The following is a 52,652-nucleotide window of genomic DNA, read 5'->3' as shown; positions in this document are numbered from 1 at the left end:
GTTCAGCCACTCGCCGCGTCCACCGCGCGACCGTGGAACCACGTGGTCCATCGTCGTCGCGCCGGGCTTGCCGCAGTACGCGCAGGTGAACTTGTCCCGCTTGAGGACGCCGGCCCGGGTGTACTGCAACCGGCCGGTCGCGTAGCGCCACTTGGTCACGACGTACCGGACCAGGCGCAGCACGCGCGGCAGGGGGAACGGACCGATGCTGGCGCCGTCGTGCGCTTCCTCGACGACCGCGACCTCCCGGACGAGCATCCGGATGGCGTGCGGGATCGACACGACGTGGAGCTGCTCATATGAGGCGTTGAGCACGATGACACCGCTCATGGTGGTTCCTCCTCTCCTCCAGTGTGCCCGAACGATGGTTGCCGGGTCGGTTGAATCGGTGCGGCTCCAGGGACTCGAACCCCGAACCTTCTGGTCCTAAGCCAGACGCCTCTACCAATTGGGCCAGAGCCGCGTGATGGTGCTGGGGTGTCCGGCGGGGCTCGAACCCGCTTTCTCCGGGGTCACGTCCCGGTGCATCGCCCGCTTCTGCTTCGGACACAGCACGCCCGGCAGGATTCGAACCTGCAACCTCCTGCTTCGTAGGCAGGTGCTCTGTCCGGTTGAGCCACGGGCGTCTGGGGCGCCCGCTCGGCCGGTAGCAGAGCTTCCCGCGGGCGCCTGGTCGAGCTGGAGAGATTCGAACTCCCGATGTCCTCATCCCAAATGAGGTGGCCTGGCCACTGGCCTACAGCTCGGCATTTCACAAAGAATGCAATTGTCAATTGTGCGAATCCCCGGCCGTGGCCGGAGCGAAGTTGTTTCGGGCAAAGAAAAAGCCGCCCTGGTCGGTTTCTCCCGACGGGCGGCTGCGCGCTGATCGCTGTCGATCAGTCGGGCGGGCCGCCGTACGCCGGGCTCAGCGCTGCGCGGAGCTCGGAGCGGTGGGAGTTCGAGGTCAGGGGTCGCAGGCAGGACAACGGGCGTTCCACCCGCTGAATCTTCTGCATCGTCCCGAACACTTCGTGCTCCCTGATCGTCGTGGTTTGTCGTGCGGGCACAAGCTTCGCCCATGGCCCGCAGTGACGTCAATGCATTTCTTCTGGAATTTATTCCACCGTGCCATTCGACGGTGCTTCGGCGGTGCTGGTTCCGTCGAACTGTCGGTGGTCTGTGCTTGCCTGGAGCGATGACTGTTCTCGTACTCGGATCCACCGGTTCGACCGGGCGCCGCGTCGCCGACCAGTTGCGGTCCCGCGACATCGCCGTACGGGCTGCCTCCCGCTCGGGCCCCGACGTCTTCGACTGGTCCCGCCCCGACACGTGGGCGGCGGCCCTCGACGGCGTCAGGGCGGTGTACGTCATGGCCCCCGACGGCGTACCAGTCGACCCAGCCTTCATCACCCAGGCCGCCGAGACCGGCATCGAACGCCTGGTCCTGCTTTCGACCATGCACCCCGAGGAGATCGGCGACGACCGCCTCCTCGCCGCCGAAACCACGATCCGCAACTCGGGCCTCGAGTGGACCGTGGTCCGCGCCCACTGGTTCAACCAGAACTTCGACGAAGGCTTCTTCCTCCCGGCCATCCAGGCCGGCCGCCTCGTCGTCCCCCTGGCCGACCAGCGCCAAGCCTTCGTCGACGCCGCCGACATCGCCGCCGTCGCCGTGGAGGCGCTGCTAGGTGACGGCCACCACGCCCAGACCTACGAGGTCACCGGCCCCGACCCCCTCACCTTCGCCGAAGCCTGCGCCATCATCTCCGCCGCCACCGGCCGAGACATCCAGTACGACGGAACCCCCGAGGCCTACCTGGCCACCCCCGGCGCCACCCAGGAAACCCTCGACTTCTTCCTCAACCAACTCCACCTCGGCGACGCGGTCCCCACCAACACCGTCCAGCACGTGACCGGCCGCCCAGCCATCCCCTTCCCCACCTACGCCAAAGCCGCCGCCCCCGCCTGGACCTGACCCGCCGTCGGCCCGCCAAACAGGCGGGCCGACGCCCGCCTCGGCACCCACCACCGAATCCGATTCGGCTTCCCCCGCCCCTTCCCGCTACACTCTTCCTCGGCCCCACGGGGCCACGCCGCCTTAGCTCAGTCGGCAGAGCGTCTCACTCGTAATGAGAAGGTCGTCGGTTCGATTCCGACAGGCGGCTCCACCCAAATCCCCAGGTCAGAGGTCACTCTGAGGCTGGGGATTTTGCTGTTCGGAGCCTCTCGTGGTGCGGGTCCTGGTGCCGGCGCCGTCTTGCTCTACCTGCTCTCTGCGGGGCGACCTCTCGGCTCCAGTGTCCGTCCTGCTCTGTACGTCGTCGCCCGCGCGGTTGCCCGGGGAATCGCCAGTTTGGGTAGCGCAACCATTTTGGTTACATTGGCTGTACGCGAGAGGAGTCGACACCGTGTCGAACGAACTGCACTACGAAGTGATGACCGTGCGCCGTGAAGGCGTGACGCGGGATCTGCCTGAAGGTGATGTCGAGCTGCGGTGGGTGGCGAACAGCGCCACGCTGATCTGGGGTGAGCGGGACGCCGTTCTGGTGGACACGTTCACCACCGTCGAGCAGAACGAGCGGCTGGTCGAGTGGGTCCGCGGGCACGACAGGAAGCTCACCGCGGTGTACCTCACGCACGGCCACGGCGACCATGGGTTCGGTATCGGGGCGCTGCGTGCAGCGTTCCCGGAGGCTCGCATCCTGGCCACCGAGGGAACGGTCGCACAACTGCGCATCCAGGCCTCGCCGGAGTACGTCGCGGGCTTCTGGGACAAGCTGTTCCCCGGTCAGATCCCTGCCATCGAGTTCCCGGAAACCCTCGACAGCGACACCTTCGAGCTCGAGGGGAACGAGCTGCGGATCATCGAGACAGGCCAAACCGACACCGAGTCGACCACGTCGCTGTGGGTGCCCGGCCTCGGCTTGCTCGTCGCCGGCGATGTGGTCTACAACGCCACTTATCCGTACCTCGCCGAGACCACCTCGGCCACTCGGCAGAACTGGATCCACGCTCTGGAGCAACTGAAGGCACTGAGTCCTGCCGTCGTCGTCAGCGGGCACAAGCAGCCGCAGAACGGCGACTCGCCCGCCGACATCGACGCGACCATCGACTACCTGCGCGCTGTCGACGAGATCGCGGCGACTTCCGCGGACGCCCTCGACTTCTACCGGACGCTGCTCGCCAAGCAGCCGGGACGAACGAACGTCGGTTCCGCATGGGGTACCGCGAAACTCGTCATGGGAGCTCCGGTCGCCGGACGAAGCGCATGAGTGCGAACTCCCGGCTGGCGCTCGCCATTCACTCGCTGGAATGGATCGAGCTACGCGCCAGACTCAACAACGGCGCAGCGACCTCGGACGGCATCGCCGGCAGCGTGAAGACGAATCCGGTACTGATTCGCCGATTGCTGGGCCGCCTCAGAGAGGCCGGACTCGTCCATTCGCAGCGTGGAGCCAACGCGGGTTGGGTACTGGCCCGGCCCGCTGACGAGATCACCTTGGCCGACGTACGTCGCGCGCTCGACGACGGGCCGTTGTTCGGCTTGCACACCTCGCCGCCGTCCGAGAACTGCCCGATCGGCCGCAGTATCCGGCCCACCCTCGGCGAGGTCTACCGCGAGGCGGAACGCGCAGCCGACGAACGCCTCGCCACCGTCACGATCGCGGCATCACTGGATGCGACGCTGGCAGCATCCCATTACACGGTGGAGAACGGCTTTCACTGACGGCTGCGGCTTCGCGGAAGCGCGGGGAACACAATCTTCACTGGTGGCGTCGTCGACTCAGCCGCACCTTTCCTGGGAACGACACCGCCACCACGCCGGAGCTCCTCAGGGCGGTGCCTCGTCACTCGACGGGTTGCTCCACGCGAACCCCCAGGTCAGAGGGCACTCCGACTCTGGGGGTTCTGCACTTCGGCGGTTGCTGTCAGGTGGCGGGTCGCGACCTCATTGAAGGTCGGGGAGCGAGCCGAATCGCCGGACCTCCTGGGGCCAGCCGCATGCTTCTGCGAGTTTGCCTGCCCAGAGCTTGGCGGCCTCGTCGTCGGGGACGTTCACCACGGCGAACCCGCCCAGGAACTCCTTGCTCTCGACGTACGGGCCGTCGGTGATCACCACCTCGCCGCTGGTGGCGTCGGCGTTGTAGATCGGGCCGTTCTCCTCCAGCCCGCCGGCGAACAAGTACACGCCCGCGGCCTTCATCTCGTCCACGACCGCCGCGGCGAGCGGCCCGCGCTCGCGGAACCACTCCTCGGGGTGGTCGCCCACCCACTGCTGGTTGAAGTAGATGAGGTACTCGGCCATGTCTCCTCCTTGTGCGGGCAGCCTCCTTCGGCAGCCTCTCACCACGTCTACGAACGCCACCCGCCGGATCCGACAGGCCGTCGGCAGAATCTTCCCGGGCCCGACGCCTCGATAGCATCGCCGCATGGCAGCGACGGCGTCCGGGGTGTTCCGGCGTACGGCGATCGAGAGATCGGATCAGCGGGTCTCCTGGGAGCGGACGGATCAGGCGTTCTTCTCGAGCGGAGCCTGCCACGTGCTGGCCTGGACGTGCCGGGACTTCTATCCCGATCAGGACATCGACCTGGCGGCGATGTACCTGGGTGAGTTCGAGCGTCCGCTTCACGTGTACGCGAGGTGGGGCCCGTGGGCGTTCGACGCCTCAGGCTGGAACCCCGAGGCCGAGCTGCTGCAGGTCAACAGCGACTTCGAGTGTCTCCCCGTACGAGAGGTGGAGACGATCAGCGCCGGCCTTCGCGAGTTCTGCGAAAAGCACGTGCATCGCCAACCACACCAGTACTGGGCAGACCCGACCGAACGCGCCCGCGCCTACGTGAGCCGCTACGCCCCGCCCTGGTTGTAGGCGCTCCGCTCAAGGGCAGACCTTCGATCGGAAGTCCGCGATCGGCATGGTTGCCGTCGTGTCCGGAGGATTGTCCTCGTCGGCGTGCAGGCCGGCGTCGTACCGGACCTGACCCGGCTGAAGCGTCGCCAAGTCCTCCGGCGAGAACTCCACTCCGCCGAGTGACCACGAGTTGTCGTTGGTCCAGCCGTAGAGCGTGTACGACGTGCCGGGGCGCAGAGCCGCCAGGGGCGTTTTGGCCCGCCAGTCGCCGCCGCCGCGCCGGAGGTCGAAGCGACCGGAGGACGACACGGCAGGGGCGACCGACCACTCGCCTCGATAGCGGTCGCTCGAGTCCGACTCGCTGGTTGGGGTCTCGTACAGCGTGGCGCCGTCGATGTGCCCCTCACAGACCTCCAGTACGCCGATCGGGCGGCCGAGGCTGTCCACCGTCACGCCCATCGCTCCACCGGAGGGCGGGCCGCAGGCCGTCAGCACGCCGGTGAGACCTACTGCCAGGACGACGGCGGCCAACGCCGATCCCTTCGCGCCCGTCACCCGCCGAGCCTAGCTTCCGTGCTCAGTCCGGGCGGCCCTTCAGGCGGCGGTGGAGGGCTCGTTCGGTTTCTCGGGTGGCCTCGCGTTCGGCGAGGGCCTGGCGTTTGTCCCAGGTTTTCTTGCCGCGGGCCAGGGCGATCTCGACCTTTGCGCGGCCGTCCTTGAAGTACAGGGTGAGCGGGACGATCGTCAGGCCGCTCTCGTTGACCTTGCGTTCGATCTTGTCGATCTGGGCGCGGTGCAGCAGCAGTTTGCGCTTGCGGCGGGAGCCGCCCTCGAACCAGCGGGCCTGCGAGTACTGCGGGATGTGGACGCCGTGCAGCCAGATCTCGCGGTCCTCGATTTGCGCGAAGCCGCCGATCAGGGACGCCCGGCCGGCGCGCAGGCCCTTGACCTCCATGCCTTGCAGCACGATGCCGGCTTCCCAGGTCTCACCCAGCTGGTACTCGTGGGCAGCCTTCCGGTTGCGCGCGATCACGGGGTCGGCGTCGGGCTTCTTCTTCACACGCTGATTCTGCCCTGACCGGGGAAGCTGCGCTCATCGGCCGGAAGCTCGATGGTTACGCTGGATCGACGTCGTCGAGGAGGGTGCGATCCGCATGGCCGAGGAGCAGGCGACCCGGCGTACCGAGCAGGTGGACCGGCTCGGTGCCGAGTGGGAGACGCACCGGCCTGCGGTCTTCGGGGTGGCGTACCGGCTGCTGGGGAGCGTCGCCGACGCCGAGGACGTGGCTCAGGACGTGTGGTTGCGGGCGGCCGCGGCCGATCTCGCCGAGGTCGACGATCTGCGGGCCTGGTTGGTCACGGTGGCCGCGCGCCGGTCGTACGACATCCTCAAGAGCGCCCGCGTACGCCAGGAGACCTACGTCGGGCCCTGGCTGCCCGAGCCGCTGCTGACCGGACCGGACGCCTCGGAGTCGGTGCTCGTCGACGAGTCCGTCAGTACGGCGATGCTGCTGGTCATGGAGAACCTGAGTCCGCCGGAGCGGGTGGCGTTCGTCCTCCACGACGTGTTCGGGTTCGAGTTCGCCCGGATCGCGGAAGTGCTGGAGGTCTCCGGGGCGGCCGCTCGCCAGCTGGCCTCGCGGGCGCGACGGCGGGTCGCCAAGGCGAACGAGACCACGCCGCAGGGGTCGAAGGCGGAGCGGCGACGGTTGCTGGCGGCTTTCCGTACGGCGTACGAAGAAGGCGACCTGGCGGGCCTGGTCCGGCTGCTGGACCCGGACGCCGTCTACGTCACCGACGGCGGCGGCAAGGTCTCGGCGGCACGCAAGCTGATCCACGGCGGCCGGCGGATCGCCGAGGTGATGGTCCGCGTCGGGCGCCAGTTGCGTCCGGACCGGATCGAACTGGTCGAGGTGGGCGGCGAGCCGGCTCTCGTGTTCCACCGGCACGGCCGCGTGTACTCCGTCGACACGGTGCAGATCAGCGACGGCCTGATCACGGCGTACCGCAGGGTCATCAACCCGGACAAACTCCGCCACCTCTGAGCGGTCACATCGCGAGGGGCTACCTCGTCTCCCTGTCGAGAGCACAGAACTGCGCGACGCGCGGCGCCGGTACGGCGGTCGTTCGCGTCCTCGACAACTGAACAGGAGACCCCTCATGATCGGACTGCGGATCGCCGGCGGCGCCCTGGCCGTCGCCACGCTGGCCGGAGCCTCAGCCTGCTCGGCGGCGGACCAGCCCGCCGCGGCGGACCAGCCCGCGAGCCCGACACCGGTCGCCAGTACGGCGTCGTCCAGTACGGCGAAGCCTGCTGCGACCTCCGTGGAAAGCCTCACGCCGCTGCAACAGCAGGCCCTCCCGAACGTGCCGGGCAAGACCTTCACGTCGGCGATCGTCGACTTCCCGCCGGGCGCGCACGCGGCGCCGCACCGGCACGGGGACGCGCTCGTGTACGCGTACGTGCTCCAGGGAACCGTGCGCAGCCAGGTCGACGACCAGCCCGTCGCCACGTTCGGGCCGGGAAAGAACTGGGTGGAACAGCCCGGGGCTCACCACGTCCGCACGGAGAACACCAGCGCGACCGAACCGGCCAAGCTCCTGGTCGTCTTCGTCGCCGACACCGGCGCGAAGCTCAAGGTCGACGACCGGTAACACGCAGTTGCCCCGGGCAACATCCCCGGGGAGATCCAAGGCCCGTCCAGGGCACGTCAACGAACAGAAGGAACCATGACCAACACCCAGCGCGTCAGCATCGACCAGCAGCACCCCGGCGCGTACAAGTCCCTCATCGCACTGTCCGTCGAGGTGGCCGACAACGCCGCCGCGGCCGGCCTCGACCCGCTCCTGATCGAGCTGCTCAGGATCCGCGCCTCGCAGCTCAACGGCTGCGCGTTCTGCCTGCGGATGCACACCGCCGACGCCCTGAAGAAGGGCGAGAACCCGGACCGGATCGCCGTACTCCCCGCGTGGGCGGAGACCGGCTACTTCTCCGACACCGACCGCGCCGCCCTGCGCCTCACCGAGGCGATCACCCTCGTACCCGACGGCCACGTCAGCGACGAGGCCTACGCCGCCGCGGCGTCGGTTCTCACCCCCGACCAGATCTCGGCCGTCGCCTGGCTGGTCATCGTGATGAACGCCTTCAACCGAGTAGCCATCACCAGCCGCTACACGGTCGCGGGGTGACCTCCCTGGTCCGTCTCTGCTGAGGCTCCGCAGGCCGGAGGTTGGCCGCGGGCTACTTCACACACCGACTCCGCCCTGCCTGCCGTACGTCGGCGGCAGGGCTCAGTCGGTGTAGCCGTACGAGCGCAGGATGGCGACGAGCACGGGCCGGCCTGCCGCACCACACCGTGCACAGTGCTGAAGGTTTCGTGCACGCAGTCGGACACGGTGTACTCGGCGGGGCAGTTGGAGGCGGAGCTTGCTGAGGTGGTGCGGGTGGCGTGTGTTGCTCAGCTGAAGGGCTGACAGCCTCAGAGGGCGATGTGGAGGGTGGCGGTGATGGTGGTGCCTTCCTGGAGGGACTCGGCCTTGCGGATGGCGTCCTTCAGGGGGAGGTAGTACTTGCCGTCCTTGGGGAAGAGAGCGGTGGTCCACTCGGTGTCGCCGACCTGGGCGGTGACGGGGATCATGCCCCAGCCGTAGCTGACCGACGTGGACGTGGCCTCGATGTCGGTGGACTCGTCCTCGGGGACGGCGACGAAGTAGAACGGGGACGGGCCGCGCCAGTAGAAGATCTCGCCGGAGAAGGTGACGTCCATGGCGGCAGGATACGTAATCAAGAGTGAAGATCGGCGGGGCTGATCGAAGTGATCGGGGATCATCGCTTTTCTTACTGCAACCGACCCGCTTAGCGTCGGGGGATGAAGCATGCGTTGTGGTTTCCGTTGTTCGACGAGCTGGCTGATCCGGGGGTGGTCGCGCGGATCGCGGGCGAGGCTGAGGGCGCGGGGTGGGACGGGCTGTTCGTGTGGGATCACGTTCGGTGGCGGGAGCCGGTGCGGGCGGTGGCTGATCCTTGGATCACGATGGCGGCGGTGGCGACTGCGACGGAGCGGTTGGAGTTCGGGCCGATGGTGAGTGCGATCACGCGGCGGCGGCCGGTGAAGTTGGCGCGGGAGACGGCGACGCTCGATCGGTTGAGTGGTGGGCGGTTCGTGCTCGGGGTCGGGTTGGGGAGCGATCGGTTCGCGGGGGAGTTCTCGAAGACCGGTGAGGAGTGTGACGACCGGGTTCGCGGGCAGATGCTGGATGAGTCGCTGGGGATCCTCGACGCCGCGTGGTCGGGCGAGGTCGTCGACCATCACGGGGAGCACTACACGGTGGACGGGATCCAGTTCCTGCCGACGCCGGTACGGCGGATCCCGGTCTGGGCGGCCGGCTTTCCGGGGAAGCGGCGGCCGTTGGAGCGGGCCGCGCGGCTCGACGGGTTCTTCCCGGTCAACCTGAGCTCGGCCGACGAGTTCGCCGAGGCGGTCGGGAAGATCGATGCCTTGCGCAACAAGACCACGCCGTACGACTACGCGGCCGAGCTCGAGCCGGGACAAGACGGTACGCCGTACGAGCGCGCCGGCGCGACCTGGTTGTTGCGCAGCTTCGATCCCGCGACGGTGACTGTCGACCAGGTGCGCGGGGTGCTGCGCGACGGGCCGGGGCTCACCCGCGGCTGAAGAAGCCGTTCACAGTCGCGGCGAACGCGGCGGGGTCGTCCAGCCACGGGAAGTGCCCGGACGCGGGCTGGACGGTGAGAGTCGCGTCCGGGAAGAGCTCGGCGTACGCCGTCGCAAAGGCCGGCGGAGTGCCGACATCCGTCTGGCCGGACACGACAAGGACAGGGCCGGAGAACGCGGCCGGGCGACCGGCGTCAGGGACCAGTTCCGACGCGTAGACGGCGGCAGCTTCCTCATTCTGCTGCGCCGGCGTGGTGGCTTCGAGCGCCTGAGCGGCGTCGTCCCAGCGGCCGTGCGAGAACGGGCGGATCGCCTCCCAGAGATTGTCGGTGAACGTCCCGGAGGTGATCTGCTCGAGCGCGGCGTACGCCCCCGGGAACCACGGCTCGGCGGAACGTTGACGGGCAGCCTCGAGGCGCATCTCGGCGGTGATCGTCAGGCCGACGGCGAACGCGCTGGGCGAGATCGCGGCGTACCGGCGGACGCGGTCGGGATGCTCGGCCAGGTAGAGCGCGGCGAGATTGGTGCCGGCGGAGTGGGCCAGGAGGTCGAGTTGCTCCAGGCCGAGGTGCGTACGGAGCGCCTCGAGATCGGCGACCTGGCGGTTGACCTGGTACGACGTGGAGTCGGCGGGGATCGCGGAGTCGCCCGTGCCGCGGAGATCCAGCCTGACGAGCTGACGCGCGAGGCAGAGGCCGCCGAGATCGCCGAGGTAGGCGGAGGCCTGCATCGGGCCGCCGGGGACGCAGACGAGCGGGTCGCCGTCGCCGATCAGGTGGTAGGCGAGCTCGGTGCCGTCGTCCGCGGTGAAGGTGGGCATGCGGCCGACCTTGGCAGCGGGAGCCGGGCGAGGCAAGCGAGTATTAGGTATGGATGCTGACAGGCTGCGGGAGATCGAGCGGGAGCGGTTGCGGGCCTTGGTAGCGGCGGATCTGGCGGTGGCCATGCCCCTGCACGCCGAGGACTTCCGGATCGCGACGCCGAGTGGACTGGTGTGGACGAAGGACGAGTACCTCGGCGGGATCGGGAACGGACAGATCGACTACCGGCGGTTCGAGGCGACGTCCGAGATCGAGGTGATGCTCGAGGCGCGGCTCGCCGTACTGCGGTACCGGTCGGCGATCGAGATCTCGGTGGAGGGCAATCCGCCGGCGCGGCTGGAGGCGTGGCACCTGGACGTCTACCGGGCCGGGATCGACGGGAGTTGGCAGGTTCGGTGGTCGCAGGCGACGGCGATCAGCTGATTCGGCGCGATGTCTGTGACACTTGGCTCGTGACGGTTGCGGAGATGCTGCGCGGGAGCCGGGTGGTGCTGCTCGACTTCGACGGGCCGGTGGCCGACCTGTTCCCGCAGGGGAGCGGGAGTCGGATCGGCGATGCGGCACGGGAGCCGCTGATGCGGGCCGGGGTGGAGATGCCCGAGGCCGTACGGCGGACCGTCGAGCACCTGGTCGTGCTGGAGTTCGCGGGCGCTCATGCGCCGGGAGTGGTCGACGAGGTCGAGCGCGCGTCCGTGGCGGGTGAGATCGAGGCGGCCGGAACGGCGCCGGTGACCGCCGGGGTGGTCGACTTCCTCGCCGCGTGCGCGGAGACCGGGCGACAGGTAGTTGTGGTGAGCAACAATTGCGAGCCGTCGATCGTGCAGTGGCTCGAGCGGGAAGGGCTGCAGGGGCAGGTCGCGGGGGTCGTGGGACGGCCGTTCGGGCAACCGGGGTTGATGAAGCCGAATCCGGCGTTGCTCGACGGCGTACTGAAGGAGCTCGACGTTCCGGCCGGAAACTGTTTGATGGTCGGGGATTCGTTGAGCGACATCGAGTTCGGACGGCGGGTCGGGGCTCGGTCGGTGGGCTACGCGAAGTCCGCTGAGCGCGGGACCGCTCTGGCCGAGGCCGGCGCGGATGCGATCACCGACGACATGGGCCGTCTCGCGGCGGCCCTGCGGTCGCTGGGCTAGGCTCGCTCGGCCGCGCTGCGTTCGACGCAGAACTCATTGCCCTCGGGGTCATGCATCGTCACCCAGCCAGGGCCGTCGGGCGTGCGGTGGTCCTCGTGGATGGTCGCGCCGAGCGTGAGCAGGCGGGCGACCTCCTCGTCGCGCGTCCGCTCCTCGGGGACCCAGTCGAGGTGCACCCGGTTCTTCACCGACTTGCCCTCCGGTACGGCGATGAACAGCAGCCCGGGGATCGGCGCCGGCGCCTCGACGAGGACCTCCTCGTCTCCTGGCTGGTCGACCGCCGACACCGGCCAGCCGGTCGCCGTACTCCAGAAGACCGCCAGCTGGTAGGGATCAGCCGCGTCGATGGTGATGTGCCGAGGAATCATCGGATCACCCTAGTCCGCGCGTCCGCGGCCCGCTGGGAATTACGTCCACCGGCCCAGCGCCGTACCGGCCGCCGCTTGGTTGTCCTGGGCAAGCACTACGCAACGGCTCGGGACGGTTACGTGACGAGGTTGTCGGGGAACTGTGGGGCTGAGGCATCGCGGAGGGGGCGGGCACGGGTCTAGGGTGCGAGGCATCCGGAGGTCGGTCCAGGGGAGTGTGTGATGGCGTCTCGACTCAATCCTTACATCGCGTTCGACGGGCAGGCGCGGGAGGCGATGGAGTTCTACCAGCAGGTGTTCGGGGGCGACCTGGCGATCAACACGTTCGGGGAGTTCGGGGCGACCGACTCGCCGGACGCCGACAAGATCATGCACAGCCAGCTGGAGACTCCGAGCGGGTACACGGTGATGGGCTCCGACGTGCCGCAGGGCATGGAGTACACGCGCGGCACGAACGTCTCGGTCAGCCTCAGCGGCGACGACAGCGACGAGCTGCACGGGTACTGGGACAAGCTCGCCGACGGCGGCTCGGTGTCGGTCCCGCTGGAGAAGCAGATGTGGGGCGACGAGTTCGGCATGTGCGTCGACCGGTTCGGCATCGCCTGGATGGTCAACATCACCGCCGCGCAGGGCTGATTGGCCACGCTGCGGCTGCCCGACGGGCGGCAGGTCCAGTACTGGGACACGGAGGTCGGGGAGACCGTCGTGTTCTTCTTCCACGGCTGCCCGGACACGCGGCACGCGGCGTTCCCGGGGGCGTCGGCGGCGCGCGCGTACGGCGTACGGCTGGTGGCGGTGAACCGGCCGGGCTACGGCGCGTCGGACGGTGCGGCGTCGGACCATCTGTCGGTGGCGGACGACGTCGCGGCGGTCGCCGATCGGCTGGGGATCGGTCGGTACGCCGTACTCGGGATGTCGATCGGCGGGCCGTACGCGCTGGCCTGCGCTGCGCGGCACCCCGATCGGGTGACGCGTGCTGCCGTGGTCGCGAGTCCGGCGCTGGTGCCGGCGCTCGATCCGCCGTACCACCGGGATGATCTGGAGCCGGAGCAGCAGGAGTTCTTCGCGGAGCTTGCGCGGGTGGAGGTCGACGAGTCGGTCGAGCGCATCCGGCCGGACTTCACGGCGTACGTCGACCAGCTCGACCCGAGCGATCCGGATGACGAGGCGCTGGCCGCGCGGTGGACGACCGGGCATCCGCCGCTCGATGCGGAGTGGTTCGCGCAGCAGTCGCCGGCGGAGCTCGCGGCGGCCGCGCGGGAGGCGCTGGCCAACCCGGCTGGATATCTCCGGGACGCCGCGATCTCCTTCCGGGAGTGGGGTTTCCGGCCCGAGGACGTCACCTGCCCGACGACGGTGTGGCACGGCATGGCCGACCCGCAGGTCTCGATTCGCAATGCCCGGTGGCTCGCCGAGCATCTCCCCGATGCGCAGCTCGAGCTGCGGTCGACGGCACATCTCAGCACGCTGCACAGCCACTGGCCGGAGTTGCTCACCGCCCTGCGATAAATCAGTTCAGCTCTCGCGCCCGCACGGGCTAGCGTCGAAGGTGACGATCGGAGATCGAGCATGCACGACGTGTTGACGGACGCCGTACGGCACAACAACTGGGCGACCCAGCAGTTGATCGCGTTCTGCCGAGCGCAGGACTTCACGGCCGAGCAGCTGGAGGTGACCGGCGTCGGCACGTACGGCGGGATTCTCGCGACGCTCGACCACATCGTGCGCTGCGACGGCAGCTACGTACGCCGCCTGGCGCAGCAGGAGCTGGACTTCGTCGACAGCGACGAGGTGGCCGACCTGAACATCCTCGAGCAGTGGAACGAGCAGTGCCGCGTGGTCTGGGAGCACGTCCTGGCCCATCCGATCGAGGTCGAACGCGTCGTCATCGTCGACGACAACACGCGCGGTACGCGCGCCGGCATCTTCATCGCCCAGTCCCTCAACCACGCCAACCACCACCGCGAGCAGGTCAACGCCATCCTCACCGGCTTCGGCATCGAGCCGCCCGACACCCAAGCCTGGGAGTACGCCTGGCACACCGGCCGGATCTGGGACCTGAAGAGCTAGAGGTCCGGGTGCTGCTTGACCAGGGACTTCGGGGCCTGGATGCGCCAAGCGTCCAGCAGCAGTTCGCGGAGCTCGTCGAGGTCGACGGCAGGCAGGCGGACGAGGATGGCGGGGAAGCCGTTGTAGTGGGGTTCGGTGAAGAACTTCTGCGGGTCCGCGGCGAGCAGATCCTGCTTGCCGGCCTCGCCGGCGACGCGGACGGCGAGGACCTCAGGGTTGGGGACGCGGGGAGCCTTGGGCGCAGAGCGTTCCATCCAGACCCAGGCGATCCCCTTCGTGCCGACGGAGAAGGCGAAGCGGTCTTCGCCCTCGGTGACCTCGGGCAGTTGCAGCGCGAGGCGGCGTACGTCGTCCTGGTCAGCCACGCGTCTTTCGTACCAGGTCCGCAGACTCCTGGACAGGGGTGACCGGTACGCCGGTCTCGAACCAGCTGACGAGGTTCTCGACGACCAGGCGGCCCATCGCGTCGCGGGTGGGGATCGTGCCGGAGCCTACGTGCGGGAGCAGGACGGCGCTGTCCACCTCGAGCAGGCCGGGGTGGACCTCGGGCTCGTGCTCGAAGACGTCGAGGCCGGCGCTCAGGATCGTCTTGGACTTCAGCGCGTCGACCAGCGCCGCCTCGTCGACGACGGTGCCGCGGGCGACGTTGATCAGGATGCCGTCGGAGCCGAGCGCGGCCAGGACCTCGGCGTTGACGAGATGCTTGGTCTCCGCGCCGCCCGGGATGACGACCATCAGGATGTCGCTCGCGGCGGCCAGCTCGACCAGCGTCGGGTAGTAGTCGTAGGCAACGTCCTTGCGGTGACGGTTGTGATAGGCAACGGAGATCCCGAACGCCTGCGCCCGGTGCGCGATCGCCTCACCGATCCGGCCGAGGCCGAGGATGCCCATCTTCCGCCCGCTCAACGTCGCCGGAGTCAACGGATACGGCCGCTCGGGCCAGCGCCCGTCGCGCAGGTACCGCTCGGCCGACGACAGTTCACGCGCCGTCATCAGCAGCAGGCCCATCGCGGTGTCGGCGACCTCGTCGTCCAGTACGCCGGGGGTGTTGGTCACCACGACTCCACGCTCGGCCGCGGCCGTCGCGTCGATCTTGTCGTACCCGACCCCGAAGCTCGCCACGATCTGCACGTTCGGCAGCCGGTCCAGGTACGCGCCGTCGATCGCCGTACCGCCGTTGGCGATCGCGACGACGTCCTTGCCGCGCTCCTCCAGCACCCCGTCGGGATCGTCGGACTCCCACAGCCGGATCACCTCGAAGCCGTCGGCCAGACCGTCCGGCACCGAGCGGTTCATCGGACCGGGCATCAACACGAGCGGGCGGGCCATCGGATCTCCCTCAGGTCGACTTTGTCCTGGCAAGCCTATGACGCCGTCACCTGCTCGATCAGGCCGGTTCACTCGCCGGACCACGGGCGTTCCGACGTACGGCGCAGGCTTCCGGAGGTTTCCATCCCCTTCGGAGGTCCTGATGAAGAAGCTCCTCGTCCTGGTGGCCGTGGCGGCCGCGGCCGTCCCTTCCCTGGCGGCCGCGGCGCCGGCGGTCGTCGTACCGGCTGCTGTAGTCGCTGCCGACCCGCCGTCGTTCGTGGCGACGCCGGTGAAGTCGTTCCCGGCCTTCGACGCGAACCAGGCGGTCGCGGTCGACGCGAAGTACTTCTACGCGGTGAACAACCGGACGATCACCAAGCACGACCGGCGGACCGGTGAGCCGCTGCTGCAGTTCGCCGGCGACACCGACGGGCCGTTCGAGCACCTGGACAGCGCGGCTGTGGTCGGCAGCAAGCTGTACGCCGTGCACTCGAACTATCCCGAGTACCCGATGGAGTCGTCGATCGAGGTGTTCGACACCCGGACGATGCGGCACGTCGCCACCCACAGCTTCGGGATCGACCGCGGGTCGCTGACCTGGCTGGACCGGCACGACGGCGCCTGGTGGGCCGGGTTCGCGAACTACGACAACCCGCGTGAGGACGGCTCCGGCGCGCCGTACGGCGAGACGTACAACACCCAGGTGGTGAAGCTCAACGACGACTTCGAGGTGGTCGCGGGGTGGACCATCCCGAAGACGATCCTCGACCGGTTCAAGCCGATGAGCAACTCCGGTGGGTCGTGGGGGCCGGACGGGCGGCTGTGGCTGACCGGGCACGACCTCGGCGAGGCGTATGTGATGAAGCTGCCCGAGGCCGGGGCGGAGCTGCGGTGGGTGGCGACGGTCGACCTGCCGGAGATCCAGGGCCAGGGCATCGCGTGGGACCGGTCGACGACGAAGAACCCGACGTTCTGGGCGATCAGCCGGCCGGCCAAGCAGGTCCGCAGCTTCACGATGCCGCTGCGGTCGATCGCCGACCCGGTGGCGAAGGGCTGGCAGGTGAACGGGCCGGGTGCGTTCCGGCGCTGAGCTGGTTCGGCGGGATACGGGCTGAGCCGGGGTCGTCCGCGACCGGGCCCGGCCCCTTTCCTCCGTACTAGCTGAGGGACTCGATGAGGGGGACTGTTCGGGATACGTCGGGGAGGGTGCTGAGTTCTGCTTGGAGGCGTTGGGCGGCTTGGGTGTAGTTGCTGTCAGCAAGTACTGAGGCGGCTGCTTGGGTTACCTCGGCCGGGGTGAGGGCTACCGGGTCGAGTGCCAGGCCCGCGCCCAGGGTGACGATGCGTTGGGCGTTGTGGGGCTGGTCGGCGCCGAGCGGGAGGACGATCGACGGGAGGCCGTGGGCGAGGGTGCCGAGGATGCTGCCGGAGCCGCCGTGGGAGATGACGAGGTCGCAGGTGGGGAGCAGGTCTTCCTGGGGGATGAAGCGTTCGATGCGGACGTGCGGCGGCTGGGCGCCGAGGGCGGCGGGGTCGTTGCGTTCGCCGACGGTGACGACGACGTCGGCGGTGAGGTCGCGGAGGCCGGTGAGGACTCGGGTGAAGAGATCGTCGGCGTCGGGCTGGAAGACGGTGCCGAGGGTGAAGTAGACCGTCGGGGGATGAGGCTGGGCGGGCGGGATCTCGGCGGTGCGATAGGAGAAGGTGTTCGGCGGTAGGGGGAAGGACGGGTGGCGGAAGCTCGGGGGGAAGGGCGAGAGGATCAGGCCCCGGTCGAGGAAGGTGAGGTCGGGGTCCGGTGGGAGTTGGTGCTCGGCTCTGACCTCGCCCAGCGGGCCGGCGAGCAGGTCCTTGCGGAGCAGGGCTCCTGAGGCGAGGACCAGGACCGTCGTACAGGGGATGCCGAGTTTCTCGGCGGCGACGGCGGAGCCGAAGTCGGCTTCGTCGCGGACGATGACGTCGGGCTTCCAGGAGGCCGCGATCTCGAGCAGGGCGGAGGCGTGGCGGCGGGCGCCGCGGCCGCCGAAGGCCGAGGCGAAGTGCTGTTCCTCGGCGGCGGGGTCGGCGGGTGTGAGCGGCTCGGGGACCAGCGGCGGAGCGTCGGCGAGGCGTGGGCCGCTGGTCGCGAAGGTGGTGAAGCCGGCGGCCTCGACCGTCGGCGTGACCTTGCCGGATCCGGCGACGCGGACCTCGTGGCCGGCTGCTTCGACGGCGCGGGCGATCGGGACCAGCGGCCGGAAGTGCCCGATGCCCCCGATGAACGTGAACAGGATCCGCATCCGACGCACAGTACCTCCGGCAGCGGATAGATTCTGTGGATGGCCATCAACGACGTGCTGTACGGGATGTACAAGTGGCGGCTCCGGCGGCAGTTGGCCGGCAAGCCGCGGCCGCGGCACGTCGGCCTGGTGATGGACGGCAATCGCCGCTGGGCCCGCGGGCAGGGGCACGCGAATCCGAGCGTCGGTCACCGGTACGGCGCGATGCACGTCGAGAACGCGCTCGGCTGGTGCGAGACCGCGGGCGTCCGGCACGTCACCGTCTTCGTCTGCTCGACCGAGAACCTGGTCAAGCGCGGCAACGAAGAAGTCATGTACCTGATGAAGCTGATCGAAGAGGTCGTCACCACCCGCCTCACCGAGCCGGGCGGCCGCTGGCAGGTCCACGTCGCCGGGCTGATCGACCTGCTCCCCGACACCACCGCCCGCGCCCTGAAGCACGCCGTCGAGGCGACCAAGGACATCAGCACCGGCAACCACGTCACCCTCGCCATCGGGTACGGCGGCCGCCAGGAGCTCGTCGAGGCGGTCCGGTCCCTGCTGGAGTCGGAGGCGCGCGCGGGCAACGACCTCGATTCGCTCGCCGACACACTCGACGCCGACGACATCACCAAACACCTCTACACCGCAGGCCAGCCCGACCCCGACCTGATCATCCGCACCAGCGGCGAGCAGCGGATGTCCAACTTCCTGCTCTGGCAGTCGGCGTACTCGGAGCTCTACTTCTGCGACCCGTACTGGCCGGCCTTCCGCGAGATCGACTTCCTCCGCGCTCTGCGTGCGTACGCCGCCCGGCAACGCCGCCGCGGCGCGTAGCCGCAGTACGTCGTACGAGCGTCAGAGCGTCCCGAGGTCCTCGAAGATCAGCGCCGTGCGGGTGCCCAGCACCTCCGGGATCGCCTGGAGCTTCTCCAGGACGACGCGGCGCAGGCCCTCGTTGTCGGCGGCGCGGACCAGCAGGATCGCGTCGAAGTCGCCGCCGACCAGGGCCATGTGCTTGATCTCGGGGATGGTCTGGAGCTGTTCGCGCAGGGCTCGCCAGGAGCTCTGGCGGAGACTGAGCGTGACGTACGCCGACGTCGCGAGCCCCAGTTTCAGCGGGTCGACGGTCGTCGTGAAACCGGTGATGACGCCGGTCGCGGTGAGGCGCTCGACACGCGCGTAGGCGTTGGCGCGGGAGATGTGGACCTGGTCCGCGAGGGCCCGGATCGAGAGGCGTCCGTCCTGGGTCAGGGCCTCGACGATCTGCCGGTCGAGCTCGTCCAGCGCGGGGGCGACGACCATCTGTCCAGGGCGCTGGGCAGCGACTGTGACTTCTTCGGACATTCTGCTCCTCGCTCAGGCTGATCGGAACGCCGTTCGTCTCGCAATTCTGCAGGGTCTGGCAGCGAATGGCCAGAAGTACGACGATGAGGCATCAGTCCGTCTCCCCGCAGGAGGGCAAAATGTCCACCGTTGAGGAGCGCCTGCTCCCCTCCGCCGAGCCCGTCCGGCTGATCGACGAGCACGGCGCCGCGCACGCGCACGCGTCGTACCAGCTCCCCTCCGCGGAGACGCTGACCGACGGTTACGCACAGTTGGTCAAGGGCCGCCGGCTCAACGACCAGGCCAGTGCGCTGGTCCGCCAGGGCCGGCTCGCGGTCTACCCGTCGTCGCACGGCCAGGAGGCCTGCCAGGTCGCGGCGACGATGGTGCTGGAGGAGCGCGACTGGCTCTTCCCGACGTACCGCGACACGGTCTCGATCGTGAGCCGCGGCGTCGACCCGATCGAGACGCTGACGCTGCTGCGCGGCGACTGGCACTCCGGGTACGACCCGTACGCGCGCAACGTCGCGCCGCAGTCCACGCCGCTCGCGACCCAGCTGCTGCACGCGGTGGGCGTCGCGCACGCCGCGCGGCTCAAGGGGGAGGACACCGTCGTGATGGCGCTCGTCGGCGACGGCGGGACCAGCGAGGGCGACTTCCACGAGGCGCTCAACTTCGCCGCGGTCTGGCAGGCGCCGGTCGTGTTCTTCATCCAGAACAACGAGTACGCGATCTCGGTGCCGCTGGCCAAGCAGACCGCAGCACCTTCCCTTGCGCACAAGGGCATCGGGTACGGCGTACCCGGTGAACGGGCCGACGGCAACGATCTGGCCGGGCTGCTCGCCGTCCTGGGCCGGGCTGTCGAGCGGGCGCGGGCCGGCGAAGGACCGCAGCTCGTCGAGGCGCACACGTACCGGGTGCAGGCGCACACCAACGCGGACGACGCCTCGCGGTACCGCGACGACGCCGAGGTCACGCCGTGGTTGGAGCGGGACCCGATCAAGCGGCTGGACGCGTATCTGAGCGGTGCCGGGCTGCTGGACGACGCGGCTCGGGCTGCTGCTGCTTCGGCCGCTGACCAGGTGGCGGAGTACACGCGGGTCGGGCTGATGGAGGACGTCCAGCCGGATCCGGCGGAGCTGTTCCAGCACCTCTACACCACGCAGACGCCGCAGCTGCGCGAACAGGCCGCGTTCCTGGCCGACGAACTGGCTCGTGAGGAGGCCTGAGATGACGCACGTGAAGCTCTCCATGGCGCAGGCGCTGAACCAGGCGCTGCGCGACGCGATGCGGGCCGACGACACCGTGCTGATGTTCGGCGAGGACGTCGGCGCGCTCGGTGGCGTGTTCCGGGTGACCGACGGGCTGACCGCCGAGTTCGGCGAGAGTCGTTGCTTCGACACCCCGTTGGCCGAGTCCGGGATCGTCGGGACCGCGATCGGGATGGCGATGAACGGGATGCGGCCGGTCGTCGAGATGCAGTTCGACGCGTTCGGCTACCCGGCGTTCGAGCAGGTCGTCAGCCACGTCGCGAAGATGCGCAACCGGACCCGCGGCAAGGTCACGCTGCCGATGGTGATCCGGATGCCGTACGCCGGAGGCATCGGCGGCGTCGAGCACCACTGCGACTCGTCCGAGGCGTACTACGCGCACACGCCCGGCCTGACGGTGGTCGCGCCGGCCACGGTCGCCGACGCGTACTGGCTGATGCGGCGGGCGATCGAGTTCCCGGACCCGGTGATCTTCATGGAGCCGAAGAAGCTGTACTGGGCCAAGGAGGAGATCGACCTCGGCGTCGCCGAGCCGGGGATCGGGAAGGCTGTCGTACGGCGTGCAGGCGCTGACGCGACGCTGATCGCGTACGGGCCCACTGTGCCGATCGCGTTGGAGGCCGCGGAGGCTGCGGCCGCCGAGGGTCGGTCGCTGGGCGTGGTGGATCTTCGGTCGATCGTGCCGTTCGACGACGAGACCGTTTGTGCTGCTGTTCGTTCGACCGGGCGCGCTGTGGTGGTTGCCGAGGCCTCCGGGTTTGCTTCGGTGTCGTCCGAGATCGTTGCTCGGGTCACCGAGCGCTGCTTCCACTCGCTGGCCGCGCCGATCCGGCGGGTGACCGGGTTCGACATCCCGTTCCCGCCTCCGCACCTGGAGCGGCACCAGTTGCCGTCGGTGGACCGGATCCTCGACGCCGTCGACGATCTGCAGTGGGAGGACTCGTGAACACGTTCCTGCTGCCGGACCTCGGCGAGGGCCTGACCGAGGCGGAGATCGTGCGGTGGTTGGTTGCCGTCGGCGACGTTGTCGCCGTGGACGCGCCGATCGCCGAGGTGGAGACCGCGAAGTCGCTGGTGGAGGTGCCGTCGCCGTACGCCGGAGTGGTGACCGAGCTGCACGGCGCCGAGGGTACGACCGTTGCCGTGGGCAAGCCGCTGATCACGATCGGGTCTGTCGCGGGCGAGGCGTACCGCGAGGAGGAGAAGGCCGGCTCGGGGAACGTGCTGATCGGCTACGGGACGCCGGAGAGCGCGGGCTCGGGGCGTCGGCGGAAGCCGCGCGCGAACGGGCAGTCAACTGTTGTTGTTGCCGAGCGCCCTCGAGTCCCACTGGTGATTTCGCCATTGGTTCGCAGGATCGCCAAGGACGCGGGGCTTGACCTGCGCACTTTGGAGGGCTCTGGCGCAGGTGGTCTGATCGTGCGTCGCGACGTCGAAGCTGCTGTTGCTGCTCTCATTCCTTCTGCTCCTGAAACTCCTTCTGTAGTTGAGGCTTCTGCTTCGTCCGCCGACTCCCGCACGGGCCTGCCCGAGCTGCGGCGTACGACGATGAACGGGTTCCGCAAGACCGTGGCGGCGACGCTCAGCCGGAGCCGGTCGGAAATCCCCGAGGCGACCACCTGGGTGGACGTCGACGCGACCCCGCTGGTCGAGCTGCGGGCTTCGATGCGCACGGCCACCGATCCCGGCCCAGGGCTGCTCGCGCTGATGGCGCGCTTCGTCGTCGCCGGACTGCGCAAGCACCCGGAGCTGAACGGCTTCGTCGACGGTGACGACCTGGTGCAGTACGACGGCGTCAACCTCGGCCTGGCGGCGCAGACCGATCGCGGGTTGCTCGTCCCCGCCGTACCGAACGCCCACACGCTGACCACGCGCGAGCTCGACGGCGAGATCCGCCGGCTCACCGCCGCGGCCCGCGACGGCAAGCTCACCGCGCACGAGCTGGCGTGCGGGACCTTCACCCTCAACAACTACGGCAGCTTCGGCGTCGACGGCAGCGCCGCGATCATCAACCACCCGCAGGTCGCGATCCTCGGCGTGGGGCGCATCATCGACCGTCCTTGGGTGGTCGACGGCGAACTGGCGATCCGCAAACTCACCCAGCTCTCGCTGGTCTTCGACCACCGAGTCTGCGACGGCGGCACCGCAGCAGCCTTCCTCCGCTTCGTCGCGGATGCTTTCGAGAACCCCACCTCAGCTTTCGCTGATCTCTAGGGATCCCTGGAAGAAAGGGGAGGAGGGGCCCGTCGCCCCGAACGGCTACGGGCTTCGCCCGTGCCGGCTGTGGTGAGGCGGGTTGGCGAGGGGTCTGCCGCCCCGGGAACGGCTACGGGCTTCGCCCGTGCCGGTTGCGGTGAAGGCTTGGATTTCGCCCGCGACGGCATCCGCCGACGAGCCGCTCGGCGACCCGCTCCTATGACAGCGACGGGCGGAGGAGTTTGTTCCGCCTGACTGGCGACGGGCCTCGCCCGTGCCGGTTGTGGCGAAGGACCGGCTTTTGCCTACGACAAGCGGCGGGGGCGGAGGCCGACCAGGATTACTCTCAGGCCGGCGGTGAAGCGGGCGGTGGGGCCTGCAGGGTTGTCGGGGGTTAGGTAGGCGGTCAGGGCTTCGGGTTCGATGTCGAGGTGCTGGCCGGCTGCGTTGGCCCAGGTGGAGTCGGGGAGGCCGCTGCGGTGGATGGTGGAGTGCCAGGCGGCGTCGGTGACGGCTGCGCCGACGACGTAGTGGAAGACGGCTGAGACCGCGGCGTCCAGGTGGATGCCTTTGAAGCCTGCTGTGGTGAGGATTTCGACCAGGCGGGCGGTGTAGGCCTGATAGTTCGGGCCCAGGCCGGCGTGGGACGCCAGGAGCTGGGTGGCCCAGGGGTGGCGGTCGAGGGCTTCGTACGCCGCGAGGCCGAGGACGGCCAGCTGGTCTCGCCAGTCGCCGTCGCCGGTGGGAACCAGAGCCTCGGCGAGGATCTCGTCGACGCCCAGCTCGAGCAGGTCGTTCTTGGTGGCGACCCGCCAGTAGAGGGCCGACGTGGCGGCGGTGCCCAGCTCGACGGCGACGCGGCGCATCGAGAGGCCGTCGAGGCCCTCCTTGTCGAGGATGCCGATCGCCGCGCCGACGATGTCCTCGCGGGTCAGCGGTGCTCGGGTCGACGCCGGTTCGGCTCGGAGCCACACCGAGCCCAGGACCGTCTTCTCATCAGCTTCACGTGCCACCGGCGACACACTAATACGCCGTACCAGGCTCTGGTACGGCGTATCAGTGGCGTGTCGCTAGCTGTTGATCTGCGTCGTCAGGGCCGAGGCGTACGACGCGACCTCGGCGTACACGCCGGGGTTGCCCGCGTCCGCGCAGCCGATGCCCCACGACACGACGCCGAAGAGCCGGCCGTTCAGCACGAGCGGGCCGCCGGAGTCGCCCTGGCAGGAGTCCTTGCCGCCGGCCTTGTAGCCGGCGCAGATCTCGCCGTTGGCCACGTAGCCCTCGCTGGCGTAGACCTGACCGCAGTACGAGTCACCGAGCACCGGAACGGTCACCTTCTGGAACGTGTCGGCCGGACCGGTCCCCTCGGTGTCGCCCCAGCCGTAGACGACCGGCTGCGCGCCGACGGCGTCGGCCGAGCGGCTGGTCTCGAGCGGCAGCGTCGCCACACCGGTGAACGGCGTGGTCAGGGTCAGTACGGCGACGTCGTGGCCGGCCGCGCGTCCGTACTGCGGGTCCTTCCAGATCTTGGAGATCTTCGAGGTCTTGCCGGCCGTGGTGCTGAGCCGGTCCCGGCCCTGGACCGCGGTGTAGGTGCTGATCGGCTGGGTCACGCAGTGCGCGGCGGTGACGATCTTGTTCGCCTTCACCAGCGTGGCGCCGCAGTACTGGCCGCTCGCCACCGGGGACCGGCTGTTGTTCAGCGCGATCGCCCAGGGGGTCTGCGCGGTGCTCGCCGTCGTACCGCCGACGATGTTGGTTCCCGGTGTCACGCGGGCCTCGGCCGCGCTGACCGCACCGGCCGACGCGACGGCGACCATCACTGCGACCAGGGCCGCACGGGTGAACTTGAGCTGTCCTGACATGCTCACACTCCAGGTGTCATCGGCCGCAGTGGGCGGTAGCGGCCTCTGACCGAGAAGAGTCGTCCCACCACGGTGCGTGAAGCAAGCGATTGCTCCGGCACATCAGTGCTGTGTCAGTCCTGGGCCGCGAATCTTGCCGTCGGCAAGGGAAAACCTCTGCCGGCGGCCCGGACGCCCTGTGTGCAGTGCTCAGGCGACGTTGAACTCGTCCGGGTGCGGGCCGGTGCGCTCGTCGCGCTCGAGCTTCGCCAGCTCGGCGAGGTCGGCGTCGGTCAGCTCGAAGCCGAACGCGTCGAGGTTCTCGGCAATCCGCGCCGGGGTGACCGACTTCGGGATCACGATGGTGCCCAGCTGCAGGTGCCAGCGCAGCACGACCTGCGCGGCGGTCCGGCCGAGCCTCTCGGCGATCGCCTGGACGACCGGCTCGCCGAGCAGCGAACCGCCCTTGGCCAGCGGGCTCCAGGCCTCGGTGGCGATGCCGTGCTCCTCGTCGTACGCGCGGACCTCGGCCTGCTGCAGGTACGGGTGCAGCTCGATCTGGTTGACCGCCGGGACGATCGACGCGGTCTCGGCGAGCTTGTCGAGGTGCGACGGCTGGAAGTTGGAGACGCCGATCGCGCGGACCAGGCCGTCGGTCGTGAGCTTCTCCAGGGCGCGCCAGCTGTCGACGTACTTGCCGAGCGCCGGAGCGGGCCAGTGGATCAGGTAGAGGTCGACGTACTCGAGGCCGAGCAGCGAGCGGCTGCGCTCGAAGGCCTTGAGCGTCTCGTCGTAGCCCTGGTCGGCGTTCCACAGCTTGGTCGTGACGAAGAGGTCGGACCGGTCGATGCCGGAGTCGGCCAGAGCCTTCCCGACGCCTGCCTCGTTCTGGTACGCCGCGGCGGTGTCGATGCTGCGGTAACCGGCCTCGAGCGCGGCGGTGACGGCGGCGGTGGTCTCGTCGTCCGGCACCTGGAAGACGCCGAAGCCCAGCTGCGGCATCTCGACGCCGTTGTTCAGGGTGATGGTGGGAAGGTCGGCCGGCATGGCTTTTCTGCTCCTGGTCGGTAGTCTGGTGATTAATACCCGCGTCCGCGATAGTTGCACGCGCGGGCTATTGCTTCATGAAACCATCTGTTCCGGATGGAATCAACTGCTGGGCGGGTGAGGAGGAGCTGTGGGACTACCGGACGACGCCGCGGAGGCTCGCGCGCAGGGGTGGCGCACGCTGGCCGCCTTGCACGCGCGGATCGAGGACGAGCTGGAGCGGGCGCTGAACAAGCAGCACGGGCTCTCGGTGAGCGAGTACAGCGTGCTCGACGTACTGGCTCGGCAGGACGACTACCACCTGCGGATGAACCAGCTGTCGAACGCCGTGGTCCTGAGCCAGTCGGCCACGACGCGGCTGGTGAACCGGCTCGAGGACCGCAAGCTGCTCTCGCGGTACCTGTGCCCGACGGACCGGCGCGGGATCTACACCGAGGTGACCGAGGCGGGACGGGCGCTGCTGGCCGAGGCTCAGCCGACGCACGACGCCGTTCTGTCCGCTGCTTTGGAGAAGGCTGCTGAGCTGCCCGAGCAGGCGCCGCTGGTGAAGGCGCTGGCCGAGGTCGCGCTGCCGGTCTGAGTTCGGCCAACCTGTGGGTTGGCTGAAGATGCCCTTGTTCTGCTGGGGTTCTGGCGCGCGGACGGCCAGGATCGGGGCATGGGTGAGATCAGCGAACGCGCCGCGGTCCGGCGGCTGAACGACCGGCTCGGGTTCGGGGGCGGCGTTCCCGGCGAGGGGTTCGACGCGGCCGTCGCGCGGCTGCTCGGGCCGCCGTCGGTGGCTGTCGTGCCGCCGCCTGGGCTGACGCCACCGGAGGCGGCTACTGACAAGAAGGACGGCGGGACGAAGGACGACAAGGCCGCGAAGAAGGCGGCGAACAAGCTGCGCGCGGCGCAGGAGCTGCGGCTGACCAGCTGGTGGCTCGACCGGATGGTCGCCGAGCCGACGGCGACCGAGCGACTGACCTGGTTCTGGCACGGGCACTTCGCGACCAGCAACCAGAAGGTCCGCAACGCCCAGCTGATGTACACCCAGAACCAGACGTTCCGGACCCACGCGCTCGGCCGGTTCGGTGACCTGGCCCAGGCGATGGTGGTCGACCCGGCGATGATCCGCTGGCTCGACGGCAACGCGAACCGCAAAGGCTCCCCGAACGAGAACCTGGGCCGCGAGTTCCTCGAGCTGTTCACGCTCGGGATCGGGCACTACAGCGAGGTCGACGTGTTCGAGGGCGCACGCTGCCTGACCGGGTGGACCATCAAACGCGGCGCGACGCAGGCCCGCTTCGTCGCGGCCAGGCACGACGGGGCCCCCAAGACGCTCTTCGGCAAGACGGGCGCGTACGACGCGCGCGGGTTCGCCGACCTGGCCGTCGCACAGGCGGCGTCGGCGCCGTTCGTGATCGGGCGGTTGTGGTTCCGGCTGGTGTCGGCGACCCCGCCGTCGGCCGACACGATGCGGCGGCTGGTCGCGGCGTACGGGAGTCAGCGCGACGTTCGGGCGCTGCTGCGGGCGATGGTGGCCGAGGCGGTCTTCACGGACAGCGCTTCGGCGTTGGTGAAGCAGCCGGTCGAGTGGGCGGTCGGGCTGCTGCGGGCGTTGCGGCTGCGGCCGGCGCGGCTGGACGAGAAGACGCGGATGAAGCTGATCGCCGGGTTGCGCGGGATGGGACAGGTGCCGTTCCGGCCGCCGAGCGTCGGCGGCTGGCCTTCGGGGGCGAGCTGGCTGACGACCTCGGCCGGGGTGACTCGGCTGCAGGTGGCGCAGTTGCTGGCGAAGGCGGCTGACCTGGACTCGGTGACCGACGTACAGGCACTGCTGGGCGTGGACGGGTGGTCCACCCGGACGAAGGCCGCGTTGGGCTCGCTGAAGGATCCCGTGCAGCTGACGGCCGTGGCCGCCTGCGCTCCCGAGTACGTCGTGAGTGGTTGAGGAGAAGACTGTGGACAACCTGACTCGACGCCGGTTCCTGACCATGAGCGGGGTGACCGCCGCGGGCGCGCTCGCGGTCGGCGCGACCCAGGTCAGCTGGTCCGACCTGATGACCGCGGCGGTTCGGGATCCCTTGCCCAGTGGCGATTCCGTGCTCGTCGTCGTCACGCTGTACGGCGGGAACGACGGGCTGAACACCGTCGTACCGGCTGCTGATCCGGCGTACCAGGATGCTCGGCCGGAGCTGGCGTACAAACCAGAGGAAGTGCTCGATCTCGGGGAGGGGCTCGGGCTGAACCCTGGGCTCAAGGGGTTGAAGGGGTTGTGGGACGAGGACCGGCTCGCTGTGGTGCGCGGTGTCGGGTATCCGGAGCCGGATCGGAGTCACTTCCGGTCGATGGCGATCTGGCAGACGGCGTCGCCGTCGACGTCGGTGCCGACCGGGTGGCTCGGGCGGTGGCTGGATGCTTCCGGTGCTGATCCCCTGCGGGCGGTGTCGGTGGAGCCGACGTTGCCGCCGTTGCTGGCGGGCGCGACGACTGCTGCGGCGTCGTTGCCGGTTCGGGGGTTGAAGCTTCCCCAAGGCGCGTTGGGAGAGGCGTTTGCGGCGTTGGGGAAGCCGAGTTCCGGCGAGGAGTACTGGCAGGCGCAGGCGGCGAAGTCGCTGGGTGATCTGCAGAACGCCGTACGGGTGCTGGGTGGGGCTGCTCGCGATGCCGGTGAGCGGGAGGACGACGAGGACGAGGAGCGGACGAAGGGTGCCTCGGCCGGTGGGGCGTCGCAGTTGGGGGCTCAGTTGGACCTGGTTGCCGGGTTGATCGAGGCCGGGGTGCCGACGCGGGCGTACTCGGTGTCGTTGGGTGGTTTCGACACGCACGCCGATGAGCGGGGGACTCAGCAGCGGTTGCTGACGGAGCTGGACTCGTCGTTGACGCCGTTCGTGCAGCGGCTGCGGAAGACCGATCGGGGGAAGAACGTGGTGGTGCTGGTGTACTCGGAGTTCGGGCGACGCGTGCACGCGAACGGCAGTGACGGCACCGATCACGGGACGGCCGGTCCGCTCTTCGTGCTCGGGGAGAAGGTCAGCGGCGGGTTCCACGGGGCTCAGCCGAGCCTCACCGACCTGTCGAACGGTGACTTGAAGTCGACGGTTGACTTCCGCGACGTCTACGCGTCGTTGCTCGGTGGGGTGCTGTCCACCGATCCGGGGAAGGTGCTGGCCGGTCACACCGGGACGGTCGACGGGCTGATCCGGGTCTGAAGATCTGCTGAAGCTCGGGCAACTGTGCGTGGTCGTGGTGACCGCCGGTGGCAGGATGGCCGGATGGCGCGGGTGCTGCTGGTCGAGGACGCGGAAGTGATCCGTACGGCGGTGGGCATCGCGCTGGAGGAGGCCGGGTTCACCGTCGAGACGCGGGCCGACGGGGAGACGTTCGAGCGGGATCTGGCGGAGTACCGGCCGGATCTGGTGCTGCTGGACGTGATGCTGCCTGGGCGGGACGGCTTCGAGTTGCTGTCGGTCGCTCGGGAGATCTCGAACGCCGGCATCGTGCTGCTGACCGCGCGGGACGGCGTACAGGATCGTTTGCACGGGCTGCGGACCGGTGCGGACGACTACGTGGTGAAACCGTTCGTCCTGGCCGAACTGATCGCTCGGGTCGAGGCTGTGCTGCGCCGGATGGGTCGCCTGCGGACCGTCATCCAAGTCGCCGACCTTCGCGTCGACGTCGACGCGGGCACCGCCAGTCGCGCCGGTCATGCGCTGGAGCTGACCGCGACCGAGCTGAAGCTGCTCACCTTCCTGGCCGGGCGTTGCGACCGGGTCGTCGGCAAGACGCAGCTCCTGACCGCGGTCTGGGGGTACGACGACTACGCCGCCAATCTGGTCGAAGTCCACATCAGCGCACTCCGCCGCAAACTCGAGGCCCACGGGCCACGCCTGCTGCACACGATCCGGGGCACCGGGTACATCCTGCGAGCGGATCAGTCGTGAGCACGCAGCCGCTTGCGACGCCGTTGCGGACTGCTTCGTTGCGGCGGCGGGTGACCTGGTTGGCCTTGCTGGTGCTGGTGGTGGTGCTGCCGGTGACCGGGCTGGTGGTCAAGGGGGTCTTCGACGCGCAGGCCGAGCGGAACCTGGATGCGTTGCTGAGCGGGCGGACCCAGCTGGCGCAGCAGCTTGCCCGGCAGAACGTGGCGCCGGCGGCGTTGGTACGACGGGTTGACGCGGACGGCGTACGGGTGACGTTGGTGCTGCGATCAGGGCAGGTGCTGGGGGCTCCGCCAGTGGACGCTTCGAGTGAGGTTCGGCAGGTGCGGGCGACGCTGCAGGCGGGGCTGCGGACCAAGGGGGCGGAGCTGACGTTGTCGGCCGACACGTCCTTGCTGGCGGAGGCCAGTGGAACGTTGCGGCGTACGTTGCTGATCTCGGGGGCGGCGGCGTTGGTGATCACCGGGTTGGCGTTGGTGATCGGGATGCGGTTCGCGTTGGCGCCGCTGGACGCGATGACGGGGCTGGCGCGGTCGATCGCGGCCGGGCGGCGCGGTGGGCGGTTGCAGCCGACGCGGGACGACACGGAGCTCGGGCGGACGGCGGCCGCGTTCGACGAGATGCTCGACGCGTTGGAGGGGGCCGAGCAGCAGGCGCGCGGGTCGGAGGCGCGGATGCGGGAGTTCGTGGCTGACGCGGCGCATGAGCTGCGGACGCCGGTCGCGGGGATCCGTACGGCGGCGGAGACGTTGCTGCGGCTCGGACCGGATGCGTCGCCTCGGCGGCGGGACGAGCTGGAACTGCTGCTGGTGCGGGAGTCTCAGCGCGCGGGCGCGCTGGTGGACGACCTGCTCGACCTCGCGCGGATCGACGCCGGGCTGGAACTGCGGCTGCAGCCTGTTCGGTTGAAGGCGATCGCGCTGACGCAGGTCGAGCGGCTTCGGCTGGTTGCGCCGGAGCTGACGGTCGAGGTCCTGGGCCAGGAGGTCGAGGTCGAGGCCGACCCGGAACGCGTCACGCAGATTCTGACCAACCTGACGAACAACGCCCGGACGGCGGCGGGCGACCGGGGGACCATCCAGATCCTCGTTCGGATGGTTCCGGGGGAAGAAGGAGCGCCGGCGTACGCCGAGACTGTTGTGCAGGACAACGGTCCTGGGGTGCTGCCGGTGGATCGGGAGCGGATCTTCCGACGGCTGGTGCACAGTCCCACGGCGCGTGGGTCGGGCCTCGGGCTGCCGATTGCGCGGGGGTTCGCTCGGGCGCACGGCGGGGACCTCACGTGTGGTGACCGGCCTGATGGTCGGCCTGGTGCTGCCTTCCGGCTGGTGCTGCGGTTCCGTTAGTCCTGGCGGTTGTTGGCGACGATGGCGGCGACCGGCGGGAGGACCGCGGCGACCGCGCTCATGCCGATGGCGGCGGGGACGGAGAACAGGCGGACGACGAACCAGGCCAGGATGATCAGCGTGGCGCAGGCGCCCATGATCAGGAGGTAGGCGCGTTGGTTGCCGGGGCGGCCGGTGAGTTTCGGCACGTTGTCAGCGTACGCCGGGAGTCTGCGCTTGCGGGGTCGGGTCGAGGAACAGGTGGCGGACGGTGGGGAAGCGCTCGCGGACCTCGCGGTCGATCTTCTCGGCCAGCTGCTCGACGGCGGCGCCGGTGGTTGCGGAGTCGTCGAGGTCGACCCGGACGACGACCAGGACCTCGTCGGCGGCCATGCGGAGGGTGAGGAGCTCGACCACGGCGTCGATGCCGGGGGCGGCGGCGATGGTGGCGCGGATCTCCTCCTGGACGTCGGCGGGGAGGGACTGGCCGATCAGCATGGCCTTGTTGTCGCGGCCGAGGGTGAAGGCGACGCCGATCAGCAGGAGTCCGATGGCGATCGAGGCGGCGCCGTCCCAGAAGTGGTGGCCGGTGAGGACGCTGAGGGTGACGCCGGCGGCGGCGAGCAGCAGACCGAGCAGGGCGGCGGTGTCCTCGAAGGTGACGGTCTTGACGGCCGGTTCGGCGACCTTGAGGTGTTCGAGGGCGGAGACGCCTTCCTGCTTCGCCTCGCGGCGGACCTGGCGGACGGCGCGCAGCCAGGAGACCCCTTCGAACACGAACGAGACGGCGAGGACGGTGTAGACGACGGCCAGCGACGCGACCGGGTCGGGATGGATGACGGCCTGGATGCCTTCGACGATGGAGAAGCCGGCGCCGAGGACGAAGATGCCGACGGCCGCCAGCAGGGCCCAGAAGTACCGTTCGAGGCCGTAGCCGAACGGATGGATCGCGTCGGCGGGCTTCTGGCTGCGCTTGAGGGCGGTCAGCAGGAAGACCTGGTTGAGCGTGTCCGCGACGGAGTGCGCCGCCTCCGCCATCAGCGCCGTCGAGCCCGAGAGCAGACCGGCGACGCACTTGGCGACGGCGATCGCGAGGTTGGCCGCTCCGGCGAGCAGCACGGTTCCGGTGGATTCGTCAGCCATCACCCTGCGGAGTGCCCGCCGGAGGAAAGCGCCAAACGGCGAGCACGTCGTACGCCGGAAGCTCAGGCGGGCTGGGTGCCCGGGATGTCGGGCCAGGTCGCGGCGAGGACCTCGAGGAACGCGGTGGTGAGCGGGTCGGGCGTGCCGCGCGTGTACGCCGTGAGCGGGCGGCAGATGGGTGGGGCGACGCGGAGGACGTGGCCGTCGAAGCCGGCCGGAAGGATGTTGGCGGGGACCAGCGCCGGGCCGAGACCGGCGGCCGCGAGCGCCGGTGCGGCGGCGGTCTGCTCGGTACGAACGGCGACGCGCGGTTGGAAACCGGCTTGGGCGCACGCCTGGTCGAGCAGATCCGCGAGGCCGTGGCCGGGCGTGTAGTGAACCCACGCGCGGTCGGCCAGGTCGTTCAAGGAGATGTCGGATCGGCCGGCCAGCGGATCGTCGAGCGCAACGACGACCACGAACTCCTCGATGCCCAGGACCTGCGGCGCCTGCGCCCAGGTCGGGGGAGCCGGGCCGATGGCCACGTCGGCCTGGCCGGTGGTCATCGCTTCGGTGAGCTCCGCGGTGTGGCGGTGCTCGTACAGGCGGATGCCGACGTCCGGGTACTTGCGGCGCCAGGCCTTCAGCGCCGGGGGCAGGATGCCGAGGCTGATCGAGTAGAGCGTCGCGATCTGCAGCTCGCCGGCTTCGAGGCCGGCGACCTGGCGGGCGGCGCAGCGGGCACGTTCGGCGTCGGCGAGTGCGGCGCGGGCGTGCGGCAGCATCGCGCGGCCGGTGGGCGTCAGGCGCAGGTTCTTGGGGAGGCGCTCCAGCAGCGGGCCGCCGGCCGATCGCTCCAGGGCGCGGATCTGGTGGGACAGAGCGGGCTGGGTGACGTGCAGCAGCTCGGCGGCCCGCGTGAAGGAGCCCTCGTCGACGACCGTCACGAGGTACTCCAACTGCCGGAGCGTCGCCATGCACAGAGTTTATGCACATTGTGAAAAGGATGCCTTGGACTTATCCACAGGTTCGCCCACATGCTGGGGATATGACGGAGAACAAGGTCGCGCTCGTGGTGGGCGCCCGTGGAGTGATCGGCAGCAACCTGGTGGAGCACCTCCACGACCTGCCTGACTGGGAAGTCATCGGGGTTTCCCGGCGCGGCGGCGAGGACCAGGACGGCGTACGGCACGTCGCCGTGGATCTGCTCGACGCGGAGGACAGCCGGGCGAAGCTGGCGGGGCTCACCGAGGTGACGCACGTCTTCTACGCGGCGTACCAGGAACGCCCGACCTGGGCCGAGCTGGTCGCGCCGAACCTGGCGATGCTGACCAACGTGGTCGACGCGATCGAGCCGGTCGCCGCGGGACTGCGGCACGTGAGCCTGATGCAGGGCTACAAGGTGTACGGCGCGCATCTCGGGCCGTTCAAGACGCCGGCCCGGGAGGACGATCCGCCGCACCTGCCGCCGGAGTTCAACGTGGACCAGCAGGACTTCCTGGTCGAGCGTCAGCGCGGCAAGGCGTGGACCTGGTCGGCGCTGCGGCCCTCGGTGGTCGGCGGGACGGCGCTGGGCAACCCGATGAACCTGGCGGTCGCGATCGCCGTCTACGCGTCGATCTCGAAGGAGCTCGGCGTCCCGCTGCGGTTCCCCGGCAAGCCGGGCGCGTACGACGCGCTGCTGGAGCTGACCGACGCCGGCTTGTTGGCCAAGGCAACGGTCTGGGCGGCGACCGAACCGCGGGCCGCGAACCAGGCGTTCAACATCACGAACGGCGACCTGTTCCGCTGGAACGAGCTGTGGCCGAAGCTCGCCGCGTGGTTCGACCTGCCGGTGGCGCCGCCGCTGCCGATGCCGCTGCAGGACGCGATGGCGGACAAGGAAGCGCTGTGGGACCGGATGCAGGCCGAGCACGGCCTGGCCGGTACGCCGTACGCGGACGTGTCGTCGTGGGGGTTCGCGGACTTCGTGTTCGGGTGGGACTACGACTTCTTCGCGGACTCCTCGAAGGCGCGGCGGGCCGGGTTCCACGAGTACGTCGAGACCGAGCAGATGTTCTACCGGCTGTTCGAGGACCTGCGGAAGGCGCGCGTCATCCCGTAGACAGGTGTGGCATGCTCCGGGTCATGGCTGGTCAGGGAGCGGGTCGCGTGCTCGGGGTGAACCTGCGCGCGCGGCGCGACGAGCAGGGGATCTCGCTGTCGGAACTGGCCCGGCGGTCGGGGATCGCGAAGGGCACGTTGTCGCAGCTGGAGTCCGGGGCGGGCAACCCGACGATCGAGACGGTGTTCAGTCTGTCGAACGCTTTGGGGGTGCCGGTGTCGGCGCTGCTGAGTGAGCCGCCGGCGTCGGACCTGGTGCTCGTGCGGTCGGAGGACGTCGAGGCGCTGAGCGGCGCGGCGGTGGAACTGCGGATGCTGCGGCGGCTGGAGAGTCCGGGCAGCCTGTTCGAGGTGTACGACCAGCGGATCCGGCCGGGCGAGGTGCAGCACTCGAGCGGGCATCCGGGGACCGAGCACCACGTGATCCTGACCGGCCGGGTGCGGATCACCGCGCGGGACCGGAGTCAGGAGCTCGGGCCGGGGGACTACTTGGCCTTTCGGGCGAACGGACCGCACGAGTACGAGGCGCTCGACGGCGAGGTGCGGTCGGTGCTGCTGCTGGAGTACCCGCCGGACACGACCCCGGTTGTGCTGGAGTCGCTGCACACGGACTGAACGCATTGACCTCTGTGAGCTCGCGTCGTACTCTCGAATCGTTCATTAAAGTGAACGCCGAGGCGATGGGGTCGATGGATGCCGGACGTGGTGGTGGTCGGGGCAGGGGTGATCGGTGCCGCCTGTGCCGAGGCGCTGTCGGCGGCCGGGGTCGACGTGATGGTGCTCGATCGGGGGACGCCGGCCGGCGGGACGACCGCGTCCGGCGAGGGCAACGTGCTGGTCTCGGACAAGGAACCGGGCCCTGAGCTGACGCTGGCCGTCGCGTCGCGACGGGAGTTCGGCGTGGTGCTCGGACGGCTGCCGGAGCAGGTCGCCGACGTCGAGTGGGAGGCGAAGGGTGGTCTGGTCGTCGCGACCGGCGATCCGGAGCCGCTGGAGAAGTTCGCGAGGACGCAGCGTGAGGCGGGCGTCGACGCTCGGGTGATCAGCCCGGCGGAGGCGTTCGAGTTGGAGCCGCTGCTGACTCGGGCGGTGACGACGGGCGTCTACTACCCCGACGACGCCCAGGTGCAACCGGTGCTGTTGGCAACGGCTTTGCTGGCCGCCGTACGGGCTCGCGGTGGTGTCGTCCGGGCCGGGGTGACGGCGATCGCCGTACGGCAGAAGGCCGGGCGGGTGGTCGGCGTCGAGACCGACGACGGCTTGATCGAGTGTGATGCCGTGGTCAACGCCTGCGGGCCGTGGGCCGGTGCGTTCGGAGCGGCGGCCGGCGGGCCGATCGAGATCCTGCCGCGGCGCGGGATGATCCTGGTCACCGCTCCGCTGCCCGAGTGCGTGCGGCACAAGGTGTACGACGCGGACTACGTCGGCGCGGTCGGGAGCGGTGACGCCGAGCTGCAGACCTCGACGGTGGTCGAGTCCACGCGGGCCGGGACCGTCCTGATCGGGTCGAGCCGCGAGCGGATCGGGTTCGACGACGCGGTCAAGGTGCACGTCCTGCAGGAGCTCGCGCGGAAGGCGGTCGGGATCTTCCCGTTCCTGGCCGACGTCCCGGTGATGCGCACGTACGGCGGGTTCCGGCCGTACGCGCCGGATCACCTGCCGGTGATCGGGCCGGATCCGCGGGTGCCGGGGTTGTGGCACGCGACCGGGCACGAGGGCGCCGGGATCGGACTGGCGCCGGCGACCGGGCGGCTGCTGACCGAGCTGTTCATCGGCGTACCGCCGCATCTGGACCCATCGCCGTTCCGCGTGGATCGGCCGGCTGTCGTGGGGGTGTCGTGAGCCCGTACCTGCGATCCGCGGAAGGGGATCCGGCCGAGCCGCGGTTCGGTCCGGCGGTGGAGATCACGGTCGACGGCGAGCGCGTGGACGCGCTGCCGGGGCAGACGGTGGCCGCCGCGTTGATGGCGACCGGGCGGGAGTCCTGGCGGACGACGCGGGGCGCGGAGAGGCCGCGCGGGGTGTTCTGCGGGATCGGCGCGTGCTTCGACTGCCTGGTGGTGGTGAACGGGACGCCCGACGTACGGGCTTGTCAGCGGACGGTTTCTGCGGGGGACGAGATCAGCACTCAGGTGGGGGCGATGTTGCCTTCTTCTGATGAGCAGAAAAAGAGTGTTGCCGTCGGCAGGACGGCGTACGACGTTGTTGTGGTGGGGGCGGGGCCTGCTGGGTTGAATGCTGCGTTGGCCGCCGCTGAGGCGGGCGTGTCGGTCGGGTTGGTCGATGCCGGGCGGAGTGTCGGCGGGCAGTTCCATCGGCAGCTGCCGGAGGAGTTCGCGGCCGAGCGGCCGGGGCGGTTGCAGCACGGGTGGGGGAAGTTCGTTCAGCTGCGGGATCGGGTGGCTCGGCATCATCGGGTGACGCATCTTGCGGAGACCTCGGTGTTCGCGATCGAGGGGAAGCGGTTGTGGGTGCAGCGCGGGCCGGCCGACGCTGTGGGGCGGCGGGTCGAGGCTGTGGAGGCGGGCGCGATCGTGCTGGCGCCGGGGGCGTTCGATCGGGTGCTGCCGTTCAAGGGATGGGAGCTGCCGGGGGTTTACAGCGCGGGAGCGGCGCAGGCGTTGGCCAAGGGGCAGCGGATCGCTGTGGGGCAGCGGGTGGTTCTCGCCGGGACCGGGCCGTTCTTGCTGCCGGTGGCGGAGGCGTTGCTGGGGGTCGGAGCCGAGGTTGTCGGTCTGTACGAGGCGAACGCGTTGCGGACCGTAGCCCGGGGATGGATGAGCGATCCAATGGTTGCCCGGGGCAAGGTTCGGGAGGCTGTTGGGTACGGCGGAGTGCTGGCGCGCCGGGGGATCCGGCTTCAGCACGGCAGGGCGGTCGTTGCGGCGCACGGGGACGGCCGGGTTGAGGCGGTCACGGTGGCGAGGCTGGATGCTGAGTGGCGGCCGATTGCCGGGGCTGAGGAGCAGCTCGAGGTCGATGCAGTCTGTGTGGGGTACGGGTTCACGGCTCAGCTCGAGCTGGCGGTCGGCGCTGGGTGTGCGCTGACTGAAGATGGGTCGGCCGTGGTGGTGGATGCGCGGCAGGAGACGACCTCGCCGGGGGTGTATGCGGCGGGGGAGATCACCGGGATCGGTGGCGCGGACCTGGCTTCGGCTGAAGGACGCGTCGCGGGTGCGGCTGCCGCTGGAAGAGTCGTAGGACAGAAGTCGTTGGATGAAGTTGCCAAGGGCAAGCGGTTTGCCCATGCCCTGGCCGCGGCGTACCCGGTGCGCGACGGGTGGCGCGAGTGGAGTGACGACCAGACCCTGGTCTGCCGGTGTGAAGAGGTCTCACGGGGGGACCTCGCGCGGACGGCCGACGTCCGGGAACTGGAAACGGGGCGGAGTTTGAAGCTGGCCGGCCGGGTGGGGCTCGGGTTGTGCCAGGGGCGGGTGTGTTCGCGGAACGCGGCCTGTCTGACCGGTGCTGGGCCGGCTGACCACAAGCGACCGATCGCCGTGCCGGTACGGCTCGGCGATCTGGCCAACGAGGAGGAACTGTGAGCGAGAAGCTGGATGGCGTGATCGTGGCGACCGCGCTGCCGTACGCCGGGGACGCGAGCGCGCCGGCGGGACTGCGGCCGGACCTGGACAAGTACGCCGAGCACTGCCGCTGGGTGATCGAGAACGGCTGCCGCGGCGTCGGCCCGAACGGGTCGCTGGGGGAGTACTCGTCGCTGACCGACGACGAGCGGCGGGCCGTCGCGCGGACCGCGATCGAGGCGGTCGGTGACGACGGGATCGTGGTCGTCGGCGTGCACGGCGTCGGCGCGCACCAGGCCCGCGGCTGGGCCGAGAAGGCGGCCGAGGACGGCGCGCACGGCGTACTGTGCCTGCCGCCGACGATGTACCGCGCCAACCGCGGCGAGGTCCTGCACCACTTCGGCGAGGTCGCGAAGGCCGGCCTGCCGGTGATGGTCTACAACAACCCGCTCGACACGAAGGTCGACCTGACGCCGGACCTGCTGGCCGAGATCGCGCAGATCGAGAACATCGTCGCGGTGAAGGAGTTCTCCGGCGACGTCCGGCGGATCCTGGAGATCCGCGAGAAGGCGCCGGAGCTGACCGTCGTCGCGGGCGCCGACGACCTGACGCTGGAGGCGCTGCTGATGGGCGCGACCGGGTGGTTCGCCGGGTTCCCGAACGTGTTCCCGGCCGAGTCGGTACGCCTGTTCGACCTGGCGCTCGAGGGCAAGCTCGACGAGGCCCGCGCGCTGTACGAGCCGCTGGTGGCGTCGTTCCGGTGGGACTCGCGGGTCGAGTTCGTCCAGGCGATCAAGTGGGCGATGGACTACGTCGGCCGGTACGGCGGCCCCTGCCGCCCGCCGCGCGGCCCGCTCGTCCCCGAGCACGTCGCGCAGCTCGAGCAGGACATGAAGCGGGCCGTCGAGTCGCTCGGTTGAGCCGACGACGCATGCTGGACTCGTACGCCGCCACCCGCGGTGGGGAAACGCCGATCGAGAGGTTGCCGCAATGAGGTCCGTTCGTACGCTCAGCGCGATCGACTCGCACACCGAGGGCATGCCGACCCGGGTGATCACCGGCGGGGTCGGGGTGATCCCGGGCGCGACGATGGAGGAACGGCGCCAGTACTTCATGGCGCACGACGACGACCTGCGGCTGTTCCTGATGAACGAGCCGCGCGGTCACTCGGCGATGAGCGGCGCGATCCTGCAGCCGCCGACCCGGCCGGACGCGGACTGGGGCGTGCTCTACATCGAGGTGTCCGGCTGCCTGCCGATGTGCGGGCACGGGACGATCGGAGTGGCGACCGTGCTGGTCGAGTCCGGCATGGTCCCGGTCAGCGAGCCGCTGACGCAGGTCCGGCTGGACACGCCGGCCGGGCTGGTGGTGGTCGACGTCGCGGTGAAGGACGGCCGGGCCGAGCACGTCACGCTGCAGAACGTCCCGGCGTACTCGCACGCTCTGGACGCCTCGGTGGAGGTGAAGGGGCTCGGGACGGTCACCTACGACCTGGCGTACGGCGGGAACTTCTACGCGATCCTGCCGCTGGAGCAGCTCGGGATCCCGTTCGACCGGTCGGAGAAGGACCGGATCCTGCAGGCCGGGCTGGACATCATGGCGGCGATCAACGAGACCGACCGGCCGGTGCATCCGGAGGACCCGGGGATCTCGGGGTGCAAGCACGTGCAGTTCACCGCGCCCGGACGGAACGGGAGCGACTCGCGGAACGCGATGGCGATCCACCCGGGGTGGTTCGACCGGTCGCCGTGTGGGACGGGGACGTGTGCGCGGATGGCGCAGTTGCATGCCCGGGGTGAGCTGGAGCTGGGGCAGGAGTTCGTGAACGAGTCGTTCATTGGAACGAGCTTCACAGGAAAGTTGCTGGCGACAACGACCGTCGGTGGGCTGCCGGGGGTGGTGCCGACCGTGCGTGGGCGGGCGTGGATCACGGGGATGGGGAACTACTTGCTGGACCCGACGGATCCGTTCCCGACCGGCTTCGTCCTCTGAGAAGAGAAGAAAGAGAAGAGGGCGGGGCCGGGCTTCGTCCTCCTAAGGGCGGAAACGCAGGGACTGGCCCGGGCGGACCTGGGCGCAGAGGTCGAGGTCTGAGGCGGCTACGTAGCCGATCACCGGGTACCCGCCGGTGACCGGGTGGTCGGCGAGGAACAGGACCGGGAGGCCGGACGGCGGGATCTGGAGGGCGCCGAGCTCCATGCCCTCGCTGGGGAGCTCGCCGTCCCGGGCTCGTTCGAGGGGCTCACCCTCCAGGCGTACGCCGATGCGGTTGCTGTTGCTGCTCACCGTGTACGACTGGCCGGTCAGCGACTGCCAGCCGGCGTCGGTGAACCAGTCGCGGCGTGGGCCCGGCAAGACCTGGACCACCACCTCGCCACCCGGAGGGTCCGCGACCGGGGCGAGGTCGACGCCGGGCATCGGGCCATGATCCTTGCCGAGGGCAAGTACGTCGCCGGCGGCGACCGGCGCCGGGCCGAGGCCGGAGAGCAGGTCGGTCGAGCGGGAGCCGAGGACCGGGTCGACGTCGAGACCACCGCGGAAGGCGACGTACGTGCGCAGGCCGGTGCGTGGGGTGCCGAGCTGGAGGACCTCGCCCTTGCGGAGCAGGGCCGGGGCATTGAGTGGGACATTCGAGCACGGTGCCCCGGTGACGGCGTAGACGAGATCGGCCTCGGCGATCAGTTGCAGTCCGCCGAAGGTGACCTCCAGGGCGGCGGCGTCCGGGTGGTTGCCGACCAGGCGGTTCGCGAGCTGGTACGACGTACGGTCGCACGCGCCGGAACGCCCGATCCCGAGCGCGGCCTGGCCCGGGCGGCCGGAGTCCTGGATGGTGGTGAGTGGGCCTGTTGCCAGGACCTCGAAGCGGGCGGTCATCCGCGGCGCCCTGGAGAGCCGGGATCGGCGACGGAAGGAGGGGCGGGGGTGGCATTGACGAAACGTACGCGGCGGCCGGGGCTCAGCAGCGCGGTCGGGTCTCGGTCGAGGTCGAAGACGGCGACCTCCGTGCGGCCGATCAACTGCCACCCGCCGGGCGACTCACGCGGGTAGACCCCGCTGAACTCCCCGGCCAGCGCGACCGAGCCGGCCGGGACCTTGGTGCGCGGCGACGAGCGGCGAGGGATGTCCCAGGACGATTCGCCGGTGAGGTAGCCGAAGCCCGGCGCGAAGCCGCAGAAGGCGACCGTCCACTCCTCGGAGGTGTGGCGACGGACGACCTCCTCGACCGAGCAGGACAGCAGCTTGGCGACGTCGGCGAGGTCCTCGCCGTCGTACACGACGGGGATCTCGACCAGGTCGCCGCCGGTCCGGCGGTCCTGGAGAGGGGTGGTGTTGAGCAACGTGCGTTCCAGGGTCGAGAGGTCGGCGTTGTCGACGGTCACCATCACCGTCCGGCCCGCCGGCACGATGTCGACGACACCGGCCGGCGGGTCGGCGCGCAGCGCCGCGTAGTACCCGAGGACCTGGTCGAGATCTTCCAGCTCGACCAGCAGTGCACAGCTACCGCAGGGAAGTACGCGCATCACGCCGCAAAAGGAGTCAGCTCGACCCCGGCGTCGGCCAGGGCCTTGCGGACCCGCTGGGCGATCTGTACCGCGCCAGGCGTGTCCCCGTGCAAGCAGATCGAGCCGGGCTGCAGTCGAAGCTCGCCGCCCTTGACGTCCTTGATCGGCGCCCCGGTCGCCATCGCCACGCAGCGCCGCGCGATCTCGCGCCCGTCGTGCAGCACCGACCCAGGCTCCCGCCGGGAGACCAGCGTGCCGTCCGGCGAGTACGCCCGATCGGCGAACGCCTCGTGGACGACGGTCAGCCCGGCCTCCTCGGCCAGCTTGAGCCAGACCGCGCCCGGCAGCCCGAGTACCGGCAGCGCCCGGTCGTAGTCCGCGACCGCCGCGACGACTGCCGCGGCCTGCTCCTCGTGGTGCCCGATCGTGTTGTAGAGCGCGCCGTGCGGTTTCACGTACGCGACCTCCGACCCGGCCACGCGGGCGAAGGCGTCCAGCGCGGCGATCTGGTACAGCACCTCGTCCCGCAGCGCCGCGGGCTCGATGTCGATGAACCGCCGGCCGAAGCCGGGCTTGTCGGCGTACCCGACGTGCGCCCCGATCGCGACGTCGCGGTCGGCGGCCCGGCGGCAGACCGCCCGCATGATCGACGGGTCGCCGGCGTGGAACCCGCAGGCGACGTTGGCGCTGGTGACGACGTCGAGCAGGGCGTTGTCGTCGCCCATCGCCCAGGGGCCGAAGCCCTCGCCGAGGTCGGCGTTCAGGTCGACGGTGCTCATCGCGAACCTCCTAGTTGAACAGGTCGATGACCGGACGGACGGAGCGCACGGCCAGGTAGATGGTGAGCAGCCACGCGGCGCCGCCGATCCCGAGCAGCCAGGCCGGGTAGCGGTAGCCGTTCAGCAGGTCCTTGCGTCGCCATGCCACCCAGAGAAGCACACCGATCCCGACCGGCAGCAGCAGGCCGTTGAACGCGCCCGCGAACACCAGCAGCGTGGTCGGCGCGGTCCCGACGGCCAGGTAGATGATCGTGGTGACGGCGATGAACCCGACCACCAGCGCGGTCCTCATCCGGTCGCTGGTCTTCGTCCGCGACGTGATGAACGAGACCGTCGTGTACGACGCACCGATCACGCTCGTGATCGCCGCGGCCCAGAGCACGATCCCGAAGACCCGCAGCCCGACCTCGCCGGCCGCCTGCTGGAACGCCGACGCGGCTGGGCTGGCCGGGTCGAGCTTGGTGCCGCCGGCCACCACGCCGAGGATCGCCAGGAACAGCACGATCCGCATCACGCCGGTGATCAGGATGCCGGTCACCGAGCCGCGGGTGATGTCGCGGACGTGCTCGGGGCCGCTGATGCCGGAGTCGAGCAGGCGGTGCGCGCCGGCGTACACGATGTAGCCGCCGATCGTGCCGCCGATCAGTGTGGTGATGGCCAGGAACTCGACCTGCTCGGGCAGGACGACGTTCTTGAGCGCCTCGCCGACCGGTGGGCCGGAGGTGATCGCGATGTACGTCGTCAGCACGATCATCAGCGCGCCGAGCACGAACACGATCCGGTCCATCGCCAGCCCGGCCCGCTTCGACAAGAAGATGCCGATGGCAACGAGCGCGGACAGCGCGCCGCCGAGCTTCGGGTCCAGCCCGAGCATCGCGTCGGTGCCCAGGCCGGAGCCGGAGACGTTGCCGATGTTGAAGACCAGGCCGCCGACGAACAGCAGCGCGGCCATCGCCCAGCCGAGGCCGGGGGCGACCAGGTTGCCGAGCTCCTGGGCGCGCCGGCCGGAGACGCCGATCACCCGCCAGACGTTCAGCTGCAGGGCGATGTCGACCAGGATCGACGCGGCGATGGCGAACGCGAACGCGGCCCCGAGCTGGACCGTGAAAGTCGTGGTCTGGGTGATGAAGCCCGGGCCGATGGCCGAGGTGGCCATCAGGAACATGGCCCCGATCAGCGTCGAGCGGGTGCTGGCCTTCATCGAGGGTGCGGACTCGGAGGTGGGGCGGCCGACGCGGCGGACCGGGCGTCGTGAGCCTGGTTTGGTCGGCGGCTTGAGCGGCGGGTTGGCCATGGTTGTCTCCTGGTCTCAGCAAGCGGGTGTTGAGAGAAGGGACCGGAGGCGGTGTCTACCGCCGGACGGTCTTGCCGGCGGCCTCGACGAGGGCGACGGTCTGATCCACGACAGCCTTGCGGTCAGCCTCGAACTCGGGGCTGGTCAGTGCACTCGCATCGGTGGGGTACTCCAGGGCCGAGATGTGCAGGTGTCCACCCGGCATGCTCGGGTGACCGGTCCCCAGCCGCAGCCGGTTGGTCCGGTACATCGACTCGTTCGACAGGTAGTTGCTGCCCGGGGCGCTGGCCGCGTGCGAGCCCGGGGACGGGTCGGGCGTCGTACGGAGGGCCTCGGGGTCGGGGAAGGTGCCGGCCGGCCACTCGGTGATGCCGGGGTTGAGCGTGACCGGCCACGGGCCGGTGCCGGCGGCGATCATCGCGGCGTACGGCAGCGTGGTCTCGATGAACTGCGGCGACGGCTGCGGCTGCGGCCAGAGCGCGGCGGCCGAGATCGGGCCCCAGTTGAGCGCGCGGTTGTTGTCCGGCGTACCGCCGCGGAAGCCGCCGGCCCACTTCTCGATGTGCATGTGCCCGCGGCGGGTCTGGCTGATCGTCATCAGCGCGTCGATCGCGCCGCGGTGCCGCGGGTCCTCGGGACCGACCAACCACGGGCCGAAGGCGTCCTCGACGATGCCCTGGTCGAAGTCGGACCAGTTCACCGGGAAGATCACGGCGCGGATCGTCACTTCGCCGTACGGCGTGCGCAGGGTCCGGCCGTCGAGCTGCAGCGCGGAGGCGCCGGACGGGTTGGAGTGCCGCAGGCTGTCGTCGAGGCTGTAGGTGTCGAAGCCGCTGACCAGGAGCTTGGCGCTGTCGCCGGGGAACGACACGGCGTCGATCCCGCGGGAGGCGTAGTCGAACTGCCGCAGGATCGCGCGGCGCTGCAGGTCGGTCAGCGGGAACGACGGCTCCCACTCACGGACCGCGCGGCTCATCGAGGTGCGGGCCCAGTAGAGCGGGCGGTCGTCGTACGGGTCGATGGTGCCGGAGACGAGCCGGCCCTGGGCGCGGTCGACGGCGGTCGTCCACAGCGCGGCGCCGGCGGTCCGGATGGCCGCGGCGGCTTCGGTGACGCCCGCGTGGCCGGCGAGCTTGGCGACGAAGTCGTCGACGAGCCCTTCGAACCCGGCCGCCTCGATGAAGTCGCGGGCGATCGGGCTGGTCCGGCCGGGCAGGCTCAGCGTCGTCCGCTGCTCCTCGACGGTCAGCAACATGACGACTCCCTGCGATCGGCGGATCCACATCTGGTGACCTCAAAGGTAGAGATTGTTCAACAATCCTGCAAGACTCTCGTTCAACGCGGTTTCGCTTCCCGGCCCGGAGTGGGTGATGATGCGAGGGTGTCCAGTTCCAGCGAGATCCGTCCGACCGCTGAGCCCGGGACCGACACGTCCTGGCTGCGGGCCGTCGCGGACGACGCCGCGCTCTTCGACCGGAGCAGTTCGGCCGAGCGGGTCGCCGACGTGCTGCGCCGCCGGATCACCGAGGGAGTTCTCAAGCCCGGGACCCAGCTGTCCGAGGAACTGCTCAAGGAAGCCCTCCAGGTCAGCCGGAACACGCTGCGCGAGGCCTTCCGGCTGCTCACCCACGAAGGGCTGCTGGTGCACCGGATGCACCGCGGCGTCTTCGTCCCCGACCTCACCGAGGACGACCTGCTCGACCTGTACCGGCTCCGGCGGGTGCTCGAGTGCGACGTCGTCCGGGCGCTCGACGGCCTGGACCCCGACCGGCTCGAGCCGCTGCGCGAGGACGTCGCCGCCGGCGAGGCCGCGGCCCTGGCCGAGGACTGGATCTCGGTCGGTACGGCGAACATGCGCTTCCACCGGCACCTGGTCGGCCTGGCCGGCAGCACCCGGATGGACGAGATCACCGGCCGCCTGCTCGCCGAGCTGCGCCTGCTCTTCCACGTCATCGCGACGCCGCGGGCGCTGCACGAGCCGTACATCGCGCGCAACCGTGAACTGCTCGAACTGCTCGAAGCCGGCGAGTACACCCGCGCCGCCGACGAGCTCAACGCCTATCTGCTCGACTCCCAGGCGGCGCTGCTCGCTGCCTTCCGCGCCAGGGCGTGACCTGGGGGTCCTCTCCAAGGAGGAGCCCCGATGACCGCCACCCCCGCCGAAGCCCGAGCCCGCTACCGCGACGGACTCGTCGCGCCGACGACCGGCCACGCGCCCGGATTCACCCAGGCGAACCTGGTGGTCCTGCCGCGCGACTGGGCCTACGACATGCTGCTGTTCGGCCAGCGCAACCCGCAGCCGGTGCCGCTGCTCGACGTGACCGACGCCGGGTCGTTCCGTACGACGCTCGCTCCCGACGCCGATCTGCGCACCGACCTTCCGCGGTACCGGGTCTGGCGCGACGGTGAGCTGGTCGACGAGCCGAGCGAGATCACCGGGCTGTGGCGCGACGACCTGGTCAGCTTCCTGATCGGCTGCAGCTTCAGCTTCGAGACCGCGCTGCTCGACGCCGGCGTACCGGTGCGGAACCTCGAGCAGGGGCGGAACGTGTCGATGTACAAGACGTCGACCCAGTGCCGTCCGGCCGGGCGGCTCGAAGGGCCGCTGGTGGTGTCGATGCGGCCGATCCCGGCCGGGCTGGTGGCGACCGCGGTGCAGGTGACCGGGCGGATGCCGCAGGTCCACGGAGCGCCCGTGCACATCGGTGAACCGGCCACGCTGGGTGTCCGCGACCTCGCCGTACCGGACTTCGGCGATCCGGTGGAGATCGCGCCGGGCGATGTGCCGGTTTTTTGGGCTTGCGGAGTGACGCCCCAAGCTGCGTTGATGGCTTCACGGCCCCCGTTCGCGATCACGCACGCCCCTGGGCACATGTTCGTGACGGATGTGCCGGACAACGCCTTTCGACAGCCGTAGGGGAGCAGGCATGACCGAGGACCGGACCGAAGAGCAGCGCAAGTCGTATCGCCCGATCGACGCGAAGGGGTTCCGGGACGCGATCCCGCGGAACTGGGGGCCGGTGGACCGGTCGGTGGTGCTGCCGGAGGGACTGGCCGAGGCGGCGGCCGAGCACCGGCGGAAGCTGAGCACGGCGCTGCCGGGGCGGCGGATCGCGCTCGGGGCCGGGCAGGCGCCGGTGCGGTCGAACGACACCGACTACCGGTTCCGGGCCGACAGCGACTTCGTCTGGCTGACCGGGTGCCAGGCCGAGGGTGCCGTCCTGGTGATCTCGGCGGACGGCGATGCGACGCTCTACCTGCGGGAGACCGCCGGGCCGGACGAGCCCGACTACTTCGCGAACGCGCGGGACGGCGAGCTGTGGATCGGGCCGGTGCCGGGGCTGAAGGACTGGTCGGAGGCGCTGCAGATCGCGTGCCGGCCGATCGAGGAGCTGCCGGCCGCCGTACGGGGTGCTGTTCCGTTCATGCTGTCCGTGCCCGGCGTCGAGCCGATGCTGGACGCGCTGGTGCGGACCTCGCGGACCGACGGCGACGTCCTCCGGCAGACGATCTCGGAGCTGCGCCGGATCAAGGACGACTGGGAGCTCGACCAGCTGCGCGAGGCGGTCGACGCCAGCGTCCAGGGCTTCGCGGACGTTGCCCGGGAGCTCCCGGAGGCGATCCGCGGTGGGGGCGAGCGCTGGCTGGAGGGCACGTTCGACCGGCGCGCTCGGACGGCGGGCAACGGGGTCGGCTACGCGTCGATCGTTGCTGCTGGCAATCACGCGCCGGTGCTGCACTGGGTGCGGAACGACGGCGCGGTGCGCGAGGGCGACGTGATCCTGCTGGACGCCGGGGTCGAGACGCGGACGCTGTACACCGCCGACGTGACCCGGACGTTCCCGGCGACCGGTGAGTTCACCGCGCCGCAGCGTCAGGTGTACGACCTGGTGCACCAGGCGCAGCTGGCCGCGCTCGGGGCGGTGACGCCGGGTGCGCCGTACCGGGCCTTCCAGTACGAGGCGATGCGCGTGCTCGTCGAGGGGCTGCGGGACTGGGGCATCGTCGACGTCTCGGTCGACGAGGCGCTCGGCCCGGACGGGCAGCAGCACCGCCGGTACGTCGTCTGCGGCCTCGGCCACTTCATCGGCCTGGACGTCCACGACTGCGACGCCGCCCGACCCGAGACCTACTTCGCCGCCGACCTCGAGGTCGGCATGGCGCTGGCGGTCGAGCCCGGCCTCTACTTCCACCCCCACGACGAGACCGTCCCGCCCGAGCTGCGCGGCATCGGCATCCGCATCGAGGACAACGTCGTGGTCCACTCCGACCGCCTCGAGATCCTCACCGAGCCCCTCCCGATCACCGCGGACGGCCTGGAGCAGTGGGTCAAGGCGCAGCGCGGGTGAACGGTTTCCGCTGGATCGGCGGAGGGACCTTGATCGTGCTGATCGACCTCCGCCTGTCCGGCTTCGACGTACTGGTCGACCTGGTGGGGTGGGCGCTGATCTACGTCGGTCTGCGCGCCGTGTGGAGGCTCGACAACGCGCTGCGGATCGCGTGTGGTTTCGCCTTCCTCGGCGCCGTGTTCGCGGTCGCCGAGCTGGCTTTCGGCGCTCTGGCGACGATGTTCGCCTCGGCGGTCGCGCTGGTCTGTGTCGCCGTCGCGGTGTGTACGGCGCTGATGCGGGTCGCCGGCCGGCGCGGTGAGCCGGCGATCGAGCGATGGGCCCGGGTGCTGCGGTCGGCGCTGGTCGTTGTCACGCTGAGCGGGCTGGCTCTGTCGCCGCTGATGCTGGGCACCTACCTCGGGCCGGCCCTCGTGCTGGCGGCGGTGACGGCCGTTGTGGTCGTGGCCTCGTACGTGCTGCTGCTGATGGATCGCAGGGTCGCCGGGATCTCCACGGTGAGCAGTCAATCGATCACTTAAAAAAATGTGGTCACAGGTAGTAACGCCGGGCCGGTCGGCTCCGATGTAGCTAGCGGGGGAGGGTCGCTTTCGGCTCGGTGCGTGGTGGTGGGGGGCCGCGGCCACGCACCGGCCGGACGGCCCCGAACTTGGGACCCGGGGGGGGACCCAGGGGTAGTGAGGCACGGGGGGTACGACGATGAATTTGCGTGTCCGGGTACAGCACTGTGGATGTGCGGGCGGCCGGCACTGGTACGCCGACATCGACGACGCGGAGGATCCGCAGCCCGATGATCCGTTCTGGTACGTCGACGGGTGCCCGAGTCAGGCGCAGGCGCTGGAGACGGCCTGCGAGCAGTTGTCGACGCTGGCGAGCCGGATGTACCGGGGGGACCTCCTGCTGCGGGTGCTGGACTGACAGACCGAAGCCCCCACCCTGATGAGGGGTAGGGGCTTCGATCTTTTTCAGCGGATCAGCCGCGGGTCAGCGTCACGCCGTAGTAGTTCGCGGCGTCCACGACCGGCTGGTAGAACGAGTACGAGCCGGTGGCGTTGCCGCCCTGGTTGAAGCCGCAGTCGTGACCGTCCGACGGGCCGCCGGACGTCATGCCCTGCGCGACGGTCCCGGAGATGTACGCGCCGCCGGAGTCGCCGCCCTCGGTGCAGACCGTCGACCGGGCGAGACCGCTGGTGCGGGTGACGCTGCCGCCCGCACCGCCGTAGTTGACGGTCAGGTTGTACTGCGTGATCGTGCCGCAGGTCCAGCCGGTGGTGTTGCCGGCCTTGCAGATCGTCGAGCCGACCGGGGCCTTCGACGAGCCGGTGACCCGGGTGGTGGTGCCGTTGCGGTTGTCGATGTAGCCGCGGCCGACGTCCTCGGAGTCGATGTCCATCAGGCCCATGTCCACGCTGGGCTGGCCGGTGCGGAACCGGCTGGCGATGCCCTTGCCGAGGTGGGTGCCGCCCGCGTTCAGCACGTCGGGGTTGCCCTCGACGCAGTGCCCGGCGCTGAGCAGCACGTTGTTGCCGTTGCTGAGCGTGCCGGGGAAGCCGAGCGAGCAGTTCGTGCCCGGGACCAGATCCATGATCTGGCCGCCGATCACGTCGGCGGTCATCGCGAGCGTGGTGCTGTTCGTCGACACGGCGACGCCGGGGACCGCCTTCAACTGCTTGACCAGAGCAACGGTTTTGGCGGACTGCTTGCCCGGCTGCAGGACGACCTGCAGGGTGTCGCTCGGCAGGTCGGCACCGATCGACTGGACCTGCGCGGAGCCGGACTTGTCGGCCAGCGCCTGGACCTTGGTCTGCAGCGCGGTCAGCGCCTTCTCGCCGCGGGCCACGGTGCGCGGGGACAGACCGTGGGCCTTGGCGGTCTCCGCCGCCTGGGTGGTGTGGACGTTCACGACCAGGCGCCGGGCCGAGTCGAAGAACGCGCCGTCCAGGCCGGGCTCGGCCTTGGCAGCGCGGGACGCCTTGGCCAGCTGGGCTTGCGCGGCTTCGAGTCCGGCGGCCTTGGTCTGCTCGGCGTCCAGCCGGAGCTTGGCGTCGGACGCCGAGACACCCCAGCTCTTGCCGAGTACGTCGTACACGCCGTCGGTCGGCTCGGAGATCGGCGCGCTGCTGGCGACCTGGATCGGCGCCAGGGCGGCGGCGCCGAGTCCGAGGGCCAGAGCGGCGCCGGCCAGGGTCTTGCGGAACTGCCGGGGACGGGACTGGTCGGGCGGGGAGACAAAGGACATGGTCACATCCGGTTCCTCTGGGTGGCCTTGCCTCACAGGGCCACGGTGAGGGAATCGTTGAGGCTACGGACGATCACCACAAGGGAACGGACGGTGATGGTTGCCCTCGGCAGGGGTGGTCAAGGGAAAGCCTTCGGGTGAACGACCGATCACCCCCTGTCGACCGATGGTTGACCGAGGGTGATCCTTCGTAAAACGGTTCAGCTCGTAGGGTCGACCGCCGCGCAGCTCGTTCCCCGGCGCGGGACGTCCAGCGCGACCAGATAGTCGTCGACCGTTGCCTCCATGCACGGGCTCGTCGTGTAGCTGCCGTGACCCCACCCGCGGTAGGTGACCAGTACGCCGTCCCGGGCGAACTGACGGGCGACGCTCGTGGCGCCGTTGTAGCCGGTCGCGGGATCGTGCAGGCTGTTGATCAGCAGCGCCGGCGTCCGCAAGTCGTACGGCTTCGGGTTGCGCTGCGGGTTGGTTGCCTTCGGCAAGCCCAGGCAGGTCGACACGGCCAGCAGCTGGCCGGGGTAGCGCAGATCCTCGTTGTCTCGCGCGAGCCGCCGCAGGTGACCGGCGTACTCGCGGTAGTCGCGGACCGGCAGGCTGAAGTCGCGGCAGAACGTCACGAACGAGAAGCTCGTCAACCCGGTCGGCACCGGCGGCTGCTGGGTGGGCGGCGCGCTCTGGTCCAGCTGCTTCAGGATCCCGGCCAGTCGCGCCCAGTCCGGTCCGTAGAAGGTCCGGAACGTCACGAAGCTCAGCTGGAACGGCGTGATCGGGTACGACGGCCGCTGCGGATCGGGCAGCTCACCGCGATCGGCGCGGGCGAGCAGCCGATCCCACAGTGCGTGGATGTCCTGACCGTGCAGCGCGCAGGTCGTTGCCGTCGTACACCACTTCACGAACTCGTCGAAGGAGTCCTGCCCGGCCCACGCCTGCGCGTCGAGGAACTGGCCGGTCGTCGCCGAGCCGTGGTCGAAGACGCTCTCCAGGACCAGTGCGCGCACCCGCTGCGGGTAGCGCGCGGCGTACTGCTGGCCGAGCAAGGTGCCGTACGAGCTGCCGTGGAAGGAGATCCGCTGCTCTCCGAGGGCGGCGCGGATCGCGTCGACGTCGCGGACGGTCTGCAGGGTGTCGAGGTGGTCGTAGACCGGGCCGGTGTTCTGCCGGCAGTCCTTGGCGAGATCGCGGTTGTACTTGATCGTCGCGTCGAAGTCCTGCTGGCTCTTCAGGATTGGAGACGGCTGCCGCGCGAGGAGTGCGGCCGAGCACTTCACGGCGTTGCTCCGGGAAACACCGCGCGGGTCGAAGCTGACGATGTCGAAGCGGTCCTCGAGCCGCTGGCTGAACCGGCTCATCCCGGTCCGGATCCGCTCGACGCCGGAGTCACCGGGACCACCGGGACCGAACACCAGCACGCCTTGGCGTTGTCCTTGGGCCTTCCGCCGGGCCACTGCCAACTCGAACGTGCCTTCGGCCGGGTCGTCCCAGTTGATCGGCACGGTCAGAGTGGCGCACTCCGAGCCGGGGAGGAGGGCGATGTCCTCCGGGGTGTCACCAGGCTCGGGTTGGCAGGCCGCCCAGTCGACGGACGGCGCCGCAGCGGCCGCCGGGACGGTCAACGTCGCGAGTACTGCGGCCGCGGCCGCACACCAAACAATCGGTCTCTTCATTGAGACGATCTTTCGCCGCCCCGACCCTGACCGGCATCCGGTGCGGACCCGGAGGGAACCCGGGAGCGGGTTGGGCGGACTTGTTAGGGTCACTGATCTGATGACCGAGACTGTTGCAGCCGTGGACGCGCCGGCTGGTTCGAAGCACGCGACCTGGTTCCGGGTGGTGGCGATCGCCGAGGCGATCTCCTGGACCGGGCTGCTGATCGGCATGCTGTTCAAGTACGTGCTGTCGGACAACGAGATCGGCGTCCAGATCTTCGGGCCGATCCACGGCGGGATCTTCGTCGCCTACGTGCTGACCGTCGTGGTCGTCCGCACGCCGCTGCGCTGGACCTGGACGACCACGCTGCTCGCGCTGGCGGCAAGCGTTCCCCCGTTGTTCACCTGGTTCTTCGAGCTGTGGGCGGCCCGCACCAACCGCCTCGGCTGATTCACCGGCCGCAGCCGCGGCAGGGTCGGCGCGTCCGGAGGTAGTAGCCGCACGTCGCCGTGAGCAGTCCCGCGCCCCAGAGCACGTAGGCCGGTACGGCGACCCAGAAGAACGCCTCGGGCAGGTCGATGTCCCCGAAGATCGGCTCGTGCCGCAGCACGGCTGCGAACATCTGGAGCAGTCCGACGCCGAAGTACGCCGTGATGCCGGCGCCGAGTCCGCCGCCGGGGAGCAGCAGCATCCAGCGCGGGAAGATCCGGCCGGCGCGGGTGACCAGTAGGAGCGGGAGCAGGAGGCCTGCGAGCAGGAAACCGGTCTCGAAGAGGATCACCGCCGAGCGTGCGTCGTACGGCGTGCTGCCGAAGCCGACGACCGCCTGAGCGGCCAGGCGGATGAGGCAGCCTGCTGCGGCGACGGCTGCTCCGGCGATGGCCCAGTGGGGTGTGGACGTCACCGGTCGACGGCTGCCGCTGCAGCGCAGGCAGGACGGGTCGAGCTGTCGTTGCCTGGCCAGAGCGGTCGCCGCGAGAAGGCCTGCGCCGGTGAGGCCGCCGACCCGGCTGAGTAGACCGAGTGGGTCGAAGGGGATGCCGAGGCCGGGCAGTACGGCGGCGACGACGTCGAGCAGCGCGAAGCCGCACACGGCGACCCAGCCGGCGGCTGCTGCCCAGGTGAGCCCTATGGTCACCCGCGACACCGGCAGCACGACCAGGACCCCGCTCAGCACGCAGAACGCGAGCGAGAGCCAGTAGGAGATCATCAGATCGCTCCCGGGCAACTCCCAGTCCGGTGCATGCCCAGTGGCGAACCAGAACCGCACCAGCCCGTACGCCGCCGCCCACCCGGCTGAGGCGAGAGGCGCCCAGCGCATCCACCGCGGCGTCGTCGCCTCACCCGGTGCGTGGTCGTGCGGATGCGTGCTCGTCGTCATGTCTTCAGCTTGTGGTGGTGGTGCTTCCGAGGGATCCCCCGTGCGGGGGAACGCTCTCCCTCTGTGGAGTGCACCGCCGGATTGACGAGGGCCGCGGGTCCGCCGTACCGTCGCGACCGTCAGCAGCACACGCCGCATGAACCCGTGCGGGAGAGACCCGGGCCCGACCCGGGCGCCGTAGGAGCAACTCTCCCCAAGAATCTCTCAGGCACCCTCACCGCACGGGCGAGGCACCTCTGGAAGGCAGCACGCCTGACAGAGCGGGGAGGCACACCGATCGGTCAACGACGACCGGAAGGAACCTCCAGAT

At 70.0% G+C, this 52,652-nt stretch carries 60 protein-coding genes, 5 tRNA genes, 1 pseudogene and 1 riboswitch (2 of these 67 cut by a window edge); of the genes and pseudogenes, 37 read left to right on the top strand and 29 right to left on the bottom strand.

Going from position 1 to position 52,652, the window contains the following annotated elements; all coding sequences use genetic code 11:
- From ABD235_RS36190 to ABD235_RS36170, 5 genes are all read right to left on the bottom strand, one after another.
- A protein-coding gene (locus tag ABD235_RS36190; RefSeq protein WP_344182522.1) for an HNH endonuclease crosses the window boundary here: on the bottom strand, positions 1-330 show its 5' portion. The gene continues 117 nt to the left of window position 1, outside the view; the window shows 330 of its 447 coding nt (coding positions 1-330); the start codon lies at positions 328-330; its stop codon lies off the left edge, out of view.
- 59 nt (positions 331-389) lie between these two features.
- A tRNA-Leu gene (locus tag ABD235_RS36185) sits at positions 390-463 on the bottom strand.
- A 10-nt stretch (positions 464-473) separates the two neighbouring features.
- Positions 474-550 (bottom strand) — tRNA-His (locus tag ABD235_RS36180).
- A 2-nt stretch (positions 551-552) separates the two neighbouring features.
- Positions 553-626, bottom strand: a tRNA-Arg gene (locus ABD235_RS36175).
- Between the two features lie 44 nt (positions 627-670).
- Positions 671-746, bottom strand: a tRNA-Pro gene (locus ABD235_RS36170).
- A gap of 431 nt (positions 747-1,177) precedes the next feature.
- On the opposite strand from ABD235_RS36170, the gene ABD235_RS36165 reads away from it, so the two are divergent.
- From ABD235_RS36165 to ABD235_RS36150, 4 genes are all read left to right on the top strand, one after another.
- Positions 1,178-1,957 carry an SDR family oxidoreductase gene (locus tag ABD235_RS36165; protein WP_344182520.1) on the top strand — a complete coding sequence of 260 codons (780 nt, stop codon included), beginning with the start codon at positions 1,178-1,180 and terminating at the stop codon, positions 1,955-1,957.
- A gap of 117 nt (positions 1,958-2,074) precedes the next feature.
- A tRNA-Thr gene (locus ABD235_RS36160) sits at positions 2,075-2,150 on the top strand.
- 240 nt (positions 2,151-2,390) lie between these two features.
- Positions 2,391-3,254 (top strand): MBL fold metallo-hydrolase, encoded by an 864-nt coding sequence (locus ABD235_RS36155; RefSeq protein ID WP_344182519.1) that lies wholly within the window; start codon positions 2,391-2,393, stop codon positions 3,252-3,254.
- Complete coding sequence (locus ABD235_RS36150) at positions 3,251-3,709, top strand: Rrf2 family transcriptional regulator (RefSeq protein ID WP_344182517.1); 459 nt, start codon at positions 3,251-3,253, stop codon at positions 3,707-3,709. The genes ABD235_RS36155 and ABD235_RS36150 overlap by 4 nt, the downstream gene beginning before the upstream one ends.
- Positions 3,710-3,931: 222 nt before the next feature.
- Here ABD235_RS36150 and ABD235_RS36145 read toward each other — a convergent pair whose 3' ends face one another.
- On the bottom strand, positions 3,932-4,288 hold the full coding sequence (locus ABD235_RS36145) for a YciI family protein (RefSeq protein ID WP_344182515.1): 357 nt from the start codon (positions 4,286-4,288) through the stop codon (positions 3,932-3,934).
- A 124-nt stretch (positions 4,289-4,412) separates the two neighbouring features.
- Here ABD235_RS36145 and ABD235_RS36140 point away from each other — a divergent pair, with 124 nt between their 5' ends.
- Complete coding sequence (locus ABD235_RS36140) at positions 4,413-4,850, top strand: hypothetical protein (protein WP_344182513.1); 438 nt, start codon at positions 4,413-4,415, stop codon at positions 4,848-4,850.
- 9 nt (positions 4,851-4,859) lie between these two features.
- Here ABD235_RS36140 and ABD235_RS36135 read toward each other — a convergent pair whose 3' ends face one another.
- Entirely contained in the window at positions 4,860-5,387 is a 528-nt protein-coding gene (locus tag ABD235_RS36135; protein WP_344182511.1) for a hypothetical protein, read from the bottom strand.
- Positions 5,388-5,409: 22 nt separating this feature from the next.
- The gene (gene smpB / locus ABD235_RS36130) at positions 5,410-5,892 is read right to left on the bottom strand and encodes an SsrA-binding protein SmpB (RefSeq protein WP_344182509.1); all 483 of its coding nucleotides are present in this window, start codon (positions 5,890-5,892) and stop codon (positions 5,410-5,412) included.
- A gap of 94 nt (positions 5,893-5,986) precedes the next feature.
- Between smpB and sigJ the strand changes: the two genes are divergently transcribed.
- From sigJ to ABD235_RS36115, 3 genes are all read left to right on the top strand, one after another.
- Positions 5,987-6,877 (top strand): RNA polymerase sigma factor SigJ, encoded by an 891-nt coding sequence (gene sigJ, locus ABD235_RS36125; protein WP_344182507.1) that lies wholly within the window; start codon positions 5,987-5,989, stop codon positions 6,875-6,877.
- A 115-nt stretch (positions 6,878-6,992) separates the two neighbouring features.
- Positions 6,993-7,487 (top strand): cupin domain-containing protein, encoded by a 495-nt coding sequence (locus tag ABD235_RS36120; protein ID WP_344182505.1) that lies wholly within the window; start codon positions 6,993-6,995, stop codon positions 7,485-7,487.
- A 75-nt stretch (positions 7,488-7,562) separates the two neighbouring features.
- Positions 7,563-8,021 (top strand): carboxymuconolactone decarboxylase family protein, encoded by a 459-nt coding sequence (locus ABD235_RS36115; RefSeq protein WP_344182504.1) that lies wholly within the window; start codon positions 7,563-7,565, stop codon positions 8,019-8,021.
- A 290-nt stretch (positions 8,022-8,311) separates the two neighbouring features.
- Here ABD235_RS36115 and ABD235_RS36110 read toward each other — a convergent pair whose 3' ends face one another.
- Complete coding sequence (locus ABD235_RS36110) at positions 8,312-8,599, bottom strand: DUF1905 domain-containing protein (protein WP_344182502.1); 288 nt, start codon at positions 8,597-8,599, stop codon at positions 8,312-8,314.
- 102 nt (positions 8,600-8,701) lie between these two features.
- Between ABD235_RS36110 and ABD235_RS36105 the strand changes: the two genes are divergently transcribed.
- A complete protein-coding gene (locus tag ABD235_RS36105; RefSeq protein WP_344182500.1) occupies positions 8,702-9,508 on the top strand; it encodes an LLM class flavin-dependent oxidoreductase in 807 nt (268 codons plus the stop codon).
- On the opposite strand, the gene ABD235_RS36100 is transcribed toward ABD235_RS36105, so the two are convergent.
- Positions 9,495-10,328 carry an alpha/beta fold hydrolase gene (locus ABD235_RS36100; RefSeq protein ID WP_344182498.1) on the bottom strand — a complete coding sequence of 278 codons (834 nt, stop codon included), beginning with the start codon at positions 10,326-10,328 and terminating at the stop codon, positions 9,495-9,497. The genes ABD235_RS36105 and ABD235_RS36100 overlap by 14 nt on opposite strands.
- Positions 10,329-10,377: 49 nt before the next feature.
- Here ABD235_RS36100 and ABD235_RS36095 point away from each other — a divergent pair, with 49 nt between their 5' ends.
- A complete protein-coding gene (locus tag ABD235_RS36095) occupies positions 10,378-10,752 on the top strand; it encodes a nuclear transport factor 2 family protein (protein WP_344182496.1) in 375 nt (124 codons plus the stop codon).
- A gap of 29 nt (positions 10,753-10,781) precedes the next feature.
- Entirely contained in the window at positions 10,782-11,462 is a 681-nt protein-coding gene (locus ABD235_RS36090; protein WP_344182494.1) for an HAD family hydrolase, read from the top strand.
- Here the strand turns inward: ABD235_RS36090 and ABD235_RS36085 are convergent.
- A complete protein-coding gene (locus tag ABD235_RS36085; protein WP_344182492.1) occupies positions 11,459-11,830 on the bottom strand; it encodes a VOC family protein in 372 nt (123 codons plus the stop codon). The two genes, ABD235_RS36090 and ABD235_RS36085, sit on opposite strands and share 4 nt — an antisense overlap.
- A gap of 222 nt (positions 11,831-12,052) precedes the next feature.
- On the opposite strand from ABD235_RS36085, the gene ABD235_RS36080 reads away from it, so the two are divergent.
- From ABD235_RS36080 to ABD235_RS36070, 3 genes are read left to right on the top strand one after another with little or no spacing between them, the layout of a single operon-like run.
- Positions 12,053-12,466, top strand: coding sequence for a VOC family protein (locus ABD235_RS36080; RefSeq protein ID WP_344182490.1), 414 nt, complete (start codon positions 12,053-12,055; stop codon positions 12,464-12,466).
- The gene (locus ABD235_RS36075; protein ID WP_344182488.1) at positions 12,467-13,339 is read left to right on the top strand and encodes an alpha/beta fold hydrolase; all 873 of its coding nucleotides are present in this window, start codon (positions 12,467-12,469) and stop codon (positions 13,337-13,339) included.
- A 60-nt stretch (positions 13,340-13,399) separates the two neighbouring features.
- Positions 13,400-13,900 carry a DinB family protein gene (locus ABD235_RS36070; protein WP_344182486.1) on the top strand — a complete coding sequence of 167 codons (501 nt, stop codon included), beginning with the start codon at positions 13,400-13,402 and terminating at the stop codon, positions 13,898-13,900.
- Here the strand turns inward: ABD235_RS36070 and ABD235_RS36065 are convergent.
- A complete protein-coding gene (locus ABD235_RS36065) occupies positions 13,897-14,265 on the bottom strand; it encodes an MmcQ/YjbR family DNA-binding protein (RefSeq protein WP_344182484.1) in 369 nt (122 codons plus the stop codon). The genes ABD235_RS36070 and ABD235_RS36065 overlap by 4 nt on opposite strands.
- The gene (locus ABD235_RS36060) at positions 14,258-15,229 is read right to left on the bottom strand and encodes a 2-hydroxyacid dehydrogenase (RefSeq protein WP_344182483.1); all 972 of its coding nucleotides are present in this window, start codon (positions 15,227-15,229) and stop codon (positions 14,258-14,260) included. Before ABD235_RS36060 ends, ABD235_RS36065 begins: the two co-directional genes overlap by 8 nt.
- A 142-nt stretch (positions 15,230-15,371) precedes the next feature.
- Between ABD235_RS36060 and ABD235_RS36055 the strand changes: the two genes are divergently transcribed.
- Positions 15,372-16,301 (top strand): hypothetical protein, encoded by a 930-nt coding sequence (locus ABD235_RS36055; RefSeq protein WP_344182481.1) that lies wholly within the window; start codon positions 15,372-15,374, stop codon positions 16,299-16,301.
- 67 nt (positions 16,302-16,368) lie between these two features.
- On the opposite strand, the gene ABD235_RS36050 is transcribed toward ABD235_RS36055, so the two are convergent.
- Positions 16,369-17,490 carry a glycosyltransferase gene (locus tag ABD235_RS36050; RefSeq protein ID WP_344182479.1) on the bottom strand — a complete coding sequence of 374 codons (1,122 nt, stop codon included), beginning with the start codon at positions 17,488-17,490 and terminating at the stop codon, positions 16,369-16,371.
- Between the two features lie 39 nt (positions 17,491-17,529).
- Between ABD235_RS36050 and uppS the strand changes: the two genes are divergently transcribed.
- Positions 17,530-18,306 carry a polyprenyl diphosphate synthase gene (uppS, locus tag ABD235_RS36045; RefSeq protein ID WP_344182476.1) on the top strand — a complete coding sequence of 259 codons (777 nt, stop codon included), beginning with the start codon at positions 17,530-17,532 and terminating at the stop codon, positions 18,304-18,306.
- 21 nt (positions 18,307-18,327) lie between these two features.
- Here the strand turns inward: uppS and ABD235_RS36040 are convergent, their stop codons facing one another.
- Positions 18,328-18,816 (bottom strand): Lrp/AsnC family transcriptional regulator, encoded by a 489-nt coding sequence (locus ABD235_RS36040; RefSeq protein ID WP_344182474.1) that lies wholly within the window; start codon positions 18,814-18,816, stop codon positions 18,328-18,330.
- 119 nt (positions 18,817-18,935) lie between these two features.
- Here ABD235_RS36040 and ABD235_RS36035 point away from each other — a divergent pair, with 119 nt between their 5' ends.
- Genes ABD235_RS36035 through ABD235_RS36025 form a run of 3 tightly spaced genes read left to right on the top strand, consistent with a single transcriptional unit; the run spans position 18,936 to position 22,280 of the window.
- Positions 18,936-20,024: a thiamine pyrophosphate-dependent enzyme gene (locus ABD235_RS36035; RefSeq protein WP_344182472.1), complete on the top strand. Its 1,089-nt coding sequence runs from the start codon at positions 18,936-18,938 to the stop codon at positions 20,022-20,024.
- 1 nt (position 20,025) lies between these two features.
- Complete coding sequence (locus ABD235_RS36030) at positions 20,026-21,012, top strand: alpha-ketoacid dehydrogenase subunit beta (RefSeq protein WP_344182471.1); 987 nt, start codon at positions 20,026-20,028, stop codon at positions 21,010-21,012.
- Positions 21,009-22,280, top strand: coding sequence for a dihydrolipoamide acetyltransferase family protein (locus ABD235_RS36025; RefSeq protein ID WP_344182469.1), 1,272 nt, complete (start codon positions 21,009-21,011; stop codon positions 22,278-22,280). Before ABD235_RS36030 ends, ABD235_RS36025 begins: the two co-directional genes overlap by 4 nt.
- A 287-nt stretch (positions 22,281-22,567) precedes the next feature.
- Here the strand turns inward: ABD235_RS36025 and ABD235_RS36020 are convergent, their stop codons facing one another.
- The 3 genes from ABD235_RS36020 to ABD235_RS36010 all read right to left on the bottom strand — a co-directional run bounded on the left by ABD235_RS36020 (position 22,568) and on the right by ABD235_RS36010 (position 25,153).
- The gene (locus tag ABD235_RS36020; RefSeq protein WP_344182467.1) at positions 22,568-23,275 is read right to left on the bottom strand and encodes a TetR/AcrR family transcriptional regulator; all 708 of its coding nucleotides are present in this window, start codon (positions 23,273-23,275) and stop codon (positions 22,568-22,570) included.
- Between the two features lie 57 nt (positions 23,276-23,332).
- Positions 23,333-24,127, bottom strand: coding sequence for a S1 family peptidase (locus ABD235_RS36015; RefSeq protein ID WP_344182465.1), 795 nt, complete (start codon positions 24,125-24,127; stop codon positions 23,333-23,335).
- Positions 24,128-24,316: 189 nt separating this feature from the next.
- Complete coding sequence (locus ABD235_RS36010; RefSeq protein ID WP_344182463.1) at positions 24,317-25,153, bottom strand: aldo/keto reductase; 837 nt, start codon at positions 25,151-25,153, stop codon at positions 24,317-24,319.
- 130 nt (positions 25,154-25,283) lie between these two features.
- Between ABD235_RS36010 and ABD235_RS36005 the strand changes: the two genes are divergently transcribed.
- The 5 genes from ABD235_RS36005 (at position 25,284) to ABD235_RS35985 (ending at position 30,422) form a co-directional block, all read left to right on the top strand.
- Complete coding sequence (locus ABD235_RS36005) at positions 25,284-25,733, top strand: MarR family winged helix-turn-helix transcriptional regulator (protein ID WP_344182461.1); 450 nt, start codon at positions 25,284-25,286, stop codon at positions 25,731-25,733.
- Between the two features lie 78 nt (positions 25,734-25,811).
- Complete coding sequence (locus tag ABD235_RS36000; protein ID WP_344182459.1) at positions 25,812-27,086, top strand: DUF1800 domain-containing protein; 1,275 nt, start codon at positions 25,812-25,814, stop codon at positions 27,084-27,086.
- 10 nt (positions 27,087-27,096) lie between these two features.
- A complete protein-coding gene (locus ABD235_RS35995; protein WP_344182457.1) occupies positions 27,097-28,347 on the top strand; it encodes a DUF1501 domain-containing protein in 1,251 nt (416 codons plus the stop codon).
- Positions 28,348-28,410: 63 nt separating this feature from the next.
- Entirely contained in the window at positions 28,411-29,079 is a 669-nt protein-coding gene (locus ABD235_RS35990) for a response regulator transcription factor (RefSeq protein WP_344182455.1), read from the top strand.
- Complete coding sequence (locus ABD235_RS35985) at positions 29,076-30,422, top strand: HAMP domain-containing sensor histidine kinase (protein WP_344182453.1); 1,347 nt, start codon at positions 29,076-29,078, stop codon at positions 30,420-30,422. Before ABD235_RS35990 ends, ABD235_RS35985 begins: the two co-directional genes overlap by 4 nt.
- Here ABD235_RS35985 and ABD235_RS35980 read toward each other — a convergent pair.
- The 3 genes from ABD235_RS35980 to ABD235_RS35970 all read right to left on the bottom strand — a co-directional run bounded on the left by ABD235_RS35980 (position 30,419) and on the right by ABD235_RS35970 (position 32,500).
- Positions 30,419-30,610: a DUF3099 domain-containing protein gene (locus tag ABD235_RS35980; protein WP_344182451.1), complete on the bottom strand. Its 192-nt coding sequence runs from the start codon at positions 30,608-30,610 to the stop codon at positions 30,419-30,421. The two genes, ABD235_RS35985 and ABD235_RS35980, sit on opposite strands and share 4 nt — an antisense overlap.
- Positions 30,611-30,614: 4 nt before the next feature.
- Positions 30,615-31,544: a cation diffusion facilitator family transporter gene (locus tag ABD235_RS35975; protein WP_344182449.1), complete on the bottom strand. Its 930-nt coding sequence runs from the start codon at positions 31,542-31,544 to the stop codon at positions 30,615-30,617.
- A 62-nt stretch (positions 31,545-31,606) separates the two neighbouring features.
- Entirely contained in the window at positions 31,607-32,500 is an 894-nt protein-coding gene (locus ABD235_RS35970; RefSeq protein WP_344182447.1) for a LysR family transcriptional regulator, read from the bottom strand.
- Between the two features lie 71 nt (positions 32,501-32,571).
- Between ABD235_RS35970 and ABD235_RS35965 the strand changes: the two genes are divergently transcribed.
- From ABD235_RS35965 to ABD235_RS35940, 6 genes are all read left to right on the top strand, one after another.
- Positions 32,572-33,627, top strand: coding sequence for an SDR family oxidoreductase (locus tag ABD235_RS35965; RefSeq protein WP_344182445.1), 1,056 nt, complete (start codon positions 32,572-32,574; stop codon positions 33,625-33,627).
- 23 nt (positions 33,628-33,650) lie between these two features.
- Complete coding sequence (locus ABD235_RS35960) at positions 33,651-34,241, top strand: helix-turn-helix domain-containing protein (protein WP_344182443.1); 591 nt, start codon at positions 33,651-33,653, stop codon at positions 34,239-34,241.
- A 78-nt stretch (positions 34,242-34,319) separates the two neighbouring features.
- Positions 34,320-35,468: an NAD(P)/FAD-dependent oxidoreductase gene (locus tag ABD235_RS35955; protein WP_344182441.1), complete on the top strand. Its 1,149-nt coding sequence runs from the start codon at positions 34,320-34,322 to the stop codon at positions 35,466-35,468.
- The gene (locus ABD235_RS35950; RefSeq protein ID WP_344182439.1) at positions 35,465-37,171 is read left to right on the top strand and encodes an FAD-dependent oxidoreductase; all 1,707 of its coding nucleotides are present in this window, start codon (positions 35,465-35,467) and stop codon (positions 37,169-37,171) included. Before ABD235_RS35955 ends, ABD235_RS35950 begins: the two co-directional genes overlap by 4 nt.
- A complete protein-coding gene (locus ABD235_RS35945; protein WP_344182438.1) occupies positions 37,168-38,070 on the top strand; it encodes a dihydrodipicolinate synthase family protein in 903 nt (300 codons plus the stop codon). The genes ABD235_RS35950 and ABD235_RS35945 overlap by 4 nt, the downstream gene beginning before the upstream one ends.
- A gap of 70 nt (positions 38,071-38,140) precedes the next feature.
- Positions 38,141-39,142, top strand: coding sequence for a proline racemase family protein (locus ABD235_RS35940; RefSeq protein ID WP_344182436.1), 1,002 nt, complete (start codon positions 38,141-38,143; stop codon positions 39,140-39,142).
- A gap of 42 nt (positions 39,143-39,184) precedes the next feature.
- Here ABD235_RS35940 and ABD235_RS35935 read toward each other — a convergent pair whose 3' ends face one another.
- Genes ABD235_RS35935 through ABD235_RS35915 form a run of 5 tightly spaced genes read right to left on the bottom strand, consistent with a single transcriptional unit; the run spans position 39,185 to position 43,981 of the window.
- A complete protein-coding gene (locus ABD235_RS35935) occupies positions 39,185-40,024 on the bottom strand; it encodes a 5-oxoprolinase subunit C family protein (protein ID WP_344182434.1) in 840 nt (279 codons plus the stop codon).
- A complete protein-coding gene (locus ABD235_RS35930) occupies positions 40,021-40,671 on the bottom strand; it encodes a 5-oxoprolinase subunit B family protein (protein WP_344182713.1) in 651 nt (216 codons plus the stop codon). The genes ABD235_RS35935 and ABD235_RS35930 overlap by 4 nt, the downstream gene beginning before the upstream one ends.
- Positions 40,671-41,432: a LamB/YcsF family protein gene (locus tag ABD235_RS35925; RefSeq protein ID WP_344182432.1), complete on the bottom strand. Its 762-nt coding sequence runs from the start codon at positions 41,430-41,432 to the stop codon at positions 40,671-40,673. Before ABD235_RS35925 ends, ABD235_RS35930 begins: the two co-directional genes overlap by 1 nt.
- A gap of 10 nt (positions 41,433-41,442) precedes the next feature.
- Positions 41,443-42,726: an NRAMP family divalent metal transporter gene (locus ABD235_RS35920; RefSeq protein ID WP_344182430.1), complete on the bottom strand. Its 1,284-nt coding sequence runs from the start codon at positions 42,724-42,726 to the stop codon at positions 41,443-41,445.
- Positions 42,727-42,781: 55 nt separating this feature from the next.
- A complete protein-coding gene (locus ABD235_RS35915) occupies positions 42,782-43,981 on the bottom strand; it encodes a hypothetical protein (protein ID WP_344182428.1) in 1,200 nt (399 codons plus the stop codon).
- Between the two features lie 126 nt (positions 43,982-44,107).
- Between ABD235_RS35915 and ABD235_RS35910 the strand changes: the two genes are divergently transcribed.
- From ABD235_RS35910 to ABD235_RS35890, 5 genes are all read left to right on the top strand, one after another.
- Positions 44,108-44,839 (top strand): GntR family transcriptional regulator, encoded by a 732-nt coding sequence (locus ABD235_RS35910; RefSeq protein ID WP_344182426.1) that lies wholly within the window; start codon positions 44,108-44,110, stop codon positions 44,837-44,839.
- A gap of 30 nt (positions 44,840-44,869) precedes the next feature.
- On the top strand, positions 44,870-45,643 hold the full coding sequence (locus ABD235_RS35905; RefSeq protein ID WP_344182424.1) for a putative hydro-lyase: 774 nt from the start codon (positions 44,870-44,872) through the stop codon (positions 45,641-45,643).
- Between the two features lie 10 nt (positions 45,644-45,653).
- Positions 45,654-47,075, top strand: a complete 1,422-nt coding sequence (locus tag ABD235_RS35900) for an aminopeptidase P family protein (RefSeq protein ID WP_344182423.1) — start codon at positions 45,654-45,656, stop codon at positions 47,073-47,075.
- Positions 47,072-47,596 carry a hypothetical protein gene (locus tag ABD235_RS35895; RefSeq protein WP_344182421.1) on the top strand — a complete coding sequence of 175 codons (525 nt, stop codon included), beginning with the start codon at positions 47,072-47,074 and terminating at the stop codon, positions 47,594-47,596. Before ABD235_RS35900 ends, ABD235_RS35895 begins: the two co-directional genes overlap by 4 nt.
- 178 nt (positions 47,597-47,774) lie before the next feature.
- Complete coding sequence (locus ABD235_RS35890; RefSeq protein ID WP_344182419.1) at positions 47,775-47,993, top strand: hypothetical protein; 219 nt, start codon at positions 47,775-47,777, stop codon at positions 47,991-47,993.
- Between the two features lie 55 nt (positions 47,994-48,048).
- Here ABD235_RS35890 and ABD235_RS35885 read toward each other — a convergent pair whose 3' ends face one another.
- On the bottom strand, positions 48,049-49,314 hold the full coding sequence (locus tag ABD235_RS35885; protein WP_344182711.1) for a S1 family peptidase: 1,266 nt from the start codon (positions 49,312-49,314) through the stop codon (positions 48,049-48,051).
- 284 nt (positions 49,315-49,598) lie between these two features.
- Positions 49,599-50,978 (bottom strand): annotated as a pseudogene (locus ABD235_RS35880) (alpha/beta fold hydrolase); the annotation flags it as partial.
- A 100-nt stretch (positions 50,979-51,078) separates the two neighbouring features.
- On the opposite strand from ABD235_RS35880, the gene ABD235_RS35875 reads away from it, so the two are divergent.
- Positions 51,079-51,411, top strand: a complete 333-nt coding sequence (locus tag ABD235_RS35875; RefSeq protein ID WP_344182415.1) for a DUF3817 domain-containing protein — start codon at positions 51,079-51,081, stop codon at positions 51,409-51,411.
- A 1-nt stretch (position 51,412) separates the two neighbouring features.
- On the opposite strand, the gene ABD235_RS35870 is transcribed toward ABD235_RS35875, so the two are convergent.
- Positions 51,413-52,342 carry a hypothetical protein gene (locus ABD235_RS35870; protein ID WP_344182413.1) on the bottom strand — a complete coding sequence of 310 codons (930 nt, stop codon included), beginning with the start codon at positions 52,340-52,342 and terminating at the stop codon, positions 51,413-51,415.
- Positions 52,343-52,479: 137 nt separating this feature from the next.
- A riboswitch (glycine riboswitch) is annotated at positions 52,480-52,572 on the top strand.
- A gap of 78 nt (positions 52,573-52,650) precedes the next feature.
- Here ABD235_RS35870 and ABD235_RS35865 point away from each other — a divergent pair.
- Positions 52,651-52,652: a 2-nt sliver of an L-serine ammonia-lyase gene (locus tag ABD235_RS35865; RefSeq protein WP_344182411.1), read on the top strand. It continues 1,372 nt past the right edge of the window; a 2-nt sliver of its 1,374-nt coding sequence is all that appears in the window; its start codon straddles the right edge of the window (only 2 of its three bases are visible, at positions 52,651-52,652); the stop codon falls past the right edge of the window.

The organism is Kribbella lupini (assembly GCF_039529595.1).
In the GTDB taxonomy this organism is placed as follows: Bacteria; Actinomycetota; Actinomycetes; order Propionibacteriales; family Kribbellaceae; genus Kribbella; species Kribbella lupini.
The sequence above is the reverse complement of the archived record's forward strand: the minus strand, read 5'-3'. Positions and strand labels throughout refer to the sequence as shown.

Bases quoted from the DNA above. Each gene is read 5' to 3' on its own strand.
- ABD235_RS35905 (WP_344182424.1), top strand. From the start codon at position 44,870: ATGACCGCCACCCCCGCCGAAGCCCGAGCCCGCTACCGCGACGGACTC.
- ABD235_RS36060 (WP_344182483.1), bottom strand. From the start codon at position 15,229: ATGGCCCGCCCGCTCGTGTTGATGCCCGGTCCGATGAACCGCTCGGTG.
- ABD235_RS35885 (WP_344182711.1), bottom strand. From the start codon at position 49,314: ATGTCCTTTGTCTCCCCGCCCGACCAGTCCCGTCCCCGGCAGTTCCGC.
- ABD235_RS36115 (WP_344182504.1), top strand. From the start codon at position 7,563: ATGACCAACACCCAGCGCGTCAGCATCGACCAGCAGCACCCCGGCGCG.
- ABD235_RS36110 (WP_344182502.1), bottom strand. From the start codon at position 8,599: ATGGACGTCACCTTCTCCGGCGAGATCTTCTACTGGCGCGGCCCGTCC.
- ABD235_RS35870 (WP_344182413.1), bottom strand. From the start codon at position 52,342: ATGACGACGAGCACGCATCCGCACGACCACGCACCGGGTGAGGCGACG.
- ABD235_RS35890 (WP_344182419.1), top strand. From the start codon at position 47,775: ATGAATTTGCGTGTCCGGGTACAGCACTGTGGATGTGCGGGCGGCCGG.
- ABD235_RS35990 (WP_344182455.1), top strand. From the start codon at position 28,411: ATGGCGCGGGTGCTGCTGGTCGAGGACGCGGAAGTGATCCGTACGGCG.
- ABD235_RS36010 (WP_344182463.1), bottom strand. From the start codon at position 25,153: ATGCCGGCCGACCTTCCCACCATCACCCTGAACAACGGCGTCGAGATG.
- ABD235_RS35875 (WP_344182415.1), top strand. From the start codon at position 51,079: ATGACCGAGACTGTTGCAGCCGTGGACGCGCCGGCTGGTTCGAAGCAC.
- ABD235_RS35940 (WP_344182436.1), top strand. From the start codon at position 38,141: ATGAGGTCCGTTCGTACGCTCAGCGCGATCGACTCGCACACCGAGGGC.
- ABD235_RS35915 (WP_344182428.1), bottom strand. From the start codon at position 43,981: ATGTTGCTGACCGTCGAGGAGCAGCGGACGACGCTGAGCCTGCCCGGC.
- ABD235_RS36035 (WP_344182472.1), top strand. From the start codon at position 18,936: ATGTCCACCGTTGAGGAGCGCCTGCTCCCCTCCGCCGAGCCCGTCCGG.
- ABD235_RS35900 (WP_344182423.1), top strand. From the start codon at position 45,654: ATGACCGAGGACCGGACCGAAGAGCAGCGCAAGTCGTATCGCCCGATC.
- ABD235_RS35925 (WP_344182432.1), bottom strand. From the start codon at position 41,432: ATGAGCACCGTCGACCTGAACGCCGACCTCGGCGAGGGCTTCGGCCCC.
- ABD235_RS36040 (WP_344182474.1), bottom strand. From the start codon at position 18,816: ATGTCCGAAGAAGTCACAGTCGCTGCCCAGCGCCCTGGACAGATGGTC.
- ABD235_RS35960 (WP_344182443.1), top strand. From the start codon at position 33,651: ATGGCTGGTCAGGGAGCGGGTCGCGTGCTCGGGGTGAACCTGCGCGCG.
- ABD235_RS35975 (WP_344182449.1), bottom strand. From the start codon at position 31,544: ATGGCTGACGAATCCACCGGAACCGTGCTGCTCGCCGGAGCGGCCAAC.
- ABD235_RS35935 (WP_344182434.1), bottom strand. From the start codon at position 40,024: ATGACCGCCCGCTTCGAGGTCCTGGCAACAGGCCCACTCACCACCATC.
- ABD235_RS35965 (WP_344182445.1), top strand. From the start codon at position 32,572: ATGACGGAGAACAAGGTCGCGCTCGTGGTGGGCGCCCGTGGAGTGATC.
- ABD235_RS36140 (WP_344182513.1), top strand. From the start codon at position 4,413: ATGGCAGCGACGGCGTCCGGGGTGTTCCGGCGTACGGCGATCGAGAGA.
- uppS (WP_344182476.1), top strand. From the start codon at position 17,530: ATGGCCATCAACGACGTGCTGTACGGGATGTACAAGTGGCGGCTCCGG.
- ABD235_RS36150 (WP_344182517.1), top strand. From the start codon at position 3,251: ATGAGTGCGAACTCCCGGCTGGCGCTCGCCATTCACTCGCTGGAATGG.
- ABD235_RS35920 (WP_344182430.1), bottom strand. From the start codon at position 42,726: ATGGCCAACCCGCCGCTCAAGCCGCCGACCAAACCAGGCTCACGACGC.
- ABD235_RS36085 (WP_344182492.1), bottom strand. From the start codon at position 11,830: ATGATTCCTCGGCACATCACCATCGACGCGGCTGATCCCTACCAGCTG.
- ABD235_RS36165 (WP_344182520.1), top strand. From the start codon at position 1,178: ATGACTGTTCTCGTACTCGGATCCACCGGTTCGACCGGGCGCCGCGTC.
- ABD235_RS36050 (WP_344182479.1), bottom strand. From the start codon at position 17,490: ATGCGGATCCTGTTCACGTTCATCGGGGGCATCGGGCACTTCCGGCCG.
- ABD235_RS35970 (WP_344182447.1), bottom strand. From the start codon at position 32,500: ATGGCGACGCTCCGGCAGTTGGAGTACCTCGTGACGGTCGTCGACGAG.
- ABD235_RS36100 (WP_344182498.1), bottom strand. From the start codon at position 10,328: ATGCCCACCTTCACCGCGGACGACGGCACCGAGCTCGCCTACCACCTG.
- ABD235_RS36015 (WP_344182465.1), bottom strand. From the start codon at position 24,127: ATGTCAGGACAGCTCAAGTTCACCCGTGCGGCCCTGGTCGCAGTGATG.
- ABD235_RS35930 (WP_344182713.1), bottom strand. From the start codon at position 40,671: ATGCGCGTACTTCCCTGCGGTAGCTGTGCACTGCTGGTCGAGCTGGAA.
- ABD235_RS36095 (WP_344182496.1), top strand. From the start codon at position 10,378: ATGGATGCTGACAGGCTGCGGGAGATCGAGCGGGAGCGGTTGCGGGCC.
- ABD235_RS36120 (WP_344182505.1), top strand. From the start codon at position 6,993: ATGATCGGACTGCGGATCGCCGGCGGCGCCCTGGCCGTCGCCACGCTG.
- ABD235_RS36070 (WP_344182486.1), top strand. From the start codon at position 13,400: ATGCACGACGTGTTGACGGACGCCGTACGGCACAACAACTGGGCGACC.
- sigJ (WP_344182507.1), top strand. From the start codon at position 5,987: ATGGCCGAGGAGCAGGCGACCCGGCGTACCGAGCAGGTGGACCGGCTC.
- ABD235_RS35955 (WP_344182441.1), top strand. From the start codon at position 34,320: ATGCCGGACGTGGTGGTGGTCGGGGCAGGGGTGATCGGTGCCGCCTGT.
- ABD235_RS36105 (WP_344182500.1), top strand. From the start codon at position 8,702: ATGAAGCATGCGTTGTGGTTTCCGTTGTTCGACGAGCTGGCTGATCCG.
- ABD235_RS36145 (WP_344182515.1), bottom strand. From the start codon at position 4,288: ATGGCCGAGTACCTCATCTACTTCAACCAGCAGTGGGTGGGCGACCAC.
- ABD235_RS36000 (WP_344182459.1), top strand. From the start codon at position 25,812: ATGGGTGAGATCAGCGAACGCGCCGCGGTCCGGCGGCTGAACGACCGG.
- ABD235_RS36080 (WP_344182490.1), top strand. From the start codon at position 12,053: ATGGCGTCTCGACTCAATCCTTACATCGCGTTCGACGGGCAGGCGCGG.
- ABD235_RS36030 (WP_344182471.1), top strand. From the start codon at position 20,026: ATGACGCACGTGAAGCTCTCCATGGCGCAGGCGCTGAACCAGGCGCTG.
- ABD235_RS36055 (WP_344182481.1), top strand. From the start codon at position 15,372: ATGAAGAAGCTCCTCGTCCTGGTGGCCGTGGCGGCCGCGGCCGTCCCT.